This is a genomic window from Mesorhizobium sp. 128a (assembly GCF_053848025.1).
Window position 1 is genome coordinate 165237 of sequence record NZ_JBSPKY010000006.1, and the last position, 55293, is coordinate 220529.

Here is a 55293-nt window from a genome sequence, read left to right on the forward strand (position 1 = left end):
GTCAAGGCGATCCATTGAGGTGCTCCCTAGTGCAGGCCGCGTTCCCTCGGGCGCGGCGCGCTTTGGGAATAGATTGGCTATACTCCCTCTTATTTAGGCCTTTCACAAGAAAGAAATTCTGCCGAACGGCACAAAAGCGAGTGAAATCTTGCTTAACGCTTAAGCAATGCGATAGCGGATTTCCGATCTCAGGAAGGGCAGCAAATCCATTTCAAACCACAGATTCTGTTTCAGCCACCCTGTGTTGCGCCATGACGGATGCGGTAGCGGCAGCACTTTGGGACCTACCGCAGCGTCCCAGATAGCGCGCCAGTCCCTCACGGTTTCGGTCAGTGACACCCGGCGAGCCGCACCCATATGCCATGACTGCGCATAGGAGCCGATGGTCAGAACGAGATCGATCTGCGGCATCAGCGCCATCAGCGGCGCGCGCCAGGCCGGCGCGCATTCGCGGCGCGGCGGCAGGTCGCCGCCCTTGGCATCCTGGCCGGGAAAGCAAAAACCCATCGGCACAATGGCGAATTTTTCGGTGTCGTAGAATTCGTCGGTGCTGACACCCAGCCAGCTTCGCAAACGGTCGCCTGACGCGTCGGTGAACGGCATGCCGGATAAATGCACCTTGGTGCCCGGCGCCTGGCTGGCAAGCAGGATGCGGGCGCTGGATGAGGGCAGCAGCACCGGACGCGGCTCGTGCGGCAGCGGCCGGCCCACCGGATTGTCGACGCAGATGCGGCAGGCGCGGATCTTTGCCGTCAAGCGTTCGAGGTTCGTCTCCATCTCAGGCAGAGGCGCTCGGCCGGCTGGAGATTGCCGCATACCAGCGCAGCACATTGGTGCACTCGTCCGGTACCTTGATGCGCGCCGGTTTCATGAAATCGATGGCGATCATGCCGGTGATGTCGGCAATCGAATAGCTATCGCCGGCGGCGAATTCCCGGTTTGCCAGTTCGGTGTCGAGCAGGTTCAGGAACTCGACCGCTTTCGTCTTGTTGGCCTCGCCCCATTCGGGGATCTGCGGAATTTCCCACTCCTTCATCGCTGGATGGATGTGGCGAAAAGCCTGAGCGACGCAACTGAGCAGATTGAACTCCATGCGCCTTTGCCACATCTCGACCTTTGCCTTGCCAAGCGCGCCTTGCCCGAACAGTGGCGGCTCTGGATGCAGTTCCTCGAAATAGCGGCAGATGGCGACGGATTCGGTGATGATGCTGCCGTCGTCGAGTTCGAGCACCGGCAGGCGCCGCAGCGGGTTGCGCGAACTGACCGGCTCTTGCTTGTGACCCATTGCGCCCATGTCTACCGGCACCAGCGGCACCTCGATGCCTTTCTCGGCTAGGAAGACCCTGACACGCTTCGGATTGGGGGCGCGGCCACCGTCGAACAGTTTCATCTCAATCCTCCCGATCTTGCGGACAGACTATAGGACACGGCGCGCTCCTCATCGGAAGCGAAAGATTTCGCGCAAGGCGTCGCCGATCGAAGCCAGCGTGCCGTGCCGTCTTTCGACCGGGCCTTCATGGTGGCTTTCGCGCCAGTCCTGCGGGGCATCAAAGGTGCCGGCCCAGATGCCGGCCTTGCCGGCGCGGGCAACGGCCTGCTCGGTTTCGTAGTCACCATAGGCAATGGCCCAGCCGGCCTCGACCTGGGCCCGGTTGAGGTCCTTGCCGCCGGCCTTGCAGTCGCCAAGCAGGCGGCCGTAGCGGTCGCGCTGCCAGCCGCTGCAGGTCACCGGATTGCCGGATATCAGCCGCACCAGGGCCTGCCGCGCCAGCCTGCCGCAGGCATAGTCGGCGCCGTCCTTGCGGCATATCTGCCGGTATTCCGGGGCATCGATGCCGCGCATGCGGAGCGTGAGTGAATCGCCGTCATTGACGATCGCCGCGCCCTCCGCCTTGCGCGTCTCGAAGCGGTCGAGCCGCGCTGCGACCAGGATCAGCAGGCCGAGCAGGATGATCGTCAGCCCGTAGTCCAGCGTCTTGCGCCACAGGCTTCGCGGTGGCGGCGGATAGTATCGCCGGCGCGGCCTTGGCGACCACGAACGGCTCATATGGCAAACAGTCTCTTAATCATTCGAACGTAGCTTAACGAATTAAGATCGCTGCGCGCATAAATTGAAGTTTCCATGCCTCTGCTACGCTCGAACACAGCGGATAAATTCATTGTGGACCGCAGGAAACCGCACCGCAACAGCGATGTGGCGCGCGCGGTGCGCAAGACTCGTGACCGTCTTTCGCAACAGGTCGGCAATCTCGACTTCGACCGCGAGCTCCTGAGGCTGCATGCGCGCGCCATGATGGGACGTGCGACCGTCATTCCGCTTCTGGTGCTGGTGATCGCGGCGAGCGGGCTGCTAGCGGGCATGGACAAGCAGATCAGCATCTGGGCGCTGTTCACGCTGATCTGCTATTCGATCGTTGCCTTCATGGCGCGGCGCGTCGAACGCACCGAAGCGGCCGAACTCGACCCTTTAGTGACACGCCGGGTTTTTCTGATCGGCCATTCGCTGTGCGGCCTCGGCTGGGCCTGGTTCGCCTGGCTCGGCTGTGCCGCCTGCCAGATCGATTATTTCCCGGTGATCAAGGCGATGGTGCTGCTGCTGGCAATGGCCGCGACCGCCATTACGGCGTCGTCCTTGCGCGGCTCGCTGCTCGCCACCTTCGTCATTCCGGTGGCGGTCTATGCCTATGCCGAATCAAAACTGTGGATGTCGGTCGAGACGATGATGGTCGCACTGCTGGTCGCGGCGCTGCCGTTCTTCGCCTACATCGCGCGCCATCTCAACCAATCGTCGCTGATGTTGTTGTCGTTCCGCTCCGAAACTGACGCGCTGCTCGCCGAGGTGGAGACGGCAAAATCGATGTCGGACGAAGCTCGTCGGCGGGCCGAAGACGCCAATCTGGCGAAGTCGCGCTTTCTTGCCTCGATGAGCCATGAGCTGAGAACACCGCTCAACGCCATTCTCGGTTTTTCGGAAGTGATGGCCAATGAGGTGCTGGGGCCGATGAGCAACCCTACCTATCGCGACTACGCCCGCGACGTGCACGATTCCGGCCAGCATCTGCTCGACCTGATCAACGAAATCCTCGACCTGTCGCGCATCGAGGCCGGCCGCTACCAGCTCAACGAGGAGCCGGTGATGCTGCTCAACATCGCCGAAGATTGCTGCCACATGATGGAGCTGAAGGCGCGCAACAAGGACATCCGCATCGTCCAGGATTTTGAAATCGCCTTGCCGCGCCTGTTCGCCGACGAGCGCGCGGTGCGGCAGATCATCCTCAACCTTCTGTCCAACGCCATCAAATTCACCGCCACCGGCGGCGAAGTTCGTGTGCGCGTCGGCTGGACGGCGGGCGGCGGCCAATACATTTCGGTCAAGGACAACGGGCCGGGCATTCCGGAAGACGAAATCCCGGTCGTGCTGTCCGCCTTCGGCCAGGGCTCGATCGCCATCAAGAGCGCCGAACAGGGCACCGGGCTCGGGCTGCCGATTGTGCAGGGCCTGCTCGCCATGCATGGCGGCGAATTCGAACTTCAGTCCAAATTGCGTGAAGGCACAGAGGCGATCGCCATCTTCCCGCTCACTCGGGTGATGGAGGAATTGCCGGCCCTGCCGACCAATACGGTGGCTGCGGCGGCGCGGCGGCGCTGATCGCCGGAGTCGCTTAGCCTTTGACCGCTGCGGCCATGCCCGAACTGGTAAGCGCGGCGGCCTTGACCAGGCCGGCGGCAAGCGCTGCCCCCACGCCCTCGCCGTGGCTGACGCCGAGATCGAACAGCGGATTGAGGCCGAGCCGCTCGGCGGCGCGCCTTTGGCCGGGCTCCGGCGACAGGCTGGCCAGCAGGCAATGGTCGAGCGCAGCGGGATTGGCGGCGTGCAGCACAGCGGCGGCGGCGGTCGCGGCAAAGCCGTCGAGCAGCACCGGAATCTTCTGCATCCGGGCAGCGATGATGGCGCCGGCGATGGCAGCGAACTCACGGCCACCGACGCGTCGCAGTGCCTCCAGCGGGTCCTTGAGAGCAGCGCCGTGGAAGGCAAGGGCTGCATCGACCACTCCCGCCTTGCGCGCCTGCATGGCCGCGTCTGCACCCGATCCCGGGCCGACCCAGTCGGCGCCGCTGCCGCCGAACAGGGCCGCGCACAAGGCTGCCGCGACGGTGGAGTTGCCGACGCCGAGATCGCCAAGGCAGATCAGGTCGGCGCCGTCAGCGATGGCTTCCATGCCGAAGGCCATGGTGGCGGCGCAGCCGCGTTCGTCGAGAGCTGCGTCCTCGGTGATATCGGCGGTCGCGATGTGCAGCGCCAGGTCAAACACCTTCAGGCCAAGATCGTTGGCGATGCAGACCTGGTTGATTGCAGCACCGCCGGCAGCGCAAAGCTCGACGGCGTCGGCGGTCGCCGCGACAGGTGTTGGTGAAATGCCATGGCGGGTCACGCCATGATTGCCGGCGAAGATCGCCACCAGAGGCCGGTTCACCGCCGGCGGCGCGCGACCGCTCCAGGCGGCTAGCCAGGCCGCGATGTCCTCGATACGGCCGAGCGAACCCGCCGGCTTGTCGGCTTTGGCAAACAGCGTGCGAACGCGCGCCTCGGCCGTCTCGTCAGCCGGCGGCAGGTTCGCCAGCAGATCGCGGAAATCGTCGAAAGGCAATGCGCTGGTCATGGCGTGGGTGCTCGTCTCCTGGGTTGAAAGCGGCATAGCCGCCTTGCCCGGCCGGCACAACCATCAAGCCGCAACCACCGGGCCGTGCCGCAAAAGCGGCGGCCGGCGGCGAAATCCGAAGGGCTTGCATTGGCTTTGCCGTTGCACCATGTGGAAGCGAGACAAGGGATTCCGCAAAGGGATCTCCAAGAGAACATCATGACGGCCATCGAATCTCCGTGCATCCTGGTCTGTTCGATCGACATGAAAACCGGCTTTTGCTTCGGATGCGGCCGCACGCGCGATGAAATCGGCGCATGGATGGGCATGACGCCGGAAACAAGGCGCGCCGTCATGGCAAAATTGCCGGCCCGGCTGGAAACGGTCGAGCGCCGGCCGCGCCGGGAAACACGCCGCACCCGTATGGCGCGCGAGCGCGACGTCCCCTCGTGAAACGGCAGCTCCTATGAACCGACTGTTCTGGATCGTGATGGCGGCCATCGGCATCACGGTGGTTCTGCTGGTGATCAACAACGACGCCGGCCGCACGTTCGGCATCGAGAATTATGATTTCAGCCGGCTGGTCTGGCTGGGGGCGATCGGCGTGCTGGTCGGCGCCGGCCTGATCCGATCTGGCAGGCCGCTCGGCGCCATGGCCCGCAATCTCGGCACCTGGGCCGTGATCGTGCTGGCGCTCGTCGCCGGCTACCAGTACCGCTACGAGTTGCAGGATTTCGCCAGCCGGGTGACGGCAGGCCTCGTTCCCGGCAGCCCGCTGGCGCTCGGCGTCGAGGATGGCCATGCCACCGTGACCCTGGACAAGGCCGACAGCGGTCATTTCGAAGCCCGCATCACCGTCAATGGCGCGGCGATCCGCACCGTGGTCGATACCGGCGCGACCAGCACGGTGCTGACGGCGGAAGACGCGCAAGCGGCAGGTTTCAACCCGGCAGCATTGAGCTTCACCGTCCCTGTCTCGACCGCCAACGGCATGGCGCGCGCCGCTTCGGTGAGAACCGACGAACTGGCGATCGGCGGTATCGTGCGCAAGAACATGCAGGTCATGGTCGCAGCCCCCGGTGCGCTCGGTCAGAGCCTGCTCGGCATGAATTTCATAGGCTCGCTGTCCGGCTTCGACGTGCGCGGCGACCGGATGATTTTGCGGGATTGAAGCGCCTCGAGCGTTTTACCGTTTCACGGAAACGGCGAGCCGCTCTGGACTTGCTCTAGGCGGCCTTTTCGACACGATCGAAATCGACGGCCGCAAACGCCGCCTTGAGCACATCTGGCCCGGCACCAGGTCTGGTCGCGTCGGTCGACAGAATCTGCCGGAAGCGGCGCGCGCCGGGCAGGCCGTGAAACAGCCCGACCATGTGGCGGGTGACGTGGCCGAGCCGCCCGCCCTGCTCGATATGCCGCGCGGCGTAGTCGGCCATCGTGTCGATCAGTGCGGCAAAATCGAAAGCGCCGGGTTCAGCCCCGTAAAACGCTGCATCGACGCCCGCCAGAATGCCCGGCGTGTGGTAGGCGGCGCGGCCAAGCATGGCGCCATCGACTTGGTCGAGGTGACGGGCAGCCTCATCGAGCGATTGAATGCCGCCATTGATGCCGATGAATTTATTCGGTTTTCCGGCTTTGAGACGATAGACCCTGTCATAGTCGAGCGGCGGGATATCGCGATTTTCCTTCGGGCTCAGCCCCTCCAGCCAGGCTTTGCGCGCGTGCACCCAGAGCGCGTCGGCGCCAGCCGCGAACACGCCGTCGGTCAGCGCGTTGAGCGCGGGCTCGGGATCCTGCTCGTCGACGCCGATGCGGCATTTTACGGTCACCGGGATCTTCACCGCGGCCTTCATCGCCGCAACACAGTCGGCGACGAGGTCAGGCACCTTCATCAGGCAGGCGCCGAACGTGCCCGACTGGACGCGGTCCGACGGGCAGCCGACATTGAGGTTGATCTCGTCATAACCGAACGCCTCGCCAATGCGCGCCGCCTCGGCCAGTTTCTGCGGATCGGAGCCGCCGAGCTGGAGCGCGACCGGATGTTCGGTCTCGTCAAAGCCAAGCAGCCGCTCACGCGCACCATAGATGACAGCATCCGCCACCACCATCTCGGTATAAAGCAGCGCGCCGCGCGTCAACTGGCGATGGAAGAACCGGCAATGCCGGTCCGTCCAGTCCATCATGGGCGCGACGGACATGACGCGAGCCCTTGCGTTCTGGGCTTTTCCGTAGAGTTCTGCGGGTTTGAGGGCTTCCATATGTTGTAACTTGTTGTACCGCATTGTTGCCTTTTTCAGGCTTTGTTGTAGTGGATACAACATTGTTGTAGGCGACGTCACCCAAAGTCTTTACGTCTTGGGTGGCGGCCTTGAATGTTTTCGGGTCATTCAACTCGGCTTCACGTTGGCGGAGCCAGGCTTTTGCAGTCTTGTGATCTCGGAAGGTCCGGTTCTCGCGGATCGTCTTCCCGTCGCTCTTTCTGGCGATCTGGCAAAGATAGGAAGGTTTCCCGTCACGGCGCGTTCTGGCTCATCGACCCAAATATGGCGGTAACTGGGCACAAACCAAAAGCCGCCGTTAGGTGCGCTGGTCGGGTGGGCTCTCGGTCCCGATCGCGATTCGGTTGCACCCCTCGGGGCGCCCGCGGTCGGGCGCCCCGAGGTGGTCCCTCCAAAGGGCAGCGTGCGGATCCGGGGTAGCCCGTCTGCCCGATTGCCCCGGCCATGCTGCCACCGCACAATATTCCGCCGGAATACGCCGGACAGGCAGGGCCTCGGTGGTCGATGATGGACGCCAGCACGCTTCTTTCGGATCTGCGCAGCCGGAAGGTGAACCTATGGATCGAAGATTCCCGGCTTAAGTGCAATGCTCCCGTGGGGGCCATCGACGCGGAATTGAAATCGGCGCTCGTCGCCCGCAAAGCCGAGTTGATTGCCCTTCTGCAGGCCGAACTCGAACCGTCCGCAAGTCCCACCCTGCCGACGGTTTGCCGCGATATTCCCGCACCGGTCCCGGTGGCGCGCGAGCGCATGGCCCAGTTCGTCATGGTATTGCGCAGTCGCGGCTTCGATCTCGCCAACTGCGCCGGACGGCTGGGTGTCTTCCCCCGCCTGGGTGTGAATTTCTGGGCTGCGATGCGACCCGGTTGGTCCCCCCGTGCCGACGATCCGGTCGACAACCTCGTTTCGCTTTTCATCGACGGCCAGCCGGTCGACGCGGACCTTCTCGCCAGACAGGTCTCATCGAGCTTCATCGACACGGCGCTCGACATGCGGCTGATCGAGCGCGCAAACGGCTTCCTGCAGGCGAACGTGTGTCTGTTCCCATGCTACGGTAGCTACATCGTGACCGACCATGCGGCCAAGAATACCGCGATCAACCAGATCATGTGGCTGTGGGGCGAGAGCTTCATGCTCGGCGGCCTGGTCAAGCGAAGTCGGCGGCGGCGCGCCATCGACCTGGGAACGGGATCCGGTATTCACGCGCTGCTGGCGGCGGACCACTGCGCGTCGGTGGTCGGCGCAGACGTCAATCCGCGCGCCGTCGAATTCGCCACGTTCAATGCACTGCTCAACGGAAAGCGCAACGCTCAATTCGTCTTGAGCGACCTCCTCGATTCGATCGACGGGACCTGCGATCTGCTGCTGGCCAATCCGCCCTACGCCCCCGACGCCGCGGCCAGGGCGGGAGACAATTTCTGGAGCGGCGGCCTCAACGGCACCGACCTGTTGCGGCGGATCGTCGAATCGCTGCCCGCCAGGTTGGATCCCGACGGGACGGCCCATCTGATCGCTCTCTATCCGAATCCGCCAGCAACCAGGATCAGAGATCATTTCGACATGTGGCTCGGCGGCAGGATGGCCGACTGGGACGTGCTGGACCATACCTGGCCGGTGCCGACCTACGACGACTTGTTCTCCGTGCAGCCCTACCAAGGCGACAAGAGCGCATGGCGTTTCGGCGTCGTCAGTCTGCGTCGGTCCGCGTCCGGAAACGGCTGGTGGAAAGAGGTCTCCGGCCAAGGCATGTTCTTCGCGCCGGACGGGCGCTGCGACCTCGTCGCCGATCACGACGCCCACTGACCTCCGCGCGATCCGCGGAGAAAGGTCTCCGGCGCCGCTTGAAGGCCTCCGTCCGGATCGATAGATCACTTCCGCAAGAGCCGCGTACGTCAGCCTGAAAACGTCGGCTCGAAACGCGGGAACCTTTCATCTGCGAGCCGCTTTCGCCGGTCCAAGGCCGCAGCCCTCGATATGCTGCAGAGGCATCTTGGGACGTCCAGCACCGCCACCGTCGATCGCGAACGGCTCATTCGCTTGGTCGTAATCGAGCCGCCCAAGGTGCCGGACCAATGACTCCCGATATCGACATCGGCTTTTAGGAACCGCTGCACGCGGCCAGCTCTCCTTGCAGCGAAGGTACCGGAGGTTTTCGGCCAGAGAAACGAAGCCCGCGAACGGGCCCCGTCGCAGGCATAAGATATGCTTAGCCCTTCTTCATTGCTTTCATGGCCATATCCATGTGCATCATGCAATCGTCCGCCTTGTTAGCCTTCATAGCGTCCTTGGCCATTTCCATCTCTTTCATTGCCGCTTCCTTCTGCGGCTTCATTGCTTCGCCGGTCATCGCGTCCATGTCAGCCTGCATCTTCATCATCGACGCATCGTCGCATTTCATCATGGCATCGTCAGCCATCGCCGGCAGAGCACCGACAGCGGAAAGAACGATGGCTGCGCATAGCGATTTCAACATAGTGTTCTCCTACCTTTTTCGCGGGGAAGAATTTCCCCGTTATCAAGGTTCGGCGGAACGGAGGTGTCGTTACACGTCTCTAGTCAGATTTTTTTTGTTTTTGCCGGGAACTTTGCTGCTGCTGCGTTCAGGGCCATCCGATTGTGCAGAAAGTTGACGCCGCCAGGGGACGCGCGGTTTGAACGTCGAGATTCAAACCGGATACAATATCGCCAGCAAATGCTCGCTTGGTGTCGGCCCCTTGCGCCTGGGACGTGACGAGCCGGATTTGCATGAGAACATCGGCGCAAATCATGGCGACGCACGTTCGAAATTGACTTGCGCCTCGGAACAATCCAGATTCCAGACAAGCCTCGACCCCAATAGTACACACTTGTTAAGCTTCCTTTGCCGCAAGCCTTCCATTGCATTAGTCTGCGAACATGTCGTAGTTCATGATTGATCGTTTCGCTGAGGGGGCGAAAACTCATGGAGATGCAGCAGGTCCGCTATTTTCTGGCCCTGTCCAACACGCTTAATTTCACCAGAGCAGCGGAAGAGTGCAATGTCACGCAGCCGGCCCTGACGCGTGCCATCAAGACCCTGGAAGACGAGTTGGGTGGGGAGCTGCTTCGGCGCGAGCGCCAGCATTCCCATCTGACCGAGCTTGGCCGGCGCATGCTGCCCCTGCTGCAACAATGTTACGATGCTGCCACCTCCGCGAAATCTCTTGCCAAGGCAGTGCAAAGCAGCGACGTCGCTCCACTCAATGTCACCATTTCCAACAGCATCAACATAGCGCTGCTGGTTTCACCCTTCACCGAGCTTTTCCGAGCCTACCCTGGAGTGCATCTCAAGATCAGTCGCGGGTCGCCGGCCGCTGTCATCGAAGCCCTCAAGAACGGCGAGGTCGAACTGGCGGTCGCCGGCCCGCTGGGACAGGCGTGGGATCGGCTCGACGCATGGCCGCTTTTCCAGGAAGGGATCGAACTCGTCGTGAACTCCGATCACCCTCTTGCCCGCCGAAACGAGGCGGACGTCGCGCTGAGCCAGTTGGCCGCAGAGCCCGTGCTCAGTCGGATCGACTGGGAAACGAGCGAAGATCTGTCGCGCGGTCTCTCGGCCAGAGGAATTTCGCCTCGCACCGCACATGAGGTTGAAACCGATCAGGACCTGTTGGCGCTGCTGGAAGCCAATGCGGGCGTTGGCTTTGTCTCCACGACTGCACCCCGCTCGCCCAACGTCCGCCGACTCAAGCTGCGTGATCTGGATGTTTCGCGGATCGTCGCCGTATATGCGGTCGCCGGCCGACATCGCTCACAGGTGGCCATGACGCTCCTCAACCTCCTGCGATCGACCGACTGGTCGACATTTGGCGTCAGCGAGCCCGCCTGAGTGCGGCGATCAAGTCGTCGATGTCCATTCGCCGACGGTAATCGGGATCGACGAACCGATCTGTGATGATGCCATCAGTTCCGACAACGAAGGTAGCCGGGATCGGCAGGAACCAGCTGTTGTTGCCCTGATAGTTCGGCAGATCGAGGCCAAGGCCCATCAGCCGCTCCATTTCGGCTCCAACCCAGATCGCCAGGTTGAGGGACAAAGCGTAGCCATTGTCCATATCGGTCAGGAAAGGAAATTGCGCACCAACCGATGCCTTCATCGCCTTTGCGAATTTGCGCCGCTCAGGCATGATCACCGCGACCTGGCCGCCCAGTGTCGCAATCTCCTGTTGGGCTTCGACGATGCCGATCGCATTCAGGCGGCAATAGGGACACCAATGTCCCCGCTGAAAAGTTATGACGGCCGGCCCGTGGGCAAGGATTTCAGACAGACTCACGAGCCTGCCCTCGTCGTCAGGCAGCAGGAATACGGGCATGACATCGCCGGGGGCGGGAGCACTTGCCCCGGCCCCCTGCTCCCGGAGGCGCGCTACCAGTCGGTCAACCGCGTCAGCGAAATCCGAATTGAGTCGGCGAACTGCACTCGCGATCACCGCCAGCCGCTCGTTGAGAGGAGCATCGAGTTCTATGGCAGCCTGAACGGACTGTTCGAATGTCATTGGCTGTTCATCGGCGGCCATGTCTGGACTTTCGCAATTTGCATACAGCCTATCATTGAAGCCCCGTGAGCACGGCCATGCTTTTCCTGCATGGAGTCGATGCCTTGCGTGCATCGAAGCTGCGGAGGTTCATCTTCTGTTCGATATCGACTCGTTACAGTATATTCGTGATATCTGAAGCGAAGGTCGAAAAGCCCGCAGACCACTTGTCGACCCATTGTGCCTTTTGGCCGTTCGACCTCTTGAAACGTGAGCCGCCGCGAGGAGGATCTTCTTCCGAGAGCATCCGCTGTTCGGTCCCGCAAGTTGCGCGTCTCTATCATCGCTATCGACAGCCCAGAAGTGCATATGCTCGGCCTCCCGAGACTCAATGCAGTTTGACTCGCGGCCTGGCGCGGCGTGACAGGAAACCGATTGCCGTGTCCAGCACCGTCTTGAAGGTCCCGTGCACGGCCTTGAGATGCATCTTGTAGAGCGAGCGATACATCAGCCGGGCAAGCAATCCTTCTACCTTCAGCCCGCCGACCAGGCTGCCGAACGTGCCGTAGTCGGCCAGTGAAACGAGAGAACCGTAGTCGCGGTAGCGGAACGCCGGCGCCGCCTGCCCTTCGAGTCGTGCCGCGATCACCTTGACCATATGATCGGCCTGCTGATGGGCCGTCTGGGCGCGCGGCGGCAAGGGGCCTTCGCCGCCGGGCAATACACAACTCGCGCAGTCGCCGATCGCAAACACATTTTCGTCTCCCTTCGCCCGCAGCGTCTCATCCACAACCAGGCGGTTGATGCGATCTGTATCGAGGCCATCGAGTCCTTTCAGAAAATCCGGCGCCTTGATCCCGGCGGACCACACGACGAGTTCGGCCGGAACGAACAGCTTCTCGCCAAGCCTGATACCCTCGTCTGTCACTTCGGTGACCTTGATGCCGCATCGGATCTGAACACCCAGATCTACAAGCCGGCATGCAGAAGAGCGCGCAAGGTGTTCCGGCAAAGCTGGCAGGATGCGCGGTCCCGCCTCGACGACGGTGATGCGGATCAGCCTCTCGAAATCGATGTTGTCGAGATTGTGCGAGGCGATTTCCCGCATCGACTTGTGCAACTCGGCGGCCAGTTCAACGCCGGTGGCTCCGGCACCGACGATGACGCAGTGGAGCTGACCTGGCGACAGTTGCTCGTATTGCGCATTGGCACGCAGGCACGCGTCGATCATGCGCCTGTTGAAGCGGGCGGCCTGACCGGCGGTATCGAGCGCGATGGCATGACGCGCCGCCCCCGGCGTGCCGAAATCGTTGCTGACGCTGCCCACGGCCAGCACCAGCGTGTCGTAGCCCAGCACGCGTGGCGGAATGATTTGTCTGCCATCGTCGTCGAAGCTCGGCGCCACAAAGACTTGGCGCTTGGCGCGGTCGATGCCGACGACTTCGCCGATCCGGTAGCGATAGTGGTGTGTGCTGGCATGTGCGATGTATTCCACCGCATCGTTCGACGGGTTCAACGTGCCCGAGGCCACTTCGTGCAGAAGCGGCTTCCAGACATGTGTGCGGTTGCGATCGACAAGCGTTACGGAAAGCCGTCGCTTGCCGAATTTGCCGCCAAGCCGTGTTGCCAATTCGAGTCCGCCGGCACCTCCGCCGACGATGACTACGCGGTGCCGCGAACTGTCGGCGTGAGATGGCGTCTCCGGTATCGTGCGGAAAAGCGCGGCATTGTTGGCAAGCACAGCTTCCGGAACCAGCCGCATCCCTGGAGTGATGATCTGCATCAATATCTCCGTCTTTCTTCTCGGCGCCGCGATCGAACCGATCACTCTTGCGATTCGTGGATGACGATGCCCTGCAGCATGTCGACTTCGCATTCCCACGGCTTCTCCGAGAGGACGCGCTGGCCGTGCTCGTAACCGGCCTGCCAGCGCGTGCGGATGCCGACGCGGGTGAAGTCGATGTCCTTTGTGTGGTCCTCGCCGTCCAGGCGTGGCGAAAGCAGCCGCACAAGGTGCATGACCGACGGGCAGCCGTAGGAAGCAAGCTCCTTGAACATCGGATCCTCACGCCGCTCCTCGGGAACCAGCTTTCCCATTTCACGCACGACATGCCGCAGGCGATGCAGTTGCTCTTGTCTCGCAACATGGCTCCGGCCCCGGCTGGCGTATTGAAGGTCTTTCTGCCGGCCCATGACCTGCCAGATCGATTTGGGCTCGGTGGCGCGAGGCTGCCACATGTTGACGGCAAAGATCAGCGAGTCGCGCCGCGGACGCGCGTCGAGCACGACCTCGATGGGCGTGTTCGAATAGATGCCGCCGTCCCAGTAAGGCTCGCCGTCGATACAGATCGCCGGAAACGCCGGCGGCAAGGCGCCCGACGCCATGATGTGCGCCGCCGACAAGGTCATCTCTCGAGTGTCGAAGTATTTGAGTTCACTGGTGTTGACGTTGACTGCGCCGACCGTCAGGCGGGTATGGCGCCGGTTGAGATAGTCGAAGTCGATCAGGTCATTCAGCGTCCTCTTGAGCGGATCGGTCGTGTAGTAGGAGGCGTTCTCGACGCCCACTTCGCGGTTCACTCCAAACATGGCGCCTGGATTCGGTTCGAAGAATCCCGGTATGCCCCGCATCACGGTGCCCATATTGGCGAAGACATTGCTTGGCACCATCATTCGGAACACCTCATCGAGAGGGCTGATACGGCTGACGCCTTCCCAGAATTCCTGAAGCCTCGCCAGCCGAACCGTTGGATCGTTCCCGGCAATCAACGCCGCGTTAATGGCGCCGATCGAGGTGCCGATGACCCAATCCGGCTCTATTCCGCCTTCGACGAGCGCCTGGTAGACACCGGCCTGGTAGGCACCCAGAGCGCCGCCGCCTTGCAGCACCAACACCGTTTGCCGCTTAACGGCAGCGTCGGCCGGATGGGCGACCTCCGGCAAAGGTTCGGCGATCGGAGGATTTCGGGTGATCTTGTTCATGGTCTTTGCTCCTCGTTGCCGGTTCAATGAGCGGTCCAGCCGCCTTCGATCGGGATAATGGCGCCGGTGATCGAGGCCGCATCGGTCGAGGCCAGGAACAGGCAGAGGGCCGCGACCTCGGCCACGGTCACGAACTGCTTGGTCGGCTGCGCCGCCAGGAGCACATCCTTGATCACTTGTTCTTCTGTGATCCCCCGGGCCTTGGCCGTATCCGGTATCTGCTTTTCGACCAGCGGGGTGAGCACGTATCCCGGGCAAACCGCATTGACGGTGATGCCCTGTTCGGCGACCTCCAGCGCAACCGTCTTGGTCAGACCGGCAACGCCGTGCTTGGCAGCGACATAGGCGGATTTATACGGCGAGGCGACAAGGGCGTGGGCCGACGCAACATTGATGATGCGGCCCCATTTGCGTTCTTTCATGGCCTGCAGCGCGCGCCGGATCGTGTAGAAGGACGACATCAGATCGATCGCCACGACTGCTTCGAATTTCTCGATCGGAAAGTCATCGATCGGCGCGACATGCTGGATGCCGGCATTGTTGACGAGGATGTCGACCGCGCCGAACTCGGCGATTGCCTTGTCCATCATCGCGGTGATCGCGCTGCCCTTGCTCATATCCGCACTGTCGTAGCGAACAGTCACCCCATGGTCCGCGGCAAGCTTTGCCCGCAGCAACTCAATCTCGCCGGGATCGCCGAAACCGTTCAGAACGATGTTGCAGCCCTTCGCGGCGAAGGCTTCGGCAATGCCTTGGCCGATGCCGCTGGTCGAGCCTGTGATCAGTGCCGTCTTTCCTCTGAGCATCGTTGTTTCCTTCGGTTGAAGCCGCGGCCGAAATGGCCTGCAAACGGCTGCTCGATTTCTAGGCCGAGTATGGCGGGCGGCTGGAGACAGCGGAAATGCCGTTGAGACATGGATTCGATAGCCGACGGTCGGATCGTCAACTGTCGCCTGGGACACCAATCACCAGATCGGGTTGTTCGACGTTGGGGCAACTAGTAAGATCACCCGGCAACGCGGGTCGTGCCGCATGCCAGCCGCTGGGGGAGAGCGCGCAGTGGAGATCAGCCAGGTCAGATATTTCTTGGCCGTCGCCAAGGAACTGAATTTCACCAGGGCAGCCGAGCTGTGCAACGTTACGCAGCCGGCACTGTCACGCGCGATTAAGCTGCTCGAAGACGAGTTCGGCGGCGCGCTTTTCCACCGCGAGCGACGCTTTACACACCTGACGGAACTCGGTCGCATGGTCGAAACCTATCTCGAAGGCGTTTTCGAGAACTCCCGGCAGGCAAAAGAGATCGCCGAGCAATATGTGCACCTCAAGAAAACGCCTCTCCGGGTCGGCATCATGAGCACGATAGCTCCGGATGAAATCATCGAACTCATCTCGTCCGTGCGCACGCACCATCCCGGCGTTGAGCTTCATCTATGCGATGCCGATGCACCGAGCTTGCGACGCCGGCTGCTCGGAGGCGACCTTGAGGCAGCTATTTACGCGCTGCCGTCAAAACTGCCCGATGAGGAAGTTCACTCCCTGCCGTTGTTTCAGGAACAGATGGTGATGGCTGTTCATCTCAACCATCGCCTGGCCAAGCAGCGCAGCGTGCGGGTGACGGATATGAGCAATGAGACCTACATCCACCGCAACAATTGTGAATTTGCCGGTTATGCTGATGCTATTCTGGCCGACCAGGGTGTCACGGTCAGTCCCGTTTACTGGAGCGATCGTGACGATTGGACACTCGCGATGATCGCCGCCGGGCTTGGTTTCGGGTTTATGCCTGAGCATACCGCCAAGCACCCCGGAGTGGTACCGTTGCCGATCACCGATCCGGAATTCTGGCGCGAGGTCAATCTCGTCACGGTGCGCGGCCGCAGGCATTCGCCGGCGGTTGGCGCACTCGTGCGCGAAGCCACGCAGAAGAAGTGGTTCGGCGAGCGTGCAAAGGCGTTATCCGCCGCGGAATAGCCTCTGCGAAGACAGCCTTTCCCAGGCCAGGGCGACGGATCTCCGGCACCTGCCCACGCTCAGTTCTTCCTGATCGTCGAGGTCACGGACTGGATGACCTCGGTCGCCATCTTGAACTGCGGGGCGCGATCGGTGATGCCATGGCGCTTGGCAATCCAGTCGAAATCGCTATAGGCGGCGTAAACCGCGCCATCCGCAGTCTGGTAGACCAGCACGCGCACCGGCCAGTCGAGACCGGCTTCGGGATTGGATGTGATGAAGGTCGTGCCGAGCGCCGGGTTGCCGAACATCACCAGCCGCGACGGCCTGACATCGTTGCCGGCATTGTTGCCAAGCTTTGCCTGGTCGATGACGCCGAAGAACTTGATGCCCTTCTTGAGGACATCCTTCTTGATGCGGGCGACGGTTTCAGTGACGGAATAGTCACTCTTCACCGTGACAACGCCATCAGAAGCGGCGGCCGGGATGACGGCAGCTATCAGTATGGCGGTTCCGGCAATCATGGTCTTCAGGTAGTTGGTCATGTCAGTCTCCTTTGTTGAATAGCCATTTTTTCGGTCTTGGGTGTCACGACTTTGGCGGTTGAAGCGCGCGCGCCACTGCGATCGCGCCGGCAAGGAAGGCAGCGAGCACGGCCACGCATGCGGTCCACCCGATCCGGTCGTAAATCTGTCCGATGACGAAGCTGCCAGCGAGCCCACCCGCATAGTAGGAGGCCAGGTAGATGCCGCTCGCGGCCGTGCGATCGCGCGAGGCGGTGCGGCTGACGTGCCCCGTGGCTATCGCTTGCGCCAGGAAGGTTCCCATTGCGACCAGCGCCATCCCTGCAAGGACGATCGGCAGGCTGGCCGTGAGCAACAGCAGCAGCCCGACGATCGCCATCGCAAGCGTTGCACCGATGCCGATCCTCGGGCCGAGACCGGCCGTGACACGCCCGGCGAGTGGCGTGGTCAACATCGATGGCAGGAAGACGAAATAGATCAGTCCCAATGCCATCGGCGACAGCGACAGCGGCGGGGCGACAAGCTGGAAATTCACATAAGTGAAGGTTCCAATGAAGACGAAGAGGATCAGGAAGCCGATCGCGAAACAAGCGCGCAGTTCGGCATTTTCCAGCGGGCCCTTCCAGGACGCACGAACAGATTGACCGATCGTATCGGCGCGCATCGTTGCGGAGGTCTTTTGCAACGTGAACCAGACGAGCGCCGCGCCAAATAGATTGAGGGCGGCGAAGGTCAGGAAGTTGGTGGAGATGCCGAACGTGTCGGCGACGGCGGCAGACATCAGCCGTCCGAAGAAATTGCTGGCGACATTGCCCGTTACATAGGCAGCGAGCGCACTGGTCGTCTGCCGTGCGGAGAAATGTTCTGCCAGGTAGGCCATCGTCAGAGTGAACGCGGTCGACATGCACAGGCCTTGCGCCACGCGCAAAAGGGCGAAGACGACGATGCTGTCTGTTTGCGAAAGCAGCGTCGTTGGGATGGCGAGGATGGCGAGGCTGATCCAGATGCCATTGCGGCGATCTATGCCGCGCCCGAAGAGGGCAACGGCGACACCTGCCACCGCCATGCCAAATGTGCTGGCGTTGACGGCGAAGCCCATGGTTGCACGGCTGACGCCGAATTTTATCACCAGTGAGGGCAGTATTGCTTGGGTGGCGAACAGATCGACAAGCGTAAGAAATGCGATCAACGCAACAAGGCCAAAGCGCCAACTGTCGGCGGCCACCGTGTGCAGCCGTGCCGTCTCTGTCTGTTCACTGGTTGTCATGACGAGGCTCCGTGGCCGGACGTCCCCAGGTAATCACCTGAGGACGCGCTTTCGGTTGCTGAGGGTGGGACTGTTCGCCGAAATGTCCGGATCACATCATGTGGTCGTCGGGCATCGCGGGCGGCAAGACGTCGGCGGAATAGAGCACGGCGGGAACCTTGCCGTTGTTCTTCCACCAATGGGCGAGCTGGCCGAACTCGGCGGTCACATCGCCAGCCGGGTGCTCGATGCCCACCTTGCAGGTGCTGCGGTATTCGGTGATCGAGCCTTCGATGACGAGGATATTGGCCGGGCGCAGATTGTGCTCATGCCACGGCACGACGCCGCCTGGCTGAACGACGAGCTTGCGAAGACGCAGCATATTGCCTTTCCAGGCCTCGCCCTTGCTGCTCAGATCGATGGCCGAGAGAACCGTGTCGACAACGCCAACCGGTTTGCTGGGATGTTCCTGAATATCGGTCGTTGCGGCCTGGCCCGCAGGGCAGTCGCCGGCGAAGGCCGGAGCAGAGGAAAATGCAGCGGTTGCCGAAAGCAGACCTGCCGCAAATGCAAGGGTGAGTTTCTTGATAGCCATCTTGTATTTCTCCTTTGTCGGTGCCCAAACGCGGGAGGCGGGGCATGACGGGGAGAGTGACCGGAGCGATCCGAAAAGAGAAATGCTGACTGGCTCTGAAATCGATACCTGAAAACTATGGTAGACCACGGCAACTGCATGAGGACCACACGCGGCAACCGCCTCGTGTGATCCCCTAATTCTTCGATTTTGCTTCAGGCAGCGGTCTTTTGGATCGCCTGGACGATTGCGCTCTCAGGCCAGCCATGCGCCTTGACGCTGTTTACGAAAGCCGACGCCGCAGGCGAGAACCTGCGTCCCGCAACGACAACCAGGGATACTTCCCGCCAGACCTCAGGATCAATGACGGGACGGACCTGCAACCCTGGAATCACCGCACTGAATTCCGGGATGAAGCAGATGCCCAGTCCTCCGGACACCATATTCTGGATCCAGTCCTCGCGTTCGCTGGCGTACGAGATCCTGAGCTTCACGCCCCGATCCGTGCACAGACCGGCGAGGTGATCGCGATACTCGCAATTGAGACGTCTGAGATAATTTTCGCCATCGAGTTCGGAGATGGCTACGTTGTCATTGCGGGCCAGCCGATGGCCGTTTGGAAAGGCGAGGACAAAGCGCTCGCGATAAAGCGGTGTGACGTCGAAGCGGTCCGGGAAACTGTCGCTTGACGCCATGATGGCGACGTCGATCTCGCCGGACTCCAGAAGTTGGGAGAGCGATGCCGGCACGCCCTCAACCAGTTGCAGCTGGATGCCCTGCTGCCGCCGATTGAAGTCGGTCAGCAAGCCGGTGAAGCGACGCGGGCCGATGGTGCACATGACGCCGACCTTCAGGTTGGCGTTTTCCAGGCACAGGAACCTCGATGCCTCCTGGCGCACTCCAGTCAGTTCGTCGAGGATCTGCTGAAAACGGGGGCGAAGCAGCACACCCAGGTCAGTCAGGTGGGTCAAGCTTCGTTCGCGGCGAAACAGCAGCCCTCCGACCTCTTCCTCGAGTTGCTGGATGGCGCGGGACAGAGCCGGCTGAGTGACGTTGCACTTTTCGCCTGCCCGCGTGAAGTTTCGTGTCTCGCACACGGCCAGGAAGTAACGGATGTGGTGAATGTCCATGCCGATTTGTCCCGAGTTGCAGACGAGGCTGTTCGTGCTTCGGAGACTGCCGCAAGGCTCGCTTTGGCGCCAATGCACTGCGGCTATAAAGTCGATAGCGGTCCGTCATGGCGCCGTGACATCATCCCTGGATTTCCCGGAACGGCCGGAGCAGCTCAGTTGGCGCCGCCGAGCGCCAATACATTGCGCAGAGCGCATCGTGCGGCTTGCTCATGGCGGGGTCATTGACCGCAGGATTCTCGCCAGGCTCGGAAAACTTGCGCCGCGCAAGGGATTGCAGCCAATGCAATCTGCCTATGGAGTTCATGCCACCTTGGCATTTCGCGAGCAGAGGATCATGCGGCAGTGTCTCCATCGAACGCCTTGCCTGGCGTTTTTCGGGAGGAGACCCAAAAGATGCAAATCCAGGCCGCAACCGACCATGTCTTTGTTGCAGGTGCAGAACTGGCGATTGAAGCCCGCAAGCCGATCAATATCACCCTGGCAAACGATGCGCACGGCGCATTTGTCTGGGGCGTACTCGATCGGTTGCTGGATGAACCTCGCCTTTCCTTCCGCAGCATCACCGCATCCGGTTTCGGAGGCATGGAAGCAGCGGTTCTTGCTTACGGACTGGCTCTGGGCGGCCGGCGTGGCGCACGAACGGCGCTCACCAATTTCTGGCGGCGCATCAGCCACGCATCGATGTCTGCGGTCGCTACGGTCAATCCGCTGAGATCGATCCTGGAACAGTCGATCGACGTTGCCGAGTTGCACAAGAATAGCTGCCCATTGAAGCTCAACATCCTGGCTTCGAACGCCCGCACCGACACCGTGCAGAGTTTCTCCGGGGAGCAATTGTCGATCGAGGCCATTTTGGCGGCCGCGACAGTCCCATTCCTTTTCCCGCCCGTTGAGATCGATGGCGAAATGTATTGGGGCGAAAGCGAGTTTTCGGCATTGCCGCCGGTGCAGCCGATCGAGGCTGGGCATTGGCTGATCGTCGGCGGCAAACCCTCACGATGCATGATGCCATGCGCGGCTTACCGCGTCGCCGCAAACTCCATGAGTTCTGCACCTGCGCACGCCATATTCGACAGGCATCACAGAACAAATGCCTCGCTGTTTACTAGGCCTTGGACCGACTGGGGCGAATTGACCGACACGCGTGACCGCGGACGGCAGCGAGCCGAGGACTGGCTTCTCGCCGACCATCCGATCTTGAGTGAAAGCTCAGTCGTCGACAGCAAAAATCGATACGTCTAGGCGCCTCCCTCCGCCTAGCCACGCCTGCTTCGCTCCGCTCACGAAGTGCAGGCGCCAAAGCCCTCCGGTTCCCCGCCGGAGGGCTTTTTGCTCGTTATCCCCTCAACATAGTGACCGCGTATCAAATCCATGCCGAGACAGCATTTCAGCTTTATCGCGCGTTGTTCGACACTGCTTGCAGGACAGGCCGCCAGGTCAGTCTTTCCTCGAAACGCAACCAGGAGAAATGACCGTGATCAACACCAAGACCCTCATCGGATCGGCCCTCGCTGCCGCCACCTCGCTTGCTGCAACTGCAGCTTATAGCGGCCCGGCCGCTCAGCCCAACTTCTCGTTCGAGAAGTGCTATGGCGTCGTCAAGGCCGGCCAGAACGACTGCCAGACCGCGACGCATTCATGCGCGGGCACCTCGATCGCCGACAACCAGCCGGACTCCTGGCTCTACGTGCCAGCCGGCAGCTGCGCCAAGATCACCGGCGGCAGCGACAAGCCGAAAGCCTGAACAGCCAGACTTCGAGCCAACCCCCAGGAATGGAGCAGACCGATGTCCCGTGCGTTTCAAGATATCGCCGTCCCCGCAACCGCGGGCATCGGTCTTCGCTCTCCTCACATCAGCGAAATGCTGAGCCGCAGGCCTTCCGCCGGCTGGCTCGAGGTGCATGCCGAGAATTATATGGGCGACGACACCGCCGTCGAGGCGCTTGAACGGCTGCGCCAGATATATCCGCTGTCAGTTCACGGTGTTGGCCTGTCTCTGGGCAGCGCACAAGGGGTGGACCGTGACCATCTGGAAAGACTGCGCAAGGTCTGCGAGCGGTTCCAGCCTGATCTCGTTTCGGAGCATCTTGCCTGGAGCGTTGCCGACGGAGCCTATCTCAACGACCTGCTACCGCTTCGCTACGACGAAGAGGCGCTGGCGATCGTGGCGCGCAACGTGGCGACCGTCCAGGATACGTTGAAGCGACGTGTGCTGATCGAGAACCTGTCCGCCTATGTCGCGTTTGCGGACTCGTCGATGAATGAAGCTGAATTTCTGGCTGAGCTGGTGGCGCAAACTGGCTGCGGCCTGCTTCTGGACGTCAACAATGTCCAGGTTTCGGCGCATAATCTCCAGTACGACGCAAAGGCCTTCATCGACGCTTTGCCCGCCGATGCCATCGGGGAGATCCACCTTGCCGGTCACGCGACCAATGAGGTCGGCGGCGACACCGTGCTGATCGACGATCACGGCTCTCGTGTGCCGCCAGTTGTGTGGGGGCTCTATCACCATGCCATCAGCCATCTCGGGCCGCGCCCGACGCTGATCGAATGGGATACCGATGTTCCGGTTCTCGACGTGCTGCTCGGCGAGGCTATGTGGGCCGACATGCTCTCCGCTTCGATCATGTTCAGCCGCAAGCAGGCCGCAAGGCAGACCGCCCCGACCATGGTCCTGCCGGTGTCCAGCCTGCCAACTTTCGAAAGCACGCGAACCAGCATGCCTGTGCTTGCGGCATTTGCCGCCGCCAAAACCAGACCGGCCATGCCCGTCGCCCTGCCGACAATCGAAGGAGGATATCATGCTGCCGCTTGAACATCTGCAGACCATCGTGGCGCGCTCGGTGCTGGCCATGGAGCCTCTGATCGACGCGAGAATGCTAACGCTGGCAAGGCCGACCCAATGGCTCGCCTGCGCATCTACCAGAACAACACACGCAGTTCGTTGACTGCCGTGCTGATGGCGGTGTTTCCCGTTACGGCCCGCCTCGTCGACGAACGTTTCTTCCGCTTTATGGCGAGCGAGTTCATTCGACGGCATCCGCCGGCGGAGTCACGCCTGGTGCGATATGGTGCGGGCTTCCCTCGCTTTCTGAAGACCATCGACACCCTGTCCGACATGCCGATCGTCGCCGAGACGGCGCGGCTCGAATGGGCCATTGCCGAAGCGCTCGATACAGCTTCGCTGCCGGCCCGCAGCCTCGCAGAATACGACAGCAACGACCTTGGGCTGTCGCCGGATATCCTGCTCCAGCCCTCACTGCGATTGATCGTCTCGCACTGGTCGATCCTATCGGTATGGATGGAGCATCAAAAGGAGACGGCGGCCGATGAAAAAATCACCTGGACAAGGCGCCCCGAACGCGTGGCGCTGTGGCGATCGGGGAACTACGTGCGGCTTTTTCTGCTCGACCGCGCGAGCTTCGCGTTCTGGCATTCGCTGAAGCACGGCTTCGGCCTTGAGCATGCCGCTGGTCGCGCCTTGGCGCTCGACCCGGCCTTCGACCTGGTTTCAGCGCTTGTGCGCCTGTTCCGCGACAGGCTCGTCACCGACGTGCGCGTCCCGGTGCACCCCCTCTCAAACTGAAGGAGACGATCATGACTGCGATACCGGAATATTCCACCCCCCGCCCTGCCGGCCTTGTTGGTCTTTACCGACGAGTGATCAAGTTACCGGAGCGTATCCCATTTTCGCTGGTCCAGCTCGCAGCTCGAGTCGCGATTGCGCATGTCTTCTGGCAGTCTGCACAATCGAAGCTGGCGTCCTGGCCGGTGACGCTGCAGCTGTTCGCCAGCGAATACAATCTACCCCTCATCGATCCGTCGATCGCGGCGCCGCTGGCGACAACGGCAGAGATCACCGGGGCGGTGCTGCTTTTCCTGGGGCTGTTCTCGCGTCTCGGCGCGCTGATGCTGCTCGGCGTTGTTTCAGTGATCCAGATCTTCGTGTTCCCGGAGAACTGGGCCGAGCATCTGCTGTGGGCCTCGCTTTTGCTGCTCGTTCTAACACGGGGCGCCGGCGTCCTCTCGCTCGACTACGTCGCAGAGCGGACCTTTTCAGCGCCGCCATCGTAGCCGAGAATTTCCTGACCAACCTATCAACAATGTCGCCGAGACCGATATCGACTTTCCCGTCGTTCTCGCCGCCGAAGCCGCCTGACCGATGCCCGATCCGGCGCCCAGGGTGGATCGGGCGATTTCGGTTCTGCTCTCGTCGAGGCTCGCGCGGCGGCGGTAACGATGCCGTGAGGCTGTAACGGTCGGTTCCCATGGGGCGAATAAGAGACCGTCACAGTCCATTCCCAATACGGATTTTTCTCAGTGAAGTTTGCCGAAGTGACAGCCACAGGAATCCGGTTCGGGCCTGTCGGTTACGAAATCATCCTGCTTTATCTGGCCGGCCTTGTAACGCTTGCAGTAGGCGGCTCCGGCCGTCTGTCGCTTGAGACGGTCTTGTCTCAGCCCAAGGGAATCGAGCGCTCGAGATGACTGCCCTTGCCCAACCCCAGCACGATCTTTCTGCAATTGAGATCGACGCCTTCGAAGACAGGATCTATGCCTACAATCGGGAGGCGGTAGGGCGCGATGACGCTCAGGGCCTTGGCTTTGTGATCCGCGACCCGGTTGGACGCATCATCGGTGCTGCAACAGGATTTTCCTGGGCGGGCACTTCCGAACTCAAACAGATGTGGATCGACGAGGGACATAGGGGACGTGGCTATGCGCGGGCGTTGTTGAACGCCTTCGCGGCCGAGGCCAAAGATCGAGGCGTTCGGCGGATTTGGGTGCAGAGCCATGATTTCCAAGCGCCAGGAATGTATGAAAAAGCCGGCTTCGTGCGTGTAGCTGAATTTGCGAATTGGCCCGAGGGACACTCCAACGTCATTCTCTGCAAAATACTTGAAGATCCGACTACAACCCAATGAACAGCATCCGAATTGCGCGAGACGCTGACGCGGAAGCCCTGCCCTCTATCGAACAGTCGGCGGGTGAGGCCTACCGTGAGATCGAGGAGTTGGCCTGGATTGCCGACGACGACAATCAGACCGTCGAGCGCCACCGTGAACTCATCGCCAAGGGCACATCCTGGGTCGCGACGGACGCCTCCGATCGGCCGGTCGCATTCCTGAGCGCGGAGATCCAGGATGACACATTGCACATCTGGGAACTTGCCGTGCGCCTTGATCGACAACGCTCGGGTATCGGACGCGCCTTGCTGGAAGAGGCAATTGCGGATGCGATGCGTCGCCGCCTTGTCGCTCTTACCCTGACGACGTTCCGGGACGTGATCTGGAACGCGCCATTTTACCAGAAGCTGGACTTTCAGGTGCTGGATGGCGCGCAGGCCGGAGAGCGGCTTCGCCAGGTGCTACGCCGAGAGGTCGAGCACGGAATGCCGGCAAGCAGACGTTGCGCCATGCGCCTTGTCCTCACTCAAGTTTGAGCTTGCTGGCGAAACTCAGACTGCGCTCGAGAGCGTTTCACGGAATCGCTGACCCGCTCTAACTCTTTGTTTTTACGCAATTCCGGACGGAACACCGTTAAACACTTATCCTGGAATTGCTCTAAGCGGCGGCATCGGGTGTTTCAAGGTTTCTGGTTCTTCTGCGCCGGATCGCCTCGGCGATGAACAAGCGAGATAGGGCGTGGTAGAGCGGCTCGTTCGAAATCAATCGCGCTGTCCCATAGCCCAGCATCGATGCGCACATCAGCGCAATGACATTGTCGTGGTTGCCGGTCATTTCGAGGATGATGACGAAGGCCGTCATCGGAGCCTGCACAACGCCGGCAAAATAGCCGGCCATGCCGAGCAGCGCAGCGGTGCCGGTGGCGGCGCCGAGGATGAGGCCAAGCGTGCTGCCAAGGCCGGCTCCTACGGCCAGCGATGGCGCGAAGATGCCGCCCGGGATGCCCGAAACCATTGAGAGCAGGCCAGCCGCGAATTTCTCGGCAAAGAAGAACGCCGGCAGCGGCGTGCCTTCGATGGCTCCGCGTGCCTGCGCGTAACCGGTGCCGAAGGTGAGGCCATTCGAGGCCATCCCGATCGCGGCCACCGCCAGCCCGCAAATGCTTGCCACAACCATTGTGCGCCAGAGCGGCTGCAACGCGTTCCAGCGCCGGATGCGACGCGTCGCTTTCAGCGCCAGCAACGAAAACAGCGCGCCGATGCCGCCGCCGACGACGCCGCAGGCAAGCACCAGCGGCCAATCGCTGGCAAAGGCCACTGTTTCTTTGGCGACGCCGAAGTAAGTATAGTTTCCGACCAGGCCCAACGAGGCGAGTCCGGCGAAGATCACCGCCGTTAACACCAGCCCGTTGGTGCGGGATTCATAGGCGCGCCCCATCTCCTCGATAGCAAAGACAATGCCGGCAAGCTGTGTGTTGAAGGCAGCCGCTATGCCTGCCGCCGACCCGGCCAGGATCAGCCCGCGCGCCTGCCCCATGCCGCCCCAGCGCGCGACCTGCAGCATCAGCGAGGCGCCGACCTGCACTGTCGGTCCCTCGCGGCCAATCGAGGCCCCGCAGCCGAGACCGACGACGGTGAGCGCGATCTTGCCCACCACCAGCCGCAGCGACAGGATGTGCCCGCGGTCGTCGTCATCGCGCAAATGACGTGCGGCGATTGCCTGCGGAATGCCGCTGCCCTGCGAGCCCGGAAAAAAGGAATGCGCAAGCCAGGCGCAGAGAACGAAGCCGAGCGGCGTCATCACCAGCGGCAGGTAAAAGCGCCAGCCGCCCTGATGGCCAATCGCGATGTGGAAGAGTGCCTGCGCCTGGTCGGCCAGAACTGCGAACAGCACGCTGATCAGACCAATCGAGATGGCGCCCGCCCAAAAGACGATGCGGGGCTGCCAGACGCGCCGCGAAACCCACATTGCCTGCGAGCGCCGCAGCATCGGGTGTTTTCGCGAAATGAGTGCCATGTCGGATCCTGTCGTGATCGATCCGGCCTAGCACACCCATGGAGCCGATCAACCCTGCGAGGCCAGGCCTATGGCAGATGGGATCAGCGACAGTGCTCCGGCAGAACTCCGACGGCGAAGGATGGATGGGACATCCCGCCAGCGCGCGTGCCGGCGGGACGAAAACGTCGGCGGAGCCCGAAGGCTTCTACATCGCCATTTTTTCGCACTCGGCCTGGGCCTTCTTGGTCGATGTATCGATCATGTAGGTTTTGCCTTTGGCGTCGGTCATCATCATCATGCAATGCTTGATCGGCTTGGCCATTTTCATCATTTCGGCGCTCATTTTGGCGTCCGGCATCATGGTGCCCATATGCCCGTCGGGCATGATTGCTGTGACTTGCCCACCCTTCATCATGGACATCGTGCCCATCGTGTCTTCGGCGAACGCCTGTGACACGCACAGGGCGGCAATGCTGGCGGTGACAAAGATCCTGAACGAATGCATCTGGAATACTCCCATTTTTTGAGGGGCACAGTTGCCCCATTCATGGGTTCGCCGGACATTGCGGTCAGTTACATCGACACGAAGATGTGATCGTATGTTGCCTGTTTGACTGGCGCGGAAGGCGGAACCGCGGACCTACAGACCAGTCGATTCCGCCGTCATCGGTATGTGCCAGTCATACTCCATCACCGCTTTGGCAAATGCCGAGATGGCGGGCGATGGCGGGCGGTCTGCGACGGAAACCAGCGACACCTCGCGCACGATCTCGGGATCGACGACTAGCCGGTGGCAAACGCCGGGCTGGCTCGCCGAGAATTCGGCGATGAAGCAAACACCCATTCCGGCAGCGACCATGGCCAGGATCCAGTCCTCGCGCTCGCTGCGGTAGGCGCTCTTGATCTCGAAGCCGAGGTTTTGGCAGAGCTCGTCGATATGATTGCCGTATTCGCAGTTGATGCGCTCGAGATAGGGCTCGCTGCGCACGTCGGCGAGTTGTAGCGTGTTGCGCGTCTCGAATGGATGCCCTGTTGAGAAGGCGAGCCCGAAGCGCTCCGCATAGACCGGCTCCGCTTTCAGCCGGGGGTCGAAGGGCTCGGGCCGCGCCAACAGCGCGATGTCCAGCTTGCCCTTCAGCAGAAGATCGGAGAGGTGGTCGGCGGCGCCTTCGATCACAGTCACATGAATGCCGGGAAAGCGCTCGCGAAACGCGTTGAGGAAACCGATAAAGCGCAGCGGGCCGATGGTGCACATCACGCCCAGCGTCAGCGGCGCGGCCTCCAGCGACAGGAAGCTTCTGGCGGTGCGTTTGGCATGCTCAGAGCGCTGCGCGATCTCGTCGAGGTGGCTTCGCATCAGCCGGCCGAAATCGCTTAGTTGGACATGGCTCTTGTCGCGATGGAAGAGCAGGCCGCCGAGTTCCGCTTCCAGCTTCTGTATGGCGCGGGTGAGCGCAGGCTGAGTGATATGCACCAGGTCGGCCGCCTGGCGAAAGTTGAGCGTCTGGCAGGCGGCCAGAAAATAACGAATTTCGTGCATTTCCATGACACATCCCCGCTGATGCCCGGCATGCATCGCCGCAATCAGAACTCGGCATTATCGGCGGGTGCTATCCTTAGGTAAACTTTCCCCGCTGTCCATGGGAGACCCTCCCGGTGGCCGAACCAGGTGCCGCCATGGCGAGTGTTTGGGACCGAGCCGGAGGAGAAAGCCGATGCTGGAGCGCAACAAGGAGAAACAGCCCGACCAGGAAAAACTGGAGGCGCTGCTTGGAAAGATGGTCGGCGATCTCGGTGCCATCACCACTGGGGCGGCGGTGTTGTTGGGCGACAGGCTCGGCCTTTTCGCGGCCATGAGCAAGGGCGGCAATATGACTGCCGGACAGCTTGCCAAAGCGACCGGGACACAGGAGCGTCTGGTCCGCGAATGGCTTTCCGCGCAGGCGGCCGCCGGCTATGTCGAATATGACGGGGCCGGCGACAGCTTCTACCTCAGCCCCGAGCAGGAACAGGTCTTCGTCAATGAAGACAGTCCGGCCTTCATGGCCGGCGCCTTCGAGGTCGTCTCGACGCTGTGGCTTGACGAAGAAAAGGTGCGGCAGGCGTTTCGCTCGGGCAAGGGACTGGGCTGGCACGATCACAGCGCCTGCCTGTTCCGCGGCACGGAACGGTTCTTCCGGCCCGGCTACAACGCCAATCTGATCGGCTCCTGGCTGCCGGCGCTCGATGGCGTGGCCGAGAAGCTGGAGCGAGGCATAGACGTTGCCGACGTCGGCTGCGGCCACGGCGCCTCGACCGTGCTCATGGCCAAGGCATTCCCGAATTCGCGCTTCACCGGCTTCGACTATCATGCCCCGTCGATCGAACGGGCGCGCGCCGCTGCCAAGGAGGCCGGCGTCGCGGGTAACACACGCTTCGACGTGGCGGCGGCCAAGGATTTTCCGGGCACCTACGATCTCGTCGCCTTCTTCGACTGCCTGCACGACATGGGCGATCCGGAGGGCGCTGCCAGGCATGTGCACAAGGCCCTGAAGCCGGACGGCACCTGGATGATCGTCGAACCCTTCGCCCACGACCAGCTTTCAGCGAACCTCAATCCGGTCGGCCGCATCTATTACGCCGCCTCGACCTTCATCTGCACGCCTGCCTCGCTGTCGCAGGAGGTTGGGCTCGGGCTCGGCGCACAGGCTGGCGAGGCCAGGCTGCGCAAGGTGGTTACCGGCGGCGGCTTCCGCCGCTTCCGCCGCGCCACCGATACGCCGTTCAACATGGTTCTGGAGGCTCGCCCGTAAACCCGGTTGATCCAAGTTAGCTATGGGTTGGAGGAAGGCATGACTGCTTACAACGTCGTCCGGTTCCGCACCAAGGCAGGCAAGGAACAGGCCTTCATCGATGCCCACAAGAAGGCGAGCCTCGACGTCAAGGGATTTCGAAAGGCCGCGCTGATCAAGACCGGCGACCGGACCTTCTGCGTCGTCGGAGAATGGAACGACATGGACAGCCTCGCAGCGGCGCGGCCGCAGATGATCGGCCTTCTCGATACGATGCGCGACATGCTGGAGGATCTCGGCGGCGACCTCGGCGTGACCGACCCGGTCTCCGGCACGTCCGTCGTCGAGATCCGGCCCTGAAGTGGCCCAACTGCAGGTTTGATGTGCACCCCTCGACCACCAATGTGGGGGCCAATCCATCAAAGCCAGCGACGCACGAACTGCTGGAGCGCGACCAGACTTCGACGTATAATCAGGCCCAATCTTCGGAGGATGAGCCATGAATGCAGTGCCTCAATGGCGGCTCGCAGGCGACTGGTTCGACATCTGCAGCTGCGACATCCCTTGCCCTTGCGAGTTCGCCCAGCGGCCAACCGGCAATCACTGCCAGGGCGTGCTCGCCTGGCATGTGAGTGAGGGTCAGTATGGCGGCGTGAAGCTCGACGGCCTGACGCTGGTGGCGCTCGGCGAGTTCGAAGGCAATCTATGGGCCGGCGAGGCAAGGGCTGTGATGGGCATGTATCTCGACGAGAAGGCGGATGATGCGCAGCGCGAAGCCCTGCAGGCGATCTTCGGCGGCCACGCTGGCGGCTGGCCCGCGGGCTTTGCCGCAAATATCGGCGAGATGCGCGGCATGGAGTTTGTTCCGATCACTTTCGAGGTGGCGGGCGACCTGGCTACCTGGCGGGTCGAAATTCCTGGCCTCGTCGTTGGGCGCGCAGAGGCGCTTTCCGGCCCCACCACACCACCTGGCAAGCGGGTGCAGACGATCAATCCGCCGGGTTCGGAGGTCGGCCCGGGCCAGGTTGTCACCTGGGGGCGTTCTGTCGAGTTGAGCACCAAAGGCTTTGGGTTCGACTGGACTGGCACGGCCCGCTCGAGCAAGCACATCCCGTTCGACTGGACCGGCCCGAACTAGGGCATAACAATGGCTAACGCGTTCCCCAGGAAATCGCGGCTGTTCACCCGGAATCTGCGCGGCATCCCTCTCGGTCTGCTCGCATCGCTCGTCGGGCTGACAGCAGTGGCGTGGGCGCTCACCCTCTACCAGACCTTCAGCATGGATATGCCCATGGGCATTGCTGTGCGCGGCGGCATGGAGGGTATGGAAGGCATGGCCGGCATGGCGATGGCGGGAATTGCCGCCGACGGCTGGTCAGTTGCCGGTGCCGCCGCTTTTGTCGCTGTGTGGACCGTGATGATGGCAGCCATGATGCTGCCAGCTGCGGCGCCCATGATATTTATGTTCGCGGCGGCGCAGGCCAGGCGCGAACAACACGTGGCCATCCCGACGTGGACCTTCGTCGCGGGCTATCTGCTCGTCTGGGCGGCGGCGGGCGTTGTCGTCTATGTCCTGGTCCGGCTCGGTAGCGACGTTGCAACTAACCTCGATCCGCCCCAGCGTTCGAAATGGGCACCGCTCGCGCTCGGTGCCACGCTTGGCGTCGCCGGGCTCTACCAATTCACGACCCTCAAGCACATTTGCCTCAGCCATTGCCGTTCGCCGCTCGCTTTCGTTGCGCAGCACTGGCGCGACGGGCGTGTTGGCGCGTTCAAGATGGGACTGCGCCACGGTCTCTACTGCTTTGGCTGCTGCTGGGCGCTGTTTGCCGTGCTGGTCGCAACCGGCGTCATGAGCGTCGCCTGGATGCTGCTTTTGACGCTGCTCGTCTTCGTCGAGAAGCTGCTGCCCCGTGGCCACCGCTTCGAAGGTAGTTTGGGCATTGCGCTAGTGGCCCTCGGGATCGTTGTATCGCTCGGGGCGATCGATATGCCTTGGATGGGAGGCTAGACGAGCAGGAGAATAAGCATATCTGCTGTGCCGGCAGACGCTTTCGGCGGCACCCCATTCGCATCGCGCTGGTTTTTTTTAGTAGGCTGTGGCGCGGCAAGGCGGCAAGGTTGAGGATCCGGCGTGACGGTAGTCGACGATCGTCTTCTCGAAAGCTGCATGACCAAGGTGGAGCAGGCGCGAGCCTGGAGCCCACGCGTCATCTCGAAATTCGAGACGCTGATCAGAAGTGCCGACGACCACTCGCTCTATCGCGTCAATCCGCTGAGCTTTGCTCGTGACCGCGCAATCGCCGAGCCTGAAGCAATCGACCTCTTCCTTCATGCCGCCCGCTGTGGCTTGTTCGACATGAGCTGGGATGTGCTCTGTCCCCAGTCCGGGATGGTGCTCGACAGTTTCGGCGCCCTGCGCACGCTGAAGACCCACTACGTTTGTGGCCTGTGCGACGTATCGGGCGACACCGACCTCGACGACTTCATCGAGGTCACCTTTTCGGTGTCGCCGAAGTTACGGCGCCTGCCGTATCACGACCCCGAGACGCTCCCGGTCGAGGATTTTCACTGGAAGCTCCACTTCGGACATGACGGGCGTCTACCGGGGCAAGACGTTCGCTTTCTTGACGTTCTGCGCGGCTTCATCAGGGGCATGACGTTCCTGCCGCCCGGCACCACCACAGTGCTCCGCGCCGAAGTAGGACCGGGCGCCCTTGCGGGCGTCAACGTGCGGACACAGGCCGCATTCGCCGTGCCAATATCAGGCAATCCGGTGGCGGCACCGACAGTTCTGAAGATCGATTATGATGGCAAACGCTTCCTGCCGGCATTGCCCGCCGTGCCACCTGGCCCGATCGTCATGGAAGTGGCAAATACTGGGCCAGTGCGCGGTTCGTTGCTCGTCATCAACTGGCCGCCCGAGCTTGTCGCGCTGACCACCAAGCCGGCGCTCGATTTCGACCCTTATGTTTCCGGTGGAGCGCTGCTTGCGCGGCAAACCTTCCGCCAGCTCTTCCGGTCCGAGCGTGTCGACGAGAAGGAGGGGCTCGGCATCCGGCAGATCACCTTCCTGTTCACGGACCTCAAGGGCTCGACCGCCATGTATGAGCGCCTGGGTGATCTCAACGCCTATGCTTTGGTCCGCGAGCATTTCGCTCTGGTCAACGCGACGGTTCAGCAACATTCCGGAGCGGTGGTCAAGACGATTGGCGATGCGGTGATGGCTGTATTCTCGCAGCCGTCGGATGCGATCTCGGCTGCACTTCACATCCTTGACGAGATCGATCGCTTCAACGGCGACCATGACGGGCCGGGGATCATCCTCAAGATCGGGGCCCACTGTGGGCCATCGATCGCCGTCACGCTCAACGAAAACCTCGACTATTTCGGCCAGACCGTGAATGTCGCCGCGCGCGTGCAGTCCCTGGCAGAAGGCGGACAGATCTGCATTTCCGAGGCGCTCCACTCCGCGCCCGGGGTTAGCGAAATGCTTGCCGGCCATCGCGTCGAGGCTTTTGACGCGCCTCTTCGAGGTGTGGAGGGTGATGCAACTGTCTATCGCATTATGCGGGGATAGACATCGACCGCATCGAACTGGGCCGTGCCGGCATACAGATGCTGATGAAACGCATCGGGGATCCGAGCGCAAACATTGTGCGCGTCAACATCGGCGTGCAATTGGTCGAACGCGCCACCGTCGGCCCGGTGCGAAAAAAGTCCCTATAAGGGCATCTGTCGGTATAGCCACCCGATAGACGGGGAACGGGTCAATTCGAGCGTCTGTCGACGTAGGTATAAACGCCGGCCCCAATGGCGACCGCACCGACCGTGATCACGATCGACGGTGCGCCCATCAAACTGGCAAGGATCGCCCAGATAAGGGCAATGACGATAGCGCCGAGCGTTCCCAGGATCAGTCTCGGCAATGTCTACCCTCCACGTATCGCCCGTTTGTGGATTGGCCGTCCAACCACCGGTCATGCGAAACGCCGCATGAAAGCACAGTGCAGGCCATGAGGTGAAGGGCTGCGCGGGAATACTATGGTGCGAAAAAGATGATGTCCGCGCCGCCACGGCCCGGCTTGAATCGCCAAAAAGTCTGTGGCCGTAGCCTAACGGCGCAGCGCGTAGACGTCCGCCATGCTTTCGCCGCCCATCGGCATCGCCATATCGTCGTCGAGCAGGCGGGTGATGCGGGCAAAGCCCGTAAACGCCTTCCTGGCTTCTTCGGCCGACATTCTGCCCGACAGGGCTGCGGAGCAGCAATTCACGGCACATTGATAGACCGGTCCACGCCGTCCCACCGGCCACTTCTGCAGAAAGACCATCGCCTCGGCAACGCTATCGACTTCCTCTATGGGGTGTCCCTGCCCGCGCGCGATGCGCACCGGCGTAAAGAAATGCAAGCGGTTCATTTTGTTCTCTCCCTGGTCGGCCGCAGTGCGAACCAACCTTATGAAATTCGCGAACAGCGAGTTGGTTCCCGCTCGTTGCAAAAAAATTGACGCTGTTCGAGCCGAGATTGCCGGGTGACGTCTTTTGTCCGGAACGTTACGCCCGCTGATGCATTTCGCTCCCGTACTCGCCTTTTGAGGGACAGTTCAAACCATGCGCATAGCCCACGTCGCCCCGTTGCATGAATCCGTGCCACCCAGACTCTATGGCGGCACCGAGCGCATCGTTTCCTATCTCACCGAAGGGCTGGTCGAACTCGGCCATGAGGTGACCCTGTTTGCCAGCGGCGACAGCCACACCTCTGCCAGACTGATACCCGGACGCGAGCGTGCGCTGCGCCTCGATCCCCGCCCGCTTAAGTCAGAGACAGCAGCCCATCTTGCGATGCTGGCCGATGTGAGGAATCGCGCCGATGAGTTTGATATCATTCATTTTCATCTCAGCCATTTCCTGCATTTTTCGTTCTTCGAGAACATGCCGGGCAAGACGGTGACGACGCCGCATGGCCGGCTGGACTATGTCGAGCTGGCGCCGGCGTATGAGCGTTTTCCACGCTTTCCCCTGATCTCCATTTCGCGCAGCCAGAGAACCGGGCTCGCAAACGCCAATTGGCTGGCCACCATCCATCACGGACTGCCGACCGGCCTCTATCAGCCGACACTGGAGCCGGCGACGGACGAACCATACCTTGCCTTCCTCGGCCGGCTGTCGCGCGACAAGCGGCCGGACCGCGCCATCGACATCGCCTTGCGCTCGGGCATGAAGCTCAAGCTGGCGGCCAAGATCGGCGATGACGACCGTGCCTATTTCCACAAGACGATCGAGCCGCTGATCGACGGCAACCGTATCGACTATGTCGGTGAGATTGCCGAGGACGAGAAGGCTGAATTCCTCGGCAATGCGGCCGGGCTCCTGTTTCCGATCGATTGGCCGGAGCCGTTCGGCCTTGCCGCGATCGAGGCGATGGCGTGCAGTACGCCAACCATCGGCTGGAACTGCGGTGCGTTGCCGGAAGTCATCGACCAGGGCGTCACCGGCTTTATCGTCAATTCGCGTGACGCTGCCGTCGCCGCGGTGCCGGCCTTGCTGCAGATCGACCGGAGAAAGGTGCGCGCCGTCTTCGAAAAGCGGTTCTCCGCCAAGAGGATGGCCCGTGACTATCTCTCTGCTTATGCGCGCCTGATCGGCATTCCAGCGGAAGCGAAAGCATCTTGAGCGACGGCGGATGCTCCAAAGCCAAAACAGAGATTTGTGACTGATGACCCAACTTGACGAGCGCAAGCTCGACCCCGCCGTGGCCCTTGCCTCCCTGGATGAAACAGCGCCGCGCGAGCCGCACCGGCTGTTCGCCCTGAAGCAAGGCGACTGTTTTGCGGTAGCCGATGCTTATGGCGACATACGCGGCGCCGGCGATGGGTTCTTCCGCGACGACACGCGGGTGCTGTCGGAATTCCGGCTGACCGTCGGCAGCCGGCAGACATCGCTGCTCGGCGCCTCACTCAGCCAGGACAACGTTCTGTTTACCAGCAATTTGACCAACCTGCCGATGCAGAGCGTCGGCGGCCGCGACATCCCGCAGGGCGCCATCCACATCGAGCGCGTCAGGCTGCTGTGGCAGGATCGGCTGTTCGAACGCATCACTCTGTCCAACTACAGTCAGGAGCATTCGGCGATCCGCATTTCGCTGCACTTCGCCGCCGATTTCCGCGACATGTTCGAGGTGCGCGGTTCAACCCGGCCAAAACGCGGCACGGCGCATGCGGCCGAGATAGATGCGACTTCGGTGCTCCTGCGCTACGACGGGCTGGACGGTCTGGCCCGGCAGTCCGCGATCTCGTTTTCGCAGGCGCCGGACCAGCTGAGTGCCGAGCGCGCGGATTTCCTCATCGCGGTGACGAAGCGCAGCAGCAAGGTGTTCTATGTCGAGGTTGGTCCGGAACTGGCCGAGCCACCCGACCGCGACCGGTTCCGGGCGGCCGCGGCGCGCGCCCGCTTCGGCATGCGGGCCAAGCGCCGCCATGGCGCGACGGTGCACAGTTCGGGCCGCGTCTTCAACGATTGGGTGGAACGCGCCCGCGCCGATGTGGCCCTGCTGACCACCGAATTGTCGACCGGCCCTTACCCCTATGCCGGCATTCCCTGGTTTTCCACCGCCTTCGGCCGCGACGGGGTCATCTCGGCGCTGCAGATGCTGTGGCTCAATCCCGGCCTGGCGCGCGGCGTGCTCACCTTCCTCGCCCAGCACCAAGCGACCGAGACCTCGCCGTTCAGCGACTCGCAGCCCGGCAAGATCATGCACGAGACGCGCAAGGGCGAGATGGTGGCGCTGCAGGAGCTGCCCTTCGGCCGCTACTATGGCGGTGTCGACACCACGCCGCTCTACATCCACCTTGCCTGTGCCTATGCCGAGCGCACAGGCGACATGGACTTCATCGCCAACCTGTGGCCGTCTCTCTGCGCCGCCGCCGAGTGGACCGAGGAAGCGAGCCGCGCGACAGGCTTCGTCACCTATCAGCGCGCCGCCGAATCCGGACTTGCCAATCAGGGCTGGAAGGACAGTTTCGATTCTGTCTTCCACGCCGACGGGCGCATTCCCAAGGGTCCGATCGCGCTGGTCGAAGTGCAAGGCTATGTCTTTGCCGCCTTCCGTGGCCTGGCGGCACTCGCCCGCCGCCGGGGAGAGTTCGCCCAGGCCGATCACTGGGAAAACCGCGCCGAAGAGATGCGGATCGCCGTCGAGCGCGATTTCTGGCTCGACGATCTCGGCTTCTATGCGCTCGCCATCGATGGCGCCGGCGACCCCTGCAAGGTGCGCACGTCCAATGCCGGGCATTTGCTCTATGTCGGCCTGCCAGACCCGGCGCGGGCGCAAATGGTCGCCGACCAGCTGCTTTCGGCGTCCTTCCAGTCCGGCTGGGGCGTGCGCACCCTGGCCGACGATGCGGTTCTGTTCAATCCGATGTCGTACCACAACGGGTCGATCTGGCCGCACGACACGGCGATTTGCGGTGCCGGCCTGGCGCGGTTTGGCGAGCGCGACAATGTGGTGCGGCTGATGAGTGGCACGTTCGAATCGGCCGTGCATTTCAACATGCGGTTGCCGGAACTGTTCTGCGGTTTTACCCGCTCGGTCGGCGAAGCGCCGATCGCCTATCCCGTTGCCTGCCTGCCGCAGGCATGGTCGGCGGGGTCGGCCTTCATGCTGATGCAGGCCTGCCTCGGCCTGGAAATCGACGGCTGGAACGGCGAAATCCATGTCACGCGCCCCCGGCTGCCGATCGGCATCGACACACTGACGCTCCGACATCTGGGCGTCGGCGAAAAGAAAGTCGATCTGACTTTCCAGCGGGTCGGCGACCGTGTCGTCGCCTTTCTCGCCGACCGCCATGAAGGGCTGGTTCCGCTGATCGTGCGAAGCTGAGCTGGGTCATTTTCGCGGGAACCGATCGCGGTTTTGTGCGTTGCAACATGACAGCTGCCGGCGGCCAGCCGCCGAAAGCGTGTTCAAATTCAACGAAGAAGAATGGCCGCCGAAGGCGGAGATTGGCACTTTAATGACAGATTATGGCGTCGACATGCTCTGGATCGTGATCCTGGCAAGCCTCGGCCTATCCGCCCTCGCCGTTGTGTTTTCAGTATCCCGGCAGCGCGGCAGCCACCCACCAGCCGCTCGAACGGCGGGCGAGGATGTGGTGGCGGAAGCAGCGCGCAAAGTCATGCGCGAGTTTGAAAAGAACGGCCAGTCCGTCGATGCCGCACTGGTGACGTGGTCACCCGAAACCTTGCGTAAGATCCTCACCGACGACCTGCCGGACGCGCAGGTCATCGTCGTCTCCAATCGCGAACCTTACATTCACAACGTCAAGGATAATGGCGTCGAGCTTGTCGTGCCTGCCAGCGGACTGGTCTCGGCGCTGGAGCCAATCACACGCGCCTGCGGCGGCACCTGGATCGCCTATGGCGGTGGTAGCGCTGACCGCCTCACCGTCGACGAGAACGACCGGTTGCCGGTGCCGCCGGATCATCCGTCCTACACGCTGCGCCGCGTCTGGCTGAGCGAGGACGAATATCAGGGCTATTATCTCGGTTTTGCCAATGAAGGCCTGTGGCCGCTCTGCCATATCGCCTTCACGCGTCCTATCTTCCGCGCCTCGGACTGGGAGGCCTATGAGGCCGTCAACCGCAAATTCGCCGATACGGTGGTGGCCGAAGCGCGCAACGAGCGGCCGATCGTGCTGGTCCAGGATTACCATTTCGCGCTTTTGCCGCGCATGATCCGCGAGCGCCTGCCGGAGGCGATCATCATCACCTTCTGGCATATCCCCTGGCCGAACTCCGAAGTCTTCAGCATCTGCCCTTGGCGGGAGCGCATCCTGGAGGGGTTGCTCGGCAGCTCGATCATCGGCTTCCACACCCAGTTCCACGCCAACAATTTCACCGAAAGCGTCGATCGCTTCCTGGAAAGCCGTATCGAACGCGCCGATGCGGCGATCTCCTATGGCGGGCAGACGACACTGGTGCATGCCTATCCGATCTCCATCGAGTGGCCGGCCGAACTGCTGGCAAAGCTCCCTACTGTCGAGGAATGCCGCAGCCGCCTACGTGACAGGTTCGGCCTGCGGCCTGACGTCAAGCTCTGCATCGGCGTCGAACGACTTGACTACACCAAGGGCATTCTCGACCGCTTTCAGGCTTTGGACGAATTGTTCACGCGCCATCCCGAATGGATCGGCAGACTGGTGTTCCTGCAGATCGCGGCACCCAGCCGGGGCACGCTGCCGGCCTATCAGCAACTGCATGACGAATGCATGCGCTATGCCGACGACCTCAACCAGCGCTATGGCAGCAGTGACGGCTACAAGCCGGTGATCATGGTGGCCGAACATCACTCGCAGGAGCAGGTCTACGAGATCTACCGCGCTGCCGATATCTGCATGGTTACCAGCCTGCATGACGGCATGAACCTCGTCGCCAAAGAGTTCGTTGCCGCGCGCGACGACGAGCAGGGCACTCTTTTGCTCAGCACCTTTGCTGGAGCGTCGCGCGAACTGCTGGAAGCGCTGATCGTCAATCCTTACGACGCGGCTATGATGAGCGAGGCCTTGCAGCAGGCGCTGACCATGCCGCCGGAAGAGCAGCGCCAGCGCATGCGGCGCATGCGCGAGAACGTGCGCGACAACAATGTCTATCGCTGGGCCGGCAGCATGCTGCTCGACGCGGCGCGGCTGCGCAAACGCGGCGATCTCGACCGGGCGACAGGTGCTGCCGAGCGGCCAGCAAGCACCGACACCAACATCGTCTCGCTCGTCGAGCGCATGCACAAGGTGGCATCATGACAAGCCTGCCAATCGCACCCAATCTGCCCGCAGGACAATGGGCGCTTTTCCTCGACATTGACGGCACCTTGCTGGAGCATGCCGCTCACCCGGACGCTGTGTCCGTCAGCGACGAATTGCGCACTCTGCTCGGCGCCATTGACGAACGGCTGGACGGTGCCGTCGCCTTCATCACCGGCCGCTCGGTTGAGGTCGCCGATCGCCTGTTTCATCCCCTGAAGCTGCGCGTTGCCGGCCTCTATGGGCTGGAACATCGGCTCACGCCCGACGGCCCGGTCGTTGCCGCGGATACTCCCGCCGATATGGCTGCCCTTGCCGACGCCATCGAAGCCGAACTGGATGACGGCCAGGTCCATATCGAGCGCAAGGGCCCGATCCTTGCCATCCATACGCGTGCGGCGCCGCATTTGCTGGCCAGGGCCACGCAACTTGTCGAGCAGGCATTGGCCGAACTCCCCAGGGGCTACCGGGTCATTCCGGGAAATGCCGGCGTCGAGCTCATGCCGCTCGAAGCAGCCAAGGGCGCTGCCGTGCGGCGCTTCATGGCAATCCCGTCCTTTGCCGGGAGGCGGCCGGTTTTCCTCGGCGACGACACCGCTGACGAAAACGGTTTCGAGACGATCAATGAGGCCGGCGGCATTTCGATCCGTGTCAAACCGCGCGGCCCCACGGCGGCTCAATACAAGCTCGATGACGTCACCCGCGCGATCGCCTGGCTTGCCGCCAATTTCGAGGCCTCTGCGGTCCTTGACCGGAAAGTGTCCTGATCGCGGCTGTCAGCAGATCGAATCAAGACCGCTGCGATGGCGTCCGCCTGTACAAACGTCAATCGATAAGCGCGATTTGCATTGAATATCTTTAAGGTCAGAGCCGGCAAATGGATTGCTTGCGGGTTCCCCTGCGTCAGGCTTAACCTCCACGCAGCCAACGCGTGAGGGCGCGTGCTGCAAAAAAGGGGACATCGCCATGACAATACAGGGTGCCTCGCCTGACCTCTACAATGAGGATCTGGCTCCGGCAAAAATTCGAAACTGGGGACCGTTTTCCATCTTCAATGTCTGGACGTCGGACGTTCACAGCCTGTGGGGCTATTATCTCGCCGCCAGCCTGTTTCTGTTTTGCGGCGGCTTCGTCAATTTCATCATCGCCATCGGCATCGGCTCGCTGATCATCTATGCACTGATGAATATGGTCGGCTATGCCGGCGTGAAGACCGGCGTGCCCTACCCCGTGCTGGCCCGCGCCTCCTTCGGCATCTGGGGCGCCAACATTCCTGCCCTGGTGCGCGCTATCGTCGCCTGCTTCTGGTACGGCGCCCAGACGGCGGCAGCCTCCGGCGCGATCGTGGCGCTGTTGATCCGCTCGCCATGGTTCGCCGATTTCAACGCCAACACGCATTTCCTCGGCCATAGCGGCCTTGAGGTGATCTGCTTTGTCGTCATCTGGGCGCTCCAGCTCTTGATCATCCAACGCGGCATGGAAACCGTGCGCCGCTTCCAGGACTGGGCTGGCCCGGCCGTGTGGGTGATGATGCTGATCCTGGCGATCTATCTCTGCGTCAAGGCCGGAACCTTCGCCTTCACCAGCGATATCCCAATGGATGTGCTGTTGGAAAAGACCAAGGATGCCGGCGTGCCGGGAACGCCCGGTTCGTGGACGGCACTGTTTGCGGTGGCGGCGATCTGGGTGACCTATTTCTCGGCGCTCTATCTAAACTTCTGCGATTTCGCCCGTTATGCGCCCGACCAGGCGTCGCTGCGCAAGGGCAACATCTGGGGCCTGCCGGTCAACCTCATCCTGTTCTCGCTGGTTGCCGGCGTCACCACCATCGCCGCCTATGACGTCTACCACGAGGTGTTGCTGCATCCCGACCAGATCTCGGCCAAGTTCGACAGTTGGTTCCTGGCAGCACTTGCCGCACTGACATTCGCCGTGGCGACGCTCGGCATCAATGTGGTGGCGAACTTCGTCTCGCCGGCCTTCGACTTCTCCAATGTCTTCCCGCGCCAGATCGACTTCAAGAAGGGCGGCTATATCGCTGCACTGATCGCGCTTGTGCTCTATCCCTTCGCGCCGTGGGAAGGCAGCGCCGCGTCCTTCGTCAACATCATCGGCGCGACGATGGGGCCGATCTTCGGGGTGATGATGGTCGACTACTATCTGATCCGCAAAGGCGAGGTCGATGTCGAGGCGCTCTACCGCGAAGACGGCGAATTCCGCTTCCAGGGCGGCTGGCATGTCAATGCCTTCATCGCCGCCGGCATCGGCGCCGTCTTCTCGTCGATCCTGCCCAACTTCACCAACTGGCTGCCGGACTGGTGGGGCGTCTATGGCTGGTTCTTCGGCGTGGCGATTGCCGGCGCGATCTACTACGTGCTGCGCACCATGGCGCTCGGCGCTGGAGCGAAGACGGCGAAGGCGTGAAATGAGTCAGTAGGGAGTAGTCAGTAGGAAATTGTACTCCCTACTCCCTCCCTACCGACCATCTCAGACAACCTGCGCACCGTGTTCCAGTTGCGGGCAGTGCCTATGCCGAGACGCTTGTGATTCATGGCCGCCAGCAGCCTTGAACTTGGCCGCTCGCGCGAAAACACGACCCAGATATCGCCGTCGACCGACGCCACCTTCTCGTCCTCGGCGGCATACGCCTGTAGCGCGGCGACGCCATCTGCGGGCGCCGGCTTGCGCATGATCCGAACCGCCACCTGATCGCCAGTTTCAGCCGACTCTGCCGGGAATGGATTGCCGGCGGCGAGCTTCAGCCAGTCCTCGGCAGTGCGCACGATGATGACGACATGGCGGCCGAAGGTCTTTTCGAAGGCCGTTTCCAGCCGCTGTTCCAGCCTGGCGATATCCGTCGCCGGCGCTTCGAAGACCAGATTGCCGGTCGCCACAAGCGTGCGCGGGTTCTTCAGCCCGAGGCTTTCGGCCATCGCCTTGAGGTCGGACATGACGACCCGGCGGCCGTCGCCGAGGATGATGCTGTAGAGCAGCGCGACATAGGTCTTCACCGGCGCAGCCAGCGGCCTATACCAGCCGCGACTGGTCCACCGCAGCCGAGATGAAGCTGGCAAACAGCGGATGCGGCTCAAGCGGCCGGCTCTTCAGTTCCGGGTGATACTGAACGCCGATAAACCAGGGATGGTCTGGGTATTCGACCGTTTCCGGCAGCACGCCGTCGGGCGACATGCCGGCAAACACCAGGCCGCAATCTTCCAGTCGCTCCTTGTAGTCGACATTGACCTCATAGCGGTGGCGGTGGCGCTCTGAAATCTGCGTGTCGCCATAGATCTCGGCGATCTTCGAGCCCTTGGTGAGCTCGGCCTGATAGGCGCCGAGCCGCATGGTGCCGCCGAGATCGCCGGTTTCGCGGCGCTTTTCCAGCATGTTGCCTTTCAGCCATTCTGTCATCAGGCCGACGACCGGCTCCTCGGTCGGGCCGAACTCGGTCGACGAGGCATGCTCGACGCCGGCCAGCGACCGCGCCGCCTCGATGCAGGCCATCTGCATGCCGAAGCAGATGCCGAAATACGGCACCTTGCGCTCGCGGGCGAATTTCGCTGCCAGGATCTTGCCTTCGGAACCGCGCTCGCCGAAGCCGCCGGGGACCAGGATGCCATGCACCTTTTCCAGCCACGGCGCCGGGTCTTCCTTCTCGAAGATCTCGCTTTCGATCCAGTCGAGCTTGACCTTGACGCGGTTGGCCATGCCGCCATGCGACAGCGCCTCGATCAGCGATTTGTAGGCGTCCTTGAGGCCGGTATATTTGCCGACGACGGCAATCGTCACCTCGCCTTCGGGATTGTGGATGCGGTTGGACACCGCCTGCCAGGGCTCCATGCGCGGCTTGGGCGCCGGATCGATGCCGAAGGCCGCCAGCACTTCCGAATCGAGGCCTTCCCTGTGGTAGGCCGTCGGCACGTCATAGATGTGCGGCACGTCGAGCGCCTGGATGACGGCGCTTTCCCGGACATTGCAGAACAGAGACAGCTTTCTGCGCTCTTCCTTGGGAATGGCGCGGTCTGCTCGGACCAGCAGGATATCGGGCGCAATGCCGATGCCGCGCAGTTCCTTGACCGAATGCTGGGTCGGCTTGGTCTTCAACTCGCCGGCCGTCGGGATGTAGGGCATCAAGGTCAGGTGGACATAGACCGCATTGTTGCGCGGCAGGTCGTTGCCAAGCTGGCGGATCGCTTCGAGGAAAGGCATCGCCTCGATGTCGCCGACGGTGCCGCCGATTTCGCACAGCACGAAATCGTAGTCGTCATTGCCGTCGAGGACGAAATGCTTGATCTCGTCGGTGACGTGCGGAATGACCTGCACGGTCGCGCCAAGGTAGTCGCCGCGCCGCTCGCGCTCGATGATATTCTTGTAGATGCGGCCGGTGGTGATGTTGTCCTGCTGATTGGCCGAGCGGCCGGTGAAGCGCTCGTAATGGCCAAGATCGAGATCAGTCTCGGCACCGTCATCGGTGACGAAGACCTCGCCATGCTGGTAAGGCGACATCGTGCCGGGATCGACATTGAGGTAAGGGTCGAGCTTTTTGATGCGTGCGCGATAGCCTCGCGCCTGCAAGAGAGCCCCAAGGGCCGCTGCGGCAATGCCTTTTCCAAGTGAGGAAACCACGCCGCCTGTGATGAATACATATCGCGCCATGGGAGTCATCGCTTAACGCGGCCGAATTGATTCCGCCAGAGAAAAAACCGCCGCTGAGGCTTTTTCCAGAGAAGGCGCGATAGTCACGAGGTTCGAGACTGTTGTTTTAGTCAAAACAAAAGGGCCGGCAGAAGCCGGCCCTTTCGGCAGGATTGGGAGAACGTCAGATGATGACGACCTTGGTGCCGACCCTGACACGGCTGTAGAGGTCCATGACGTGCTCGTTGATCATGCGGAAGCAGCCATTGGAGGCGCTGGTTCCGATCGACTGCGGCGCGATGGTGCCGTGGATGCGCAGATGCGTGTCCTTCTTGCCGTCATAGAGATAGATGGCGCGGGCGCCGAGCGGGTTCTGACCGCCGCCGGGCATGCCGTCCTTGTACTGGCCATAGTGCTTGGGCTCGCGCTTCTGCATGTCCAGCGTCGGGATCCAGCGCGGCCATTCCTGCTTGTCGCCGACAGCGACCGTGCCCTTGAACTGCAGGCCTTCGCGGCCGACGGCGATCGCATAACGGCGGGCCGTCGAGGATGATTCGACGAGATAGAGGCGGCGCGCGCTGGTATCGATGACGATGGTGCCGGCGGAATAACCGCTGAATTCGACTTCCTGCGGCACGAATTCCGGCTTCACCTTGAACTGCTTCTTGGCCTCGCGCTTGGCCAGAGCTTGGTCGAGCGCGCGCGTCTCGGGAAGATAGGCAATCGAGGAGGCAGAAGATGTACCACCGAACAGGCCGGCGAACAGACCGCCGCTCTGTGGCTTCTGGCCAGGGGCCTCGCTGCGCAATTCGCTATTGTTGCCGGTCAGCGCGACGTTCATCGCTTCGGGCGGGAGCGGCTCGGCCGACAGGATCGGCTCGATTGGCGCTAGCGGGTCAACCGGCGCAATGATCTTGGTGGTCTTCTTGGCCGACTTGGCGTCGGCGACCACGACCGGCTTGCCCTTGCTGGCCAGGAAGGCCTGGCGCTGGGCGTCGGCTTTGGCTTTTGCCGCCTCGCGCATGGCCAGCTTGCGGGCCTCGAGCGCCTTGGCGCCGGCTGCCGCCTTGTCGGCAGCGATCTTGTCTTCGAGCCTGCTGATCTGAGCCAGATCCTCCGGGCTCGGGTCTTTCTTCTTCTTGAGAAGCTTCAGCTGCGCCGCATCGCTCTTGGCGGCGACGTTGATGACAGCGGTTTTGCTAACCGACGGCGGTGAGGTCATTGCCGGAGTGCCGGCGAAGGCCGCGGAGCTCATGCCGAATACGGCACAAAACCCCATGAAAATGAAGCTGCGAAGCTGCATGGCGAAGATCCGATCGTTCAATGCTTGTTGCCCACGGCGTCGCCCGGCGCCCCCCAAGGGCGCAGAAAGTGCCGCGCGCAATCTATAATCGAAGTGCCGGAGGAGCCTCAAGCGGGAGGCATAGTCGAATCTTCGTGATCATGTGCATTTGCCGCGACTGTGTTGAAACAACAACAGATCGCGGCGTCTGACCTTACCCGACTACTGGTTCGGAACCTGTGGTGTGACCGGTAAGGTGACGCCGTTGGCTGCCGGCGGCGTAGCCGAATCGGTCGCAGGCGGCGTCGCCGGGACCGGAGCCGTCGCAGGGGCTGTGGTGGCGGGAGCGGTGGCCGGAGGTGTCGTGGCGGCACCATTGCCCGAAGGCGCAGCCGGTGCGGTGGTGCCGGAGGGCGGCGTCGTGCCAGGCAACTGGTTGAGCACGCTATTGCCGGCCGGCACGCGGTCGAGAATGTCGATCGGCTTTTCGCCGTAGCGGGCAACGATCGAGAGTGTCAGCGACGTGACGAAGAAAGCCGCGGCCAGGATCGCCGTCGCCCGCGTCAGCGCATTGGCGGCGCCGCGCGCGGTCATGAAACCGGAACCGCCGCCGATGCCGAGACCACCGCCTTCGGAGCGCTGCAGCAGCACCACGCCGACAAGGGCGAGCACGACCATGAGGTGGATGACGATCAGTACGGTTTCCATATTTTATCCTGGCAAGCCCTGCCGCTCCCTGGCGATCAGGGCCGGTGATTTGGAGGCGGCTCCATACAATGCTTTAACGGCATTTCCAAGCCCGTGGCCGGAATATGGGAAGCAATGCGCCCTTTGCAACGATTTCGGCCGCAGCGCGGCGTTTGATCAAGTCGGCGACGGAACTGGTCGGCAACGAAATTTCGGGGCCTACGCGATATTCTCGTAGGCCTCGGCAATGGCGAGAAAATCCGCCGCTTTCAGGCTGGCGCCGCCAACCAGCGCGCCGTCGACATTTTTGACGCCGAGCAGTTCGACCGCATTGGACGGCTTGACCGAGCCGCCATAGAGGATGCGGATCTTGCCGGCCACCGAGGCGCCGAGCCCCTCCGAGAGTTTTTCGCGGATATGCGCATGCGCCTCGGCCACGTCGTCGGCGGTTGGCGTCAGGCCGGTGCCGATCGCCCATACCGGCTCGTAGGCGATGACGGTGTTGGCTGGCGTCGCGCTGGGCGGCACCGAGCCGGCGACCTGGCGCGACAAGACGTCGAGGGCGGCGCCCGCCTCGCGCTCGGCCTTGGTCTCGCCGATGCAGATGATGGCGACGAGACCGGCGCGCCATGCGGCAGATGCCTTGGCCTGGACGGTCGCATCGTCCTCGCCGCGCTGTTCACGGCATTCGGAATGGCCGACAATGACGTGGCTGGCGCCGGCGTCCTTCAGCATCTCGGCCGAGACACAGCCGGTGAAGGCGCCGCTCTCCTTGATGTGGCAATCCTCGCCGCCGGACCGCACCGGCGTGCGCGACAGGATTTCGGCCGCGCGCGACAGCAAGGTGGCGGGCACGCAGACCAGTGCCTCGGTCTCGGCGTCAAGCCCGCTCATGAAGCCGTTGCCGATCATCCTGAGCTCGTTCAGCGAGGCGCTGGTGCCGTTCATTTTCCAGTTGCCGGCAACGAGCGGTCGAATTCCTGGCGTCATGGGATCTGGTTCTCCGGGCGACATTGGGGTCTCGCCCTCCCTACCAAAATCAGGCCACAAAGCAATCGACAGTGAGCCGGAAGGGCGCTATTGCGCTTGTTTCAGACTCGGGCGCACCCGAAAGTGCGGAAAAATCGGAAGTAGCAATGCTTGGTATATTGAGAAGCGCGGCGGGGACCTGGGTCGCGAAGACCCTGCTCTTACTGCTGGTGGCAAGCTTTGCCGCCTGGGGCGTCACCACCCGGCTGGCGGGCGGCTTCCTGGCCGGCCATCACGCGGTCATCACCGCCGGCAGCACCACCGTGTCGATCACCGAATACCGCCTCGCCTACGATCGCCAGATCAACATGCTGCAGCAGCAGATCGGCCAGCGCATCAGCCGCGAGCAAGCCAAGGCCTATGGCATCGATAACCAGGTGCTGGCGCAACTGGTGTCGGGCGCCGTTCTCGACGAACAGGCGCGCAAGCTCGGGCTCGGCTTCTCCAAGGACAAGCTGGCCGAATTGACGCGCCAGGAACCCGCCTTCCAGGGCCCGAATGGCCAGTTCGACCGGCGGCTGTTCGAATCGCGCTTGCGCGAGCTCGGCATGCGGCCGGAGGACTATCTCAAGAACCGTTCCCAGGTGGCGGTGCGCCAGCAGATCGTCGAGGCGGTTTCGGACGGCCTCAAGGCTCCGGACACGTTCTTCAAGGCGGTCGCGCTCTATCGCGGCGAAGACCGCACCATCGACTATCTGACCTTGCCGAAGGCGTTGGTCGAGCCGATCGAGGCGCCATCCGACAGCGTGCTTCAAGCCTATTTCGACGCCAACAAGAAAACTTACGCGGCGCCCGAATACCGGAAATTCTCCTATGTCCGGCTCGAGCCTGAAGACATCATGGATATCAGCGCCGTGACCGACCAGCAGGTCAGCGACGACTACAACAAGAACAAGGGGCGCTACACCACGCCGGAGATGCGCACCATCGAACAGCTGGTGTTCCCGACGCTGGATGCCGCAGAGGCAGCATCCGATTCGCTGAAGACGGGCGCTACCTTCGACAAGATCGTTATCGCGCAGGGAAAGACCCAGGCCGACACGTTGCTCGGCACGCTCTCCAAGGACAAGATCAGCGACAAGGCGGTCGCCGATGCCGCATTCGCGCTTGCCGTCAACGAAGTCAGCCCGGTCGTCCAGGGTACGTTCGGCCCTGTGCTTTTGCGCGTCACCGATATCAAGCCCGAGGTGGTGAAGCCGCTGGCCGAAGTGTCAGACCAGATCCGCAAGGATCTGGCACTGGGCGAAGCAAGCCGCATCCTGCTCGACGTGCACGACAATTACGAAGACACCCGCGCCGCCGGCAGCACGCTGGCCGAAGCCGCCGCCAAGCTGAAGCTCAAGGACGTCACCGTCGACGCCATCGACCGCACCGGCCTCAAGCCGGACGGAACCGTCATCAAGGACCTGCCGGCATCGCCGGACCTGATCAAGGCGGTGTTCGAGGCCGAACCCAACACCGAGAACGAGGCCCTGACCACGACCAACAATGGCTTCGTGTTCTACGAGCTGACATCGATCACGCCGGCGCGCGACCGCACGCTGGACGAGGTTCGCCAGCGGGTGGTGGCGGACTGGACGACAGAGGAAACAACCAAGCGGCTGACCGCCAAGGCCGATGAGCTCGACAAACGCCTCAAGGCCGGCACCACGCTTGACGTCATCGCCGGCGAACTGAAACTTGAAAAGCAGACCAAGCGCGGTGTGAAGCGCGAGGCCGACGATGTCGATTTCGGCAAGGACGGCGCGGCAGCGATGTTCGGCGTCGGCGAAGGCGGCACCGGGCTGATCCCCTCGCCCACCGGCGAAGGCCAGATTCTGTTCAAGGTGGCCGAAGTGTTCGAGCCGGCCGGAGCCGATGCCAGTTCGGTGCCCGACGATGCCCAGAAATCCTTCACGCAAGGCATGTCCGACGATCTGCTCGACCAGTTGGTGGCGCAGTTGCAGACGCAGTACGCCGTCAGCGTGGACCAGGCCGCCGTTGCCCAGGCCTTGGCTCAATGAACGCCTTAACCCAATGAATGTCTTGACCCAATGAATGCCTTGGCCCCATGAGCGCCCTGAAGATCCATATCGCCAAGGTCGCCACCGGGACCGCGCTGACCTTTGACGAAGCGCGCGAAGCCTTCGACATCATCATGTCGGGCGACGCGACGCCGGGCCAGATCGGCGGCTTCCTGATGGCGCTGCGCGTGCGTGGCGAGACGGTGAGCGAGATTTCCGGCGCCGTCGCCACCATGCGCGCCAAGATGCTGCGCGTCGAAGCCCCTGAAGGCGCCATCGACATCGTCGGCACCGGCGGCGACAACTCGCACTCCGTCAACATCTCGACGGCTTCGGCCTTCGTCATCGCCGGCTGCGGCGTGCCGGTGGCCAAGCATGGCAATCGCGGCCTGTCCTCGCTGACGGGCGCCGCCGATGTGCTGGTTGCGCTCGGTGTCAAGATCGATATCCCGCCGGAAGTGATTGGGCGCTGCATCCATGAGGCCGGCGTCGGCTTCATGTTCGCGCCGGCGCATCATCCTGCGATGAAGCATGTCGGCCCGACCCGCGTCGAACTCGGCACCCGCACCATCTTCAACCTGCTCGGCCCGCTGTCCAATCCGGCTGGCGTCAGCCGGCAGATGGTCGGCGTGTTCCTGCCGGAATGGATCGTGCCGGTGGCCGAGACATTGAAGGCGCTGGGCACAGAGCATGCCTGGGTCGTCCATGGCGACGGCTATGACGAGATCACCACTACCGGCGAGACGCAAGTTGCGGAACTTGCCGGCGGCGAGATCCGCCATTTTACGCTCACCCCGGAAGCAGTCGGCTTGCAGCGCCACACCAAGGAAGAGTTGCGCGGCGGCGACGCCCCCTACAACGCCAAGGCGTTGCGCGACATGCTGGGCGGCGCTGCCGGGGCCTATCGCGACACGGTGCTGATGAATGCCGGCGCCGGTATGGTGGTGGCGGGCAAGGCAACGACGCTGGCCGACGGCATGGCGGCGGCGGCACAAGCCATCGACAGCGGCCGGGCGCTGGGCGTGCTCGACAGGCTGGTCGAGATTTCGAACGGATAGGACCGTGGCTGACATTCTGCGCAAGATCGAGGCCTACAAGCGCGACGAGATCGCGACGGCAAAGGCGAAGATGCCGCTGGCCGAGATCAAGGCGCGGGCCAAGGACGCGGACGCGCCGCGCGGCTTTCTCAAGGCGCTTGAAGCGAAGCGCAGATCGGGCAGTTTCGGGCTGATCGCCGAAATCAAGAAGGCGAGCCCGTCCAAAGGCTTGATCCGCGCCGATTTCGACCCGCCAGCGCTGGCGCGGGCCTATGAGAAAGGCGGCGCCGCCTGTCTTTCGGTGCTGACCGATGCGCCGTCCTTCCAGGGCGCGCCGGAATTTCTCACCAACGCGCGCAAGGCGGTGTCGCTTCCCGCGCTGCGCAAGGATTTCCTGTTCGACCCCTATCAGGTCTACGAGGCACGCGCCTGGGGCGCCGATGCCATCCTGATCATCATGGCCAGCGTCGACGATGCCTTGGCGAGCGAACTGGAAGCGACCGCATTCGAACTCGGCATGGATGCGCTGATCGAGGTGCATGACGAGGCCGAGACGCAGCGCGCGGTAAAACTGTCGTCGCAGCTGATCGGCATCAACAACCGCAATCTCAGAACATTCGAGACCAGCCTTGAAACCTCGGAGCGGCTGGCGTCGATGGTGCCGGGCGGCCGATTGCTGGTCAGCGAGAGCGGCATTTTCACCCACGACGATTGCCTCAGGATGCAAAAGACCGGCATCGAAACCTTCCTTGTTGGCGAAAGCCTGATGCGGCAAGACGATGTCGCCGCGGCAACGCGCCTGCTTTTGACAGGCAAGGCGACAGCCGAGGTAGCCTGACGATGACAGCCGCCCTCACCCATCTCGGCGCCAAGGGCGAGGCCAACATGGTCGATGTCGGTGGCAAGGACGAGACGACACGCACGGCAATCGCCGAGGGCTTTGTCTCGATGCGGCCTGAAACCCTGAAGATGATCCTCGATGGCGACGCCAAGAAGGGCGATGTGCTGGGCACAGCGCGCATCGCCGGCATCATGGCGGCCAAGAAGACGCATGAGCTGATTCCGCTCTGCCATCCGCTGCTGTTGACCAAGGTGTCGGTCGACATCGAGCCGGATCCCGCTTTGCCCGGCCTCAGGGTCACCGCGCTCGCCCGCGTCACCGGCAAGACGGGCGTCGAGATGGAGGCGCTGACCGCTGCATCGGTGGCTTGCCTGACCATTTACGACATGGCCAAGGCCGCCGACCGCGCCATGGTGATCTCCGGCATTCGGCTGGTGGAAAAGACCGGCGGCAAGTCCGGCGACTACAAGGCGGGTTCTTAAATGGCGCTGGTTCCGGTCGCCGAGGCGCTTCAACGCCTCCTCGACGGCGCTGCGGCGCTGCGGGGTGAAAGCGTGGCGCTGGCGGATGCGGCCGGCCGGGTGCTGGCAGAGCCTGTCGTAGCGCTGCGCACCCAGCCGCCTTTCAACGCGTCCGCCATGGACGGCTATGCGGCGCGGGCGCAGGATGTGGCATCCGCCCCGGCGCGGCTTTCTGTAATCGGAATGGCGCCTGCCGGGCGCGGCTTTGACGGCACCGTCGGCAAGGGTGAGGCCGTGCGCATCTTCACGGGCGCGCCGCTGCCTGAAGGCGCAGACACCATCGTCATCCAGGAAAATGTCAGGGATCTCGGCGGTGGCCAGGTCGAGGTCACCGAGCCGACGGCAAAGGAACGCAACATCCGCCGCCGCGGGTTGGATTTTGCGCAAGGTGACGTCCTGCTGGAGAAAGGCCGCGTGCTCGATCCGGCCGCACTTTCGCTGGCGGCATCGGCCAACCATCCGATGGTGAATGTGGTGCAACGGCCGCTGGTCGCCATCATCGCCACCGGCGACGAGTTGCTGCCGCCGGGCAGCGCGCTTGGCCCCGACCAGATCATCTCGTCCAATGCCTATGGCGTCGCGGCCGCCGCGCAATCGGTCGGCGCGCGCGCGCTCGATCTCGGTATCGCGGCCGACCGCAGGGAAGCGATTGCAGCACTGGTGCAGAAGGCAGTCGCGGCAAAGGCCGACGTCATCGTCACGCTCGGCGGAGCTTCGGTCGGCGACCACGACCTTGTGCACGACGTGCTTACCGGCGAAGGCATGAAGCTCGATTTCTGGAAGCTTGCCATGCGCCCGGGCAAGCCGCTGATGTTCGGGCGTCTCGGCGACATCAGATGCATCGGCCTGCCAGGCAACCCGGTGGCGAGCCTGGTCTGCTCGCAACTGTTCCTGAAACCGCTTTTGGCGCAGCTGGGTGGCCGCGTCCATCGGCAGGATATGCGGCAGGCGCAACTCGGCGCCGCGATGCCGGCCAACGATCTCAGGCAGGACTACGTGCGCGCCGTGGTCCGGGAAGAAGCCGGCGCACTTGTCGCAACGCCGTTCGGCATCCAGGATTCCTCGATGCTGCGAATGCTGGCCGACGCCAACGGCTTGATCGTGCGCGAGCCCTTCGCTCCAGCCGCCGCCCCGGGTGCCGCCTGCAGCGTGCTGATGTTACGCTGAACAAAACGTCAACACATTCATTAAACTTTAAAAGGTTGCGGAACACAACTGGAACAGATAGTGTTTGTTCTGGGTTTGTTTTTTCTGATTCTGGTTTCAGAACCCTGGGGGGCCGCGATGCTGACGCGCAAACAACATGAACTCCTGATGTTCATCCATGAACGCCTGAAGGAGAGCGGAATCCCGCCGTCTTTCGACGAGATGAAGGAGGCGCTCGACCTCGCTTCCAAGTCCGGCATCCACCGCCTGATCACGGCGCTGGAGGAGCGCGGTTTCATTCGCCGGCTGCCGAACCGGGCGCGCGCGCTGGAAGTGCTGCGGCTGCCAGACTCGATTGCGCCTGGCCTCAATGCGGCGAAAAAGTTCTCACCAAGCGTCATCCAGGGCAGCCTCGGTCAAAACCAGGGCGGTCTCGGCCGCCAGATCAAGCCGGCCTCGCCCTCGCGTTCGATGTCTGCCGGCAATGACGACGCGGTTTCGGCGGTGTCGATCCCGGTTATGGGCCGGATCGCCGCCGGTGTGCCGATAGACGCCATCCAGCACCAGACGCATTCGATCTCGGTGCCGCCCGACATGATCATGGGCGGCGAACACTACGCGCTCGAGGTCAAGGGCGACTCGATGATCGAGGCCGGCATTTTCGACGGCGACACCGTCATCATCCGCAATGCCGACACCGCCAGCCCCGGCGAGATCATCGTGGCGTTGGTCGACGACGAGGAAGCGACGCTGAAACGCTTTCGCCGCAAGGGCGCCTCGATCGCGCTGGAAGCCGCCAATCCGGCCTATGAGACCCGCATCTTCGGACCGGATCGGGTCAAGGTGCAGGGCAAACTGGTCGGGCTGATCAGGCGTTACTGAGCCGGTTTAGGTTTGTACTTTTCACGCTGCTTGTAAGGCGGCAGGCCGCGTGCTTCGCGTGAGAAGTAGCGTTGCTCGTGCCAGGGACGGTAGGGCTTGTCGACGGCGAAGCGAATGGTTGGGGCTGTCGCGGCCGATTGCGGATCGAAGAAGACGGCGGCACTGCCATCGCGGGCAAGCTGCTTCTTGGTAACGACCAGAACCAACGGGTCGCGGCACGGATTGTAGGCGGTGGCGTCGTCGATGACGATCAGGCTCGCGAAAGCGCAGGCTGGCCGGGCTGTCTTGCGGTCTTTTGCAAGCGCGACAATGGCTCCGGACGGGTGCCGGGCAATGCAGAGATCGCCTATGCAGTAGAAGGGTGAGCCGGGCGGCAGGTCGAGCGGATCGAGATCGAGCCGCCTGTCTCCCGTCTCAAATGTCTCGGGCTGAATGATGGTCTCGGCCATCAGCGCCCGTTTCCAGTTGTCGGTGGTGAATTCGTTTGCGCGCTCCCGGTTGAGAGCGAGCTCGCCGCCGCCGATCGGCACAGCCACCAGATGCGCATCCTCGGAAATGAGCACATCGGGCGTCCGCACCTGCGGCACCGTCAACAGACCAGCCAGCGCGAAAGGTACGGCCGCCAGCCTCAGCCAGGTGGTGGCCATGGTCGCGATGACCAGTGCAACCGTTGCCAGCAATACGGACTGGATGGAGATCAGCCCGACGGCATCGAGCGGCGAACGCTCGGAGATCCAGGCAGAGATCGCGATCATTGCCGTCAGGCCCTTGCCCATGACGTAGAGGAACGGCCCGTCCGCGCCGAACGGCATGGCCAGCGCGCTGAGCACTCCGAATGGCATGACAACCAGCGATACGATCGGCATCACGGTGAGATTGGCGAGCAGGCTGAGCGGCGACACACGCTGGAAATGCCAGATCGCGAACAGCAACGTGGCGCTGCCGGCAATGATCGAGGTCATGGCGAGGCCGCCCATGCCAGCCAAGAATCTTCGCGACAGAAAACCGGCAAGGGAGCGCTTTGCCGGCGGCGTTCTCACTTTGTCGGCGCGGTAGTCGGCCCAGCCGGCATAGGCGCCGACAAGGGCGGCGGTAGCAGCAAACGACATCTGAAAGCTCGGGCCGACAACCTCATGCGGCGACACCAGGATGACGGCGATGGCCGAGATTGCCAGATTGCGCATGGTGAGCGCGGCACGATCGAACAGCACTGCGATGAGCATCACCGCCAGCATGATGAAGCTGCGCTCTGCGGCGACCACGATGCCTGAAATGACGAGATAGGCGGCGATCGAGACGAGTGCCACGGCGGCCGCATATTTCTTCACCGGCCGGCGCGAGGAGAAATCGGGAAACAGCGCGAAGGCGCCACGCAGCAACGCCATGATGGTGCCGGCGACCAGCGCCATGTGCAGACCCGAAATGGAGATGATGTGGTAGATGCCGGTGCGCCGCATCGCTTCGTTGACCTCGTCCGGAATGCCGGCGCGCACCCCAACAATGAGCGCCGCGGCAATCTCGCCTTCGGCCCCGCCGATCTTGCCCCTGATATGATCGGCAATGTTTTCGCGCGCCTTTTCAATCGCAGAGGAGAGCCGTGCAATCAGCGGCGGCGGTTCCTGCGCGGCGATGGTTTTGGGATTGCCGAGAAAGAAGCCGCTGCCGCCGATGCCGCTGAAATAGCTGTCGAAGGAGAAATCGTAGCTGTCCGGCCGCACCGGACCCGTCGGCGGCAACAGCCTGGCATAGCCGGTCACCAGGGAGCCTGCCGTCATATCGGCCGGAATCCCACGCGCCGAGAGCCTGACCCGCTCCGGCGCGTAGCGCAGCTTGGGGTGAGCGGTGGAAATCACGTCGAGCGTCAGCCTGATGCGGCCGTTCTCCATGTCTTCAAGACTGACAACGCGCCCGGTCAACCGCGTCTGGATCTCGGAGCCCA

At 62.5% G+C, this 55293-nt stretch carries 57 protein-coding genes (2 of these 57 running past the window's edge); 30 read left to right on the forward strand and 27 right to left on the reverse strand.

Going from position 1 to position 55293, the window contains the following annotated elements; translation table 11 throughout:
* The 4 genes from ACWTU9_RS13125 to ACWTU9_RS13140 all read right to left on the reverse strand — a co-directional run.
* Nucleotides 1–15 carry the beginning of an Lrp/AsnC family transcriptional regulator gene (locus ACWTU9_RS13125; RefSeq protein WP_006333679.1) on the reverse strand. It extends 477 nt beyond the left edge of the window, so only the first 15 of its 492 coding nucleotides appear in the window; its start codon is at nt 13–15; the stop codon falls past the left edge of the window.
* Nucleotides 16–159: 144 nt separating this feature from the next.
* Entirely contained in the window at nt 160–777 is a 618-nt protein-coding gene (locus ACWTU9_RS13130; protein WP_455858627.1) for a uracil-DNA glycosylase family protein, read from the reverse strand.
* 1 nt (nt 778) lies between these two features.
* Nucleotides 779–1390, reverse strand: coding sequence for a glutathione S-transferase (locus tag ACWTU9_RS13135; RefSeq protein WP_455858628.1), 612 nt, complete (start codon nt 1388–1390; stop codon nt 779–781).
* 48 nt (nt 1391–1438) lie between these two features.
* Nucleotides 1439–2047, reverse strand: a complete 609-nt coding sequence (locus ACWTU9_RS13140) for a thermonuclease family protein (protein WP_455858629.1) — start codon at nt 2045–2047, stop codon at nt 1439–1441.
* Between the two features lie 75 nt (nt 2048–2122).
* On the opposite strand from ACWTU9_RS13140, the gene ACWTU9_RS13145 reads away from it, so the two are divergent.
* A complete protein-coding gene (locus ACWTU9_RS13145; protein ID WP_455858630.1) occupies nt 2123–3649 on the forward strand; it encodes a sensor histidine kinase in 1527 nt (508 codons plus the stop codon).
* 13 nt (nt 3650–3662) lie between these two features.
* Here ACWTU9_RS13145 and ACWTU9_RS13150 read toward each other — a convergent pair whose 3' ends face one another.
* Nucleotides 3663–4661, reverse strand: a complete 999-nt coding sequence (locus tag ACWTU9_RS13150) for a nicotinate-nucleotide--dimethylbenzimidazole phosphoribosyltransferase (RefSeq protein ID WP_455858718.1) — start codon at nt 4659–4661, stop codon at nt 3663–3665.
* Between the two features lie 198 nt (nt 4662–4859).
* Between ACWTU9_RS13150 and ACWTU9_RS13155 the strand changes: the two genes are divergently transcribed.
* Nucleotides 4860–5093 (forward strand): DUF1289 domain-containing protein, encoded by a 234-nt coding sequence (locus ACWTU9_RS13155; protein WP_455858631.1) that lies wholly within the window; start codon nt 4860–4862, stop codon nt 5091–5093.
* 13 nt (nt 5094–5106) lie between these two features.
* Complete coding sequence (locus ACWTU9_RS13160; protein WP_455858632.1) at nt 5107–5811, forward strand: TIGR02281 family clan AA aspartic protease; 705 nt, start codon at nt 5107–5109, stop codon at nt 5809–5811.
* Nucleotides 5812–5866: 55 nt separating this feature from the next.
* Here ACWTU9_RS13160 and dusA read toward each other — a convergent pair whose 3' ends face one another.
* Entirely contained in the window at nt 5867–6898 is a 1032-nt protein-coding gene (dusA, locus tag ACWTU9_RS13165; protein ID WP_455858633.1) for a tRNA dihydrouridine(20/20a) synthase DusA, read from the reverse strand.
* 528 nt (nt 6899–7426) lie between these two features.
* On the opposite strand from dusA, the gene ACWTU9_RS13170 reads away from it, so the two are divergent.
* Entirely contained in the window at nt 7427–8722 is a 1296-nt protein-coding gene (locus ACWTU9_RS13170) for a TubC N-terminal docking domain-related protein (protein ID WP_455858634.1), read from the forward strand.
* Between the two features lie 403 nt (nt 8723–9125).
* On the opposite strand, the gene ACWTU9_RS13175 is transcribed toward ACWTU9_RS13170, so the two are convergent.
* Nucleotides 9126–9335 carry a hypothetical protein gene (locus ACWTU9_RS13175; protein WP_454575068.1) on the reverse strand — a complete coding sequence of 70 codons (210 nt, stop codon included), beginning with the start codon at nt 9333–9335 and terminating at the stop codon, nt 9126–9128.
* A 235-nt stretch (nt 9336–9570) separates the two neighbouring features.
* Here ACWTU9_RS13175 and ACWTU9_RS13180 point away from each other — a divergent pair, with 235 nt between their 5' ends.
* Nucleotides 9571–9834, forward strand: coding sequence for a hypothetical protein (locus ACWTU9_RS13180; RefSeq protein ID WP_454586958.1), 264 nt, complete (start codon nt 9571–9573; stop codon nt 9832–9834).
* 26 nt (nt 9835–9860) lie between these two features.
* Entirely contained in the window at nt 9861–10766 is a 906-nt protein-coding gene (locus tag ACWTU9_RS13185; protein WP_455858635.1) for a LysR family transcriptional regulator, read from the forward strand.
* On the opposite strand, the gene ACWTU9_RS13190 is transcribed toward ACWTU9_RS13185, so the two are convergent.
* The 4 genes from ACWTU9_RS13190 to ACWTU9_RS13205 form a co-directional block, all read right to left on the reverse strand.
* Entirely contained in the window at nt 10750–11454 is a 705-nt protein-coding gene (locus tag ACWTU9_RS13190) for a peroxiredoxin-like family protein (protein WP_454575066.1), read from the reverse strand. The two genes, ACWTU9_RS13185 and ACWTU9_RS13190, sit on opposite strands and share 17 nt — an antisense overlap.
* A gap of 346 nt (nt 11455–11800) precedes the next feature.
* Nucleotides 11801–13195 carry an NAD(P)/FAD-dependent oxidoreductase gene (locus ACWTU9_RS13195; protein WP_455858636.1) on the reverse strand — a complete coding sequence of 465 codons (1395 nt, stop codon included), beginning with the start codon at nt 13193–13195 and terminating at the stop codon, nt 11801–11803.
* A 41-nt stretch (nt 13196–13236) separates the two neighbouring features.
* Nucleotides 13237–14394, reverse strand: a complete 1158-nt coding sequence (locus ACWTU9_RS13200) for a patatin-like phospholipase family protein (protein ID WP_455858637.1) — start codon at nt 14392–14394, stop codon at nt 13237–13239.
* A gap of 23 nt (nt 14395–14417) precedes the next feature.
* Nucleotides 14418–15200: a 3-hydroxybutyrate dehydrogenase gene (locus ACWTU9_RS13205; protein WP_455858638.1), complete on the reverse strand. Its 783-nt coding sequence runs from the start codon at nt 15198–15200 to the stop codon at nt 14418–14420.
* Nucleotides 15201–15453: 253 nt separating this feature from the next.
* Here ACWTU9_RS13205 and ACWTU9_RS13210 point away from each other — a divergent pair, with 253 nt between their 5' ends.
* Nucleotides 15454–16365, forward strand: coding sequence for a LysR family transcriptional regulator (locus ACWTU9_RS13210; RefSeq protein ID WP_455858639.1), 912 nt, complete (start codon nt 15454–15456; stop codon nt 16363–16365).
* 59 nt (nt 16366–16424) lie between these two features.
* Here ACWTU9_RS13210 and ACWTU9_RS13215 read toward each other — a convergent pair whose 3' ends face one another.
* The 5 genes from ACWTU9_RS13215 to ACWTU9_RS13235 form a co-directional block, all read right to left on the reverse strand.
* Entirely contained in the window at nt 16425–16889 is a 465-nt protein-coding gene (locus tag ACWTU9_RS13215) for a DUF302 domain-containing protein (RefSeq protein ID WP_455858640.1), read from the reverse strand.
* Nucleotides 16890–16932: 43 nt separating this feature from the next.
* Nucleotides 16933–18135, reverse strand: a complete 1203-nt coding sequence (locus tag ACWTU9_RS13220; protein ID WP_455858641.1) for an MFS transporter — start codon at nt 18133–18135, stop codon at nt 16933–16935.
* A gap of 91 nt (nt 18136–18226) precedes the next feature.
* On the reverse strand, nt 18227–18709 hold the full coding sequence (locus tag ACWTU9_RS13225; protein WP_454575059.1) for a cupin domain-containing protein: 483 nt from the start codon (nt 18707–18709) through the stop codon (nt 18227–18229).
* Nucleotides 18710–18903: 194 nt separating this feature from the next.
* Nucleotides 18904–19818 carry a LysR family transcriptional regulator gene (locus ACWTU9_RS13230; RefSeq protein WP_095775296.1) on the reverse strand — a complete coding sequence of 305 codons (915 nt, stop codon included), beginning with the start codon at nt 19816–19818 and terminating at the stop codon, nt 18904–18906.
* A 121-nt stretch (nt 19819–19939) separates the two neighbouring features.
* Nucleotides 19940–20173, reverse strand: a complete 234-nt coding sequence (locus tag ACWTU9_RS13235; RefSeq protein ID WP_455858642.1) for a hypothetical protein — start codon at nt 20171–20173, stop codon at nt 19940–19942.
* A gap of 41 nt (nt 20174–20214) precedes the next feature.
* On the opposite strand from ACWTU9_RS13235, the gene ACWTU9_RS13240 reads away from it, so the two are divergent.
* The 7 genes from ACWTU9_RS13240 to ACWTU9_RS13270 all read left to right on the forward strand — a co-directional run bounded on the left by ACWTU9_RS13240 (nt 20215) and on the right by ACWTU9_RS13270 (nt 25264).
* Nucleotides 20215–21063 carry a patatin-like phospholipase family protein gene (locus tag ACWTU9_RS13240; protein ID WP_455858643.1) on the forward strand — a complete coding sequence of 283 codons (849 nt, stop codon included), beginning with the start codon at nt 20215–20217 and terminating at the stop codon, nt 21061–21063.
* Between the two features lie 232 nt (nt 21064–21295).
* Entirely contained in the window at nt 21296–21565 is a 270-nt protein-coding gene (locus tag ACWTU9_RS13245) for a BufA1 family periplasmic bufferin-type metallophore (RefSeq protein WP_455858644.1), read from the forward strand.
* A gap of 42 nt (nt 21566–21607) precedes the next feature.
* Nucleotides 21608–22636 (forward strand): MNIO family bufferin maturase, encoded by a 1029-nt coding sequence (gene bufB, locus ACWTU9_RS13250; protein WP_455858645.1) that lies wholly within the window; start codon nt 21608–21610, stop codon nt 22634–22636.
* 87 nt (nt 22637–22723) lie between these two features.
* Nucleotides 22724–23407 (forward strand): HvfC/BufC family peptide modification chaperone, encoded by a 684-nt coding sequence (locus tag ACWTU9_RS13255; protein ID WP_455858646.1) that lies wholly within the window; start codon nt 22724–22726, stop codon nt 23405–23407.
* 11 nt (nt 23408–23418) lie between these two features.
* Nucleotides 23419–23895 (forward strand): DoxX family protein, encoded by a 477-nt coding sequence (locus ACWTU9_RS13260; RefSeq protein ID WP_455858647.1) that lies wholly within the window; start codon nt 23419–23421, stop codon nt 23893–23895.
* 410 nt (nt 23896–24305) lie between these two features.
* Nucleotides 24306–24746, forward strand: coding sequence for a GNAT family N-acetyltransferase (locus tag ACWTU9_RS13265; protein WP_455858648.1), 441 nt, complete (start codon nt 24306–24308; stop codon nt 24744–24746).
* Complete coding sequence (locus ACWTU9_RS13270; RefSeq protein WP_455858649.1) at nt 24743–25264, forward strand: GNAT family N-acetyltransferase; 522 nt, start codon at nt 24743–24745, stop codon at nt 25262–25264. The genes ACWTU9_RS13265 and ACWTU9_RS13270 overlap by 4 nt, the downstream gene beginning before the upstream one ends.
* A 121-nt stretch (nt 25265–25385) precedes the next feature.
* Here the strand turns inward: ACWTU9_RS13270 and ACWTU9_RS13275 are convergent, their stop codons facing one another.
* The 3 genes from ACWTU9_RS13275 to ACWTU9_RS13285 form a co-directional block, all read right to left on the reverse strand.
* Nucleotides 25386–26744 carry a chloride channel protein gene (locus ACWTU9_RS13275; RefSeq protein WP_455858650.1) on the reverse strand — a complete coding sequence of 453 codons (1359 nt, stop codon included), beginning with the start codon at nt 26742–26744 and terminating at the stop codon, nt 25386–25388.
* Between the two features lie 187 nt (nt 26745–26931).
* Nucleotides 26932–27231: a hypothetical protein gene (locus ACWTU9_RS13280; RefSeq protein ID WP_454586973.1), complete on the reverse strand. Its 300-nt coding sequence runs from the start codon at nt 27229–27231 to the stop codon at nt 26932–26934.
* A 135-nt stretch (nt 27232–27366) separates the two neighbouring features.
* Nucleotides 27367–28272, reverse strand: a complete 906-nt coding sequence (locus ACWTU9_RS13285; protein ID WP_455858651.1) for a LysR family transcriptional regulator — start codon at nt 28270–28272, stop codon at nt 27367–27369.
* Between the two features lie 169 nt (nt 28273–28441).
* On the opposite strand from ACWTU9_RS13285, the gene ACWTU9_RS13290 reads away from it, so the two are divergent.
* From ACWTU9_RS13290 to ACWTU9_RS13310, 5 genes are all read left to right on the forward strand, one after another.
* The gene (locus tag ACWTU9_RS13290) at nt 28442–29518 is read left to right on the forward strand and encodes a class I SAM-dependent methyltransferase (protein WP_455858652.1); all 1077 of its coding nucleotides are present in this window, start codon (nt 28442–28444) and stop codon (nt 29516–29518) included.
* Nucleotides 29519–29557: 39 nt separating this feature from the next.
* Complete coding sequence (locus ACWTU9_RS13295) at nt 29558–29857, forward strand: putative quinol monooxygenase (protein WP_454586976.1); 300 nt, start codon at nt 29558–29560, stop codon at nt 29855–29857.
* Between the two features lie 139 nt (nt 29858–29996).
* Complete coding sequence (locus tag ACWTU9_RS13300) at nt 29997–30635, forward strand: DUF1326 domain-containing protein (protein ID WP_455858653.1); 639 nt, start codon at nt 29997–29999, stop codon at nt 30633–30635.
* 9 nt (nt 30636–30644) lie between these two features.
* Nucleotides 30645–31508 (forward strand): DUF2182 domain-containing protein, encoded by an 864-nt coding sequence (locus ACWTU9_RS13305; protein ID WP_455858654.1) that lies wholly within the window; start codon nt 30645–30647, stop codon nt 31506–31508.
* 123 nt (nt 31509–31631) lie between these two features.
* Nucleotides 31632–33077, forward strand: a complete 1446-nt coding sequence (locus ACWTU9_RS13310) for a DUF5939 domain-containing protein (RefSeq protein ID WP_455858655.1) — start codon at nt 31632–31634, stop codon at nt 33075–33077.
* A 190-nt stretch (nt 33078–33267) separates the two neighbouring features.
* On the opposite strand, the gene ACWTU9_RS13315 is transcribed toward ACWTU9_RS13310, so the two are convergent.
* A complete protein-coding gene (locus tag ACWTU9_RS13315; protein ID WP_454586980.1) occupies nt 33268–33426 on the reverse strand; it encodes a hypothetical protein in 159 nt (52 codons plus the stop codon).
* A gap of 186 nt (nt 33427–33612) precedes the next feature.
* Nucleotides 33613–33915 carry a DUF982 domain-containing protein gene (locus tag ACWTU9_RS13320; RefSeq protein ID WP_454575040.1) on the reverse strand — a complete coding sequence of 101 codons (303 nt, stop codon included), beginning with the start codon at nt 33913–33915 and terminating at the stop codon, nt 33613–33615.
* Nucleotides 33916–34108: 193 nt separating this feature from the next.
* Here ACWTU9_RS13320 and ACWTU9_RS13325 point away from each other — a divergent pair, with 193 nt between their 5' ends.
* The 5 genes from ACWTU9_RS13325 to ACWTU9_RS13345 all read left to right on the forward strand — a co-directional run bounded on the left by ACWTU9_RS13325 (nt 34109) and on the right by ACWTU9_RS13345 (nt 41715).
* The gene (locus ACWTU9_RS13325) at nt 34109–35170 is read left to right on the forward strand and encodes a glycosyltransferase family 4 protein (protein WP_455858656.1); all 1062 of its coding nucleotides are present in this window, start codon (nt 34109–34111) and stop codon (nt 35168–35170) included.
* A gap of 43 nt (nt 35171–35213) precedes the next feature.
* Complete coding sequence (locus tag ACWTU9_RS13330) at nt 35214–37376, forward strand: amylo-alpha-1,6-glucosidase (protein ID WP_455858657.1); 2163 nt, start codon at nt 35214–35216, stop codon at nt 37374–37376.
* Nucleotides 37377–37509: 133 nt separating this feature from the next.
* Nucleotides 37510–39291 carry an alpha,alpha-trehalose-phosphate synthase (UDP-forming) gene (locus tag ACWTU9_RS13335; protein ID WP_455858658.1) on the forward strand — a complete coding sequence of 594 codons (1782 nt, stop codon included), beginning with the start codon at nt 37510–37512 and terminating at the stop codon, nt 39289–39291.
* On the forward strand, nt 39288–40058 hold the full coding sequence (gene otsB / locus ACWTU9_RS13340; RefSeq protein ID WP_455858659.1) for a trehalose-phosphatase: 771 nt from the start codon (nt 39288–39290) through the stop codon (nt 40056–40058). The genes ACWTU9_RS13335 and otsB overlap by 4 nt, the downstream gene beginning before the upstream one ends.
* Nucleotides 40059–40257: 199 nt before the next feature.
* A complete protein-coding gene (locus tag ACWTU9_RS13345; protein WP_455858660.1) occupies nt 40258–41715 on the forward strand; it encodes an NCS1 family nucleobase:cation symporter-1 in 1458 nt (485 codons plus the stop codon).
* A 20-nt stretch (nt 41716–41735) separates the two neighbouring features.
* On the opposite strand, the gene ACWTU9_RS13350 is transcribed toward ACWTU9_RS13345, so the two are convergent.
* The 5 genes from ACWTU9_RS13350 to tpiA form a co-directional block, all read right to left on the reverse strand.
* Nucleotides 41736–42302, reverse strand: a complete 567-nt coding sequence (locus ACWTU9_RS13350) for a DUF1697 domain-containing protein (RefSeq protein ID WP_455858661.1) — start codon at nt 42300–42302, stop codon at nt 41736–41738.
* A 16-nt stretch (nt 42303–42318) separates the two neighbouring features.
* Nucleotides 42319–43956 (reverse strand): CTP synthase, encoded by a 1638-nt coding sequence (locus ACWTU9_RS13355; RefSeq protein ID WP_455858662.1) that lies wholly within the window; start codon nt 43954–43956, stop codon nt 42319–42321.
* A gap of 154 nt (nt 43957–44110) precedes the next feature.
* Nucleotides 44111–45229, reverse strand: coding sequence for a L,D-transpeptidase (locus ACWTU9_RS13360; RefSeq protein WP_455858663.1), 1119 nt, complete (start codon nt 45227–45229; stop codon nt 44111–44113).
* 201 nt (nt 45230–45430) lie between these two features.
* Nucleotides 45431–45916 carry a preprotein translocase subunit SecG gene (gene secG, locus ACWTU9_RS13365; protein WP_455858664.1) on the reverse strand — a complete coding sequence of 162 codons (486 nt, stop codon included), beginning with the start codon at nt 45914–45916 and terminating at the stop codon, nt 45431–45433.
* A 198-nt stretch (nt 45917–46114) separates the two neighbouring features.
* Nucleotides 46115–46885 (reverse strand): triose-phosphate isomerase, encoded by a 771-nt coding sequence (tpiA, locus tag ACWTU9_RS13370; protein WP_455858665.1) that lies wholly within the window; start codon nt 46883–46885, stop codon nt 46115–46117.
* A 146-nt stretch (nt 46886–47031) separates the two neighbouring features.
* Between tpiA and ACWTU9_RS13375 the strand changes: the two genes are divergently transcribed.
* The 6 genes from ACWTU9_RS13375 to lexA all read left to right on the forward strand — a co-directional run bounded on the left by ACWTU9_RS13375 (nt 47032) and on the right by lexA (nt 53354).
* The gene (locus tag ACWTU9_RS13375; protein ID WP_455858666.1) at nt 47032–48927 is read left to right on the forward strand and encodes a peptidyl-prolyl cis-trans isomerase; all 1896 of its coding nucleotides are present in this window, start codon (nt 47032–47034) and stop codon (nt 48925–48927) included.
* Between the two features lie 47 nt (nt 48928–48974).
* Nucleotides 48975–49985: an anthranilate phosphoribosyltransferase gene (trpD, locus tag ACWTU9_RS13380; protein ID WP_455858667.1), complete on the forward strand. Its 1011-nt coding sequence runs from the start codon at nt 48975–48977 to the stop codon at nt 49983–49985.
* 4 nt (nt 49986–49989) lie between these two features.
* Entirely contained in the window at nt 49990–50802 is an 813-nt protein-coding gene (trpC, locus tag ACWTU9_RS13385; protein WP_455858668.1) for an indole-3-glycerol phosphate synthase TrpC, read from the forward strand.
* A 2-nt stretch (nt 50803–50804) separates the two neighbouring features.
* The gene (moaC, locus tag ACWTU9_RS13390; protein ID WP_455858669.1) at nt 50805–51287 is read left to right on the forward strand and encodes a cyclic pyranopterin monophosphate synthase MoaC; all 483 of its coding nucleotides are present in this window, start codon (nt 50805–50807) and stop codon (nt 51285–51287) included.
* A complete protein-coding gene (locus tag ACWTU9_RS13395) occupies nt 51288–52493 on the forward strand; it encodes a molybdopterin molybdotransferase MoeA (RefSeq protein ID WP_455858670.1) in 1206 nt (401 codons plus the stop codon).
* Between the two features lie 117 nt (nt 52494–52610).
* Nucleotides 52611–53354 carry a transcriptional repressor LexA gene (lexA, locus tag ACWTU9_RS13400; RefSeq protein WP_454575024.1) on the forward strand — a complete coding sequence of 248 codons (744 nt, stop codon included), beginning with the start codon at nt 52611–52613 and terminating at the stop codon, nt 53352–53354.
* On the opposite strand, the gene ACWTU9_RS13405 is transcribed toward lexA, so the two are convergent.
* Nucleotides 53348–55293, reverse strand: the 3' portion of a protein-coding gene (locus ACWTU9_RS13405; RefSeq protein WP_455858671.1) for a ComEC/Rec2 family competence protein. It continues 511 nt past the right edge of the window; only the last 1946 of its 2457 coding nucleotides appear in the window; its start codon lies off the right edge, out of view; it ends in the stop codon at nt 53348–53350. The genes lexA and ACWTU9_RS13405 overlap by 7 nt on opposite strands.

What these genes read in the sequence shown, in the direction of transcription:
- ACWTU9_RS13240 (WP_455858643.1), top strand. Translation starts at nt 20,215, where the DNA reads ATGCAAATCCAGGCCGCAACCGACCATGTCTTTGTTGCAGGTGCAGAA.
- moaC (WP_455858669.1), top strand. Translation starts at nt 50,805, where the DNA reads ATGACAGCCGCCCTCACCCATCTCGGCGCCAAGGGCGAGGCCAACATG.
- secG (WP_455858664.1), bottom strand. Translation starts at nt 45,916, where the DNA reads ATGGAAACCGTACTGATCGTCATCCACCTCATGGTCGTGCTCGCCCTT.
- ACWTU9_RS13130 (WP_455858627.1), bottom strand. Translation starts at nt 777, where the DNA reads ATGGAGACGAACCTCGAACGCTTGACGGCAAAGATCCGCGCCTGCCGC.
- ACWTU9_RS13220 (WP_455858641.1), bottom strand. Translation starts at nt 18,135, where the DNA reads ATGACAACCAGTGAACAGACAGAGACGGCACGGCTGCACACGGTGGCC.
- dusA (WP_455858633.1), bottom strand. Translation starts at nt 6,898, where the DNA reads ATGGAAGCCCTCAAACCCGCAGAACTCTACGGAAAAGCCCAGAACGCA.
- ACWTU9_RS13280 (WP_454586973.1), bottom strand. Translation starts at nt 27,231, where the DNA reads ATGCATTCGTTCAGGATCTTTGTCACCGCCAGCATTGCCGCCCTGTGC.
- ACWTU9_RS13155 (WP_455858631.1), top strand. Translation starts at nt 4,860, where the DNA reads ATGACGGCCATCGAATCTCCGTGCATCCTGGTCTGTTCGATCGACATG.
- ACWTU9_RS13225 (WP_454575059.1), bottom strand. Translation starts at nt 18,709, where the DNA reads ATGGCTATCAAGAAACTCACCCTTGCATTTGCGGCAGGTCTGCTTTCG.
- otsB (WP_455858659.1), top strand. Translation starts at nt 39,288, where the DNA reads ATGACAAGCCTGCCAATCGCACCCAATCTGCCCGCAGGACAATGGGCG.
- ACWTU9_RS13145 (WP_455858630.1), top strand. Translation starts at nt 2,123, where the DNA reads ATGCCTCTGCTACGCTCGAACACAGCGGATAAATTCATTGTGGACCGC.
- ACWTU9_RS13320 (WP_454575040.1), bottom strand. Translation starts at nt 33,915, where the DNA reads ATGAACCGCTTGCATTTCTTTACGCCGGTGCGCATCGCGCGCGGGCAG.
- ACWTU9_RS13305 (WP_455858654.1), top strand. Translation starts at nt 30,645, where the DNA reads ATGGCTAACGCGTTCCCCAGGAAATCGCGGCTGTTCACCCGGAATCTG.
- ACWTU9_RS13175 (WP_454575068.1), bottom strand. Translation starts at nt 9,335, where the DNA reads ATGGCTGACGATGCCATGATGAAATGCGACGATGCGTCGATGATGAAG.
- ACWTU9_RS13345 (WP_455858660.1), top strand. Translation starts at nt 40,258, where the DNA reads ATGACAATACAGGGTGCCTCGCCTGACCTCTACAATGAGGATCTGGCT.
- ACWTU9_RS13195 (WP_455858636.1), bottom strand. Translation starts at nt 13,195, where the DNA reads ATGCAGATCATCACTCCAGGGATGCGGCTGGTTCCGGAAGCTGTGCTT.
- ACWTU9_RS13265 (WP_455858648.1), top strand. Translation starts at nt 24,306, where the DNA reads ATGACTGCCCTTGCCCAACCCCAGCACGATCTTTCTGCAATTGAGATC.
- ACWTU9_RS13285 (WP_455858651.1), bottom strand. Translation starts at nt 28,272, where the DNA reads ATGGAAATGCACGAAATTCGTTATTTTCTGGCCGCCTGCCAGACGCTC.
- ACWTU9_RS13360 (WP_455858663.1), bottom strand. Translation starts at nt 45,229, where the DNA reads ATGCAGCTTCGCAGCTTCATTTTCATGGGGTTTTGTGCCGTATTCGGC.
- ACWTU9_RS13215 (WP_455858640.1), bottom strand. Translation starts at nt 16,889, where the DNA reads ATGACCAACTACCTGAAGACCATGATTGCCGGAACCGCCATACTGATA.
- ACWTU9_RS13135 (WP_455858628.1), bottom strand. Translation starts at nt 1,390, where the DNA reads ATGAAACTGTTCGACGGTGGCCGCGCCCCCAATCCGAAGCGTGTCAGG.
- ACWTU9_RS13335 (WP_455858658.1), top strand. Translation starts at nt 37,510, where the DNA reads ATGACAGATTATGGCGTCGACATGCTCTGGATCGTGATCCTGGCAAGC.
- ACWTU9_RS13395 (WP_455858670.1), top strand. Translation starts at nt 51,288, where the DNA reads ATGGCGCTGGTTCCGGTCGCCGAGGCGCTTCAACGCCTCCTCGACGGC.
- ACWTU9_RS13330 (WP_455858657.1), top strand. Translation starts at nt 35,214, where the DNA reads ATGACCCAACTTGACGAGCGCAAGCTCGACCCCGCCGTGGCCCTTGCC.
- ACWTU9_RS13290 (WP_455858652.1), top strand. Translation starts at nt 28,442, where the DNA reads ATGCTGGAGCGCAACAAGGAGAAACAGCCCGACCAGGAAAAACTGGAG.
- ACWTU9_RS13260 (WP_455858647.1), top strand. Translation starts at nt 23,419, where the DNA reads ATGACTGCGATACCGGAATATTCCACCCCCCGCCCTGCCGGCCTTGTT.
- tpiA (WP_455858665.1), bottom strand. Translation starts at nt 46,885, where the DNA reads ATGACGCCAGGAATTCGACCGCTCGTTGCCGGCAACTGGAAAATGAAC.
- ACWTU9_RS13325 (WP_455858656.1), top strand. Translation starts at nt 34,109, where the DNA reads ATGCGCATAGCCCACGTCGCCCCGTTGCATGAATCCGTGCCACCCAGA.
- ACWTU9_RS13170 (WP_455858634.1), top strand. Translation starts at nt 7,427, where the DNA reads ATGGACGCCAGCACGCTTCTTTCGGATCTGCGCAGCCGGAAGGTGAAC.
- ACWTU9_RS13300 (WP_455858653.1), top strand. Translation starts at nt 29,997, where the DNA reads ATGAATGCAGTGCCTCAATGGCGGCTCGCAGGCGACTGGTTCGACATC.
- ACWTU9_RS13190 (WP_454575066.1), bottom strand. Translation starts at nt 11,454, where the DNA reads ATGGCCGCCGATGAACAGCCAATGACATTCGAACAGTCCGTTCAGGCT.
- lexA (WP_454575024.1), top strand. Translation starts at nt 52,611, where the DNA reads ATGCTGACGCGCAAACAACATGAACTCCTGATGTTCATCCATGAACGC.
- ACWTU9_RS13295 (WP_454586976.1), top strand. Translation starts at nt 29,558, where the DNA reads ATGACTGCTTACAACGTCGTCCGGTTCCGCACCAAGGCAGGCAAGGAA.
- ACWTU9_RS13235 (WP_455858642.1), bottom strand. Translation starts at nt 20,173, where the DNA reads ATGGAGACACTGCCGCATGATCCTCTGCTCGCGAAATGCCAAGGTGGC.
- ACWTU9_RS13160 (WP_455858632.1), top strand. Translation starts at nt 5,107, where the DNA reads ATGAACCGACTGTTCTGGATCGTGATGGCGGCCATCGGCATCACGGTG.
- ACWTU9_RS13205 (WP_455858638.1), bottom strand. Translation starts at nt 15,200, where the DNA reads ATGCTCAGAGGAAAGACGGCACTGATCACAGGCTCGACCAGCGGCATC.
- ACWTU9_RS13150 (WP_455858718.1), bottom strand. Translation starts at nt 4,661, where the DNA reads ATGACCAGCGCATTGCCTTTCGACGATTTCCGCGATCTGCTGGCGAAC.
- ACWTU9_RS13275 (WP_455858650.1), bottom strand. Translation starts at nt 26,744, where the DNA reads ATGGCACTCATTTCGCGAAAACACCCGATGCTGCGGCGCTCGCAGGCA.
- ACWTU9_RS13200 (WP_455858637.1), bottom strand. Translation starts at nt 14,394, where the DNA reads ATGAACAAGATCACCCGAAATCCTCCGATCGCCGAACCTTTGCCGGAG.
- ACWTU9_RS13375 (WP_455858666.1), top strand. Translation starts at nt 47,032, where the DNA reads ATGCTTGGTATATTGAGAAGCGCGGCGGGGACCTGGGTCGCGAAGACC.
- bufB (WP_455858645.1), top strand. Translation starts at nt 21,608, where the DNA reads ATGTCCCGTGCGTTTCAAGATATCGCCGTCCCCGCAACCGCGGGCATC.
- ACWTU9_RS13140 (WP_455858629.1), bottom strand. Translation starts at nt 2,047, where the DNA reads ATGAGCCGTTCGTGGTCGCCAAGGCCGCGCCGGCGATACTATCCGCCG.
- ACWTU9_RS13355 (WP_455858662.1), bottom strand. Translation starts at nt 43,956, where the DNA reads ATGACTCCCATGGCGCGATATGTATTCATCACAGGCGGCGTGGTTTCC.
- trpD (WP_455858667.1), top strand. Translation starts at nt 48,975, where the DNA reads ATGAGCGCCCTGAAGATCCATATCGCCAAGGTCGCCACCGGGACCGCG.
- ACWTU9_RS13270 (WP_455858649.1), top strand. Translation starts at nt 24,743, where the DNA reads ATGAACAGCATCCGAATTGCGCGAGACGCTGACGCGGAAGCCCTGCCC.
- ACWTU9_RS13255 (WP_455858646.1), top strand. Translation starts at nt 22,724, where the DNA reads ATGGCTCGCCTGCGCATCTACCAGAACAACACACGCAGTTCGTTGACT.
- ACWTU9_RS13185 (WP_455858635.1), top strand. Translation starts at nt 9,861, where the DNA reads ATGGAGATGCAGCAGGTCCGCTATTTTCTGGCCCTGTCCAACACGCTT.
- ACWTU9_RS13230 (WP_095775296.1), bottom strand. Translation starts at nt 19,818, where the DNA reads ATGGACATTCACCACATCCGTTACTTCCTGGCCGTGTGCGAGACACGA.